Origin of the sequence: Massilia sp. IC2-477 (assembly GCF_020707265.1) — a bacterium.
In the GTDB taxonomy this organism is placed as follows: Bacteria; Pseudomonadota; Gammaproteobacteria; order Burkholderiales; family Burkholderiaceae_D; genus Telluria.
The window spans coordinates 170,584-226,876 of the sequence record NZ_JAJFEQ010000003.1 but is presented as its reverse complement, the minus strand read 5'-3'; the positions used below and the strand labels follow the sequence as shown (position 1 = coordinate 226,876).

Below are 56,293 nucleotides of genomic sequence, written 5' to 3'. Positions count from 1 at the left end.
GATCGTCTACTCCCACCACAGCTGGATGATCCGCACCTTCTGGTGGTACGTGGTCTGGTCCGCCGTCGCCTGGGTGTTCGCCGTGACCTTCATCGGCATCCCGGTGGCGCTGCTGATCTGGGGCATCAGCTGGCTGTGGGCCGCCTATCGCATCATCCGCGGCTTCCTCGACCTGAACAGCAACCGCGCACTGCCGGCCTGACCGCCCCGATACGAAAAAAAGGGACGTCCGCAGCGATGCGGACGTCCCTTTTTTTGCTCAGCCTCAGGCGATCAGATGGTCGAGGCCATTCCAGTCCTGGGCGCCGACCAGCATGGCCAGCTCTTCCACGACCGTGCCGTCGTGGTAGGCCGTTTCCGCCTCGGCTGCCGGCGCCGTCAGCACCATCTTGCCGCCGCCCACCTGCACACCGCTGCCATTGCTGTTGCCGTTGCCGAACGAAAGCTTGAACACGTCCGACACCGACAAGCTGCCTTCCATGCTTCCGGTCGCCGTGACCTTGTCGGTGGCCGTGACCCGCACCTCGATCGCCGGGCCCTTGTTCGGCGCGGTGCCCGAGAAGGTCCCGGTGGCCGCGTCGAACTTCAGCCAGGACGGCAGTGCCGAGCCGTTTGCCAGCTTGGCCGAATAGACCAGCGTATCGCCCTTGTCGATATCGACGAAGCTGTCGGCCGGCAGCTGGAACGAGAAGGCCTTGTTGGCTTCGATACTGCGGTCGCCCAGGGCCTTCACCAGGATCGGTGCGTCGTTCTCGCCCAGCACCGTCACATCCAGCGTGGCGGCGATCTTGCGGCCCGCGTCGATCACGGTGTAATCCAGCCTGTCGACCACCGACGCGCCCCTGCCGAGCGACTGCACCACCGGGTTGACCACGCCGAGGGTATAGACGAAGAAGCCGTTTGGCAGCAGGGCAAGCAGTCCATACTTGCCGATATCGATATCGATGGTGGCCCTGAGTCCCTGGCCGCTGTCGTTGGCCAGCACGTTGCCGCTGATGAGGAACTGGTCTTCCCTGATCGTCGCCGTGTCGGCCTGCGCCGGCGCTTTCTCTCCGTTGATGGTGATGTCCAGGTTCGCGACGGCGCTTTCGCTGCCGTCCGTGGCGGCGTAAGTGAAGCTGTCGACCACCGACTGGCCCTGCTGCAGCGCCCGCAGCGCCGCGTGCTCGGTGTTCACCGTATAGCTGTAGGCGCCGTCCGCCGACAGTACGAGCGTGCCGTACTTGCCTGCGAAGCTGCCGGCTGCGCCCACCTTGAGCTGGGTACCGGCATCCGGGTCGCGGTCGTTGGCGAGCACATTGCCCGTCACCGGGACCTTGCTGCCTGCACCGAGCTTTGCCGCGTCCGCCACCGCCACCGGAGCATCGTTGGCGCCGGTGACCCTGACTTCCAGCGCGCCTTTGCTGCTCAGGAGTCCGTCGCCTGCCGTGTAGCTGAAGCTGTCCACGGCGGACTGGCCCGCAGCCAGGGCGCGCACAGCGCTTGCGTCGCGGTCGACCTGATACGTGTAGCTGCCGTCCGCAGCCAGGACCAGGCTGCCGAAGGCGCCGGCATAGGTTCCCGGAGCGGATACCGTCATGGCGGCGCCGGCGTCCGGGTCGCTGTCGTTGGCCAGGACGTTGCCGCTTACCAGGCCGGTGCCGGCCACGTTCGCCTGCACCACGTCGCCCTTGACGACGGGAGCATCGTTCGCGCCGGTGATGGTCAGCGCGAGGCTTCCTTGCACCGAAGCCGTGCCGTCGGTCGCCGCATAGGTGAAGCTGTCGACCACGGTCTGGCCGGCCGCCAGCGCCTGCACCTTGGCGTCGTCATTGTTCAGGCGATAGGTATAGCTGCCGTCGGCCGCCAGCACCAGGGTGCCGTAGGCGCCGGCGTAGGTGCCGGGGGCAGCCACCGCGAGCTTGGCGCCGGCATCGATATCCTGGTCGTTGGCAAGCACATTGCCGCTGGCCTCGATCACGCCGTCTTCGCCGACCACGCCGGCATCCGCGCTGACCACCGGAGCGTCGTTGCTGCCGGTGATCGTGATCGCCAGGCTGGATCCGGTCGTCGAATTGCCGTCGGTGACGAGGTAGCTGAAGCTGTCGACCACGGTGGCGCCTTGCGCCAGCGACTGTACGGCCTCGGCGTCCTTGTCGAGCTGGTAGGTGTAGCTGCCGTCGGCGCCCAGCACCAGGCTGCCGTACGCGCCGGCATAGGTGCCCGGCGCGGCGACCGCCAGCAGCGCGCCGGCGTCGCGGTCGCTGTCGTTGACCAGCACATTGCCGCTCGCACTCGCGGCGCCGTCCTCAAGCACCGAGGCGGTGTCCGCGCCGACAAGCGGAGCGTCATTGGTGCCGGTGATGGTGATGGCCAGGCTGCCGGTCACCGACGCCGTGCCGTCGGTCGCGGCGTAGCTGAAGCTGTCGACCACGGTGGCGCCCTGCGCCAGCGACTGCACGGCCTTGGCGTCGTTGTCGAGACGGTAGGTGTAGCTGCCGTCGGCGGCCAGCACCAGGGTGCCGTAGGCGCCTTCATAGGTGCCGGGGGCGGTCACCGCCAGCAGGGTGCCGGCATCGATGTCCTGGTCGTTGGCCAGCACGTTGCCGCTTGCGGCCACGGCGCTGTCTTCAAGCGCGACCGCCGTGTCGGCGCTGACGACCGGGGAGTCGTTGGCGCCGGTGATCGTGAACACCAGGCTGCTGCGGGTAGCGGCAATACCGTCGGTGGCGTCGTAGGCGAAGCTGTCGAGCACGGCCTGGCCTGCCGCCAGGGCCTGCACCTTGGCGTCGCCATTGTTCAGGCGGTAGGTATAGCTGCCGTCGGCCGCCAGCACCAGGGTGCCGTAGGCGCCGGCGTAGGTGCCGGGCGCAGCCACCGCGAGCTTGGCGCCGGCGTCGAGGTCCTGGTCGTTGGCCAGCACGTTGCCGCTGGCCTCCACGGCGCCGTCTTCGGCCGCCACGCCTGCGTCGGCGCTGACTACCGGGGCATCATTGCTGCCGGTGATGGTGATCGCCAGCTTCGATGCGGCCGTGGCGACGCCGTCGGTGACGCCATAGGCGAAGGATTCGAGCAGGGTCTGGCCCTGGGAAAGCGCCTGCACGCGGGCATCGCCCTCGTTCAGGGTATAGGTGTAGCCGCCGTCCTGCGCCAGCACCAGGCTGCCGTAAGTACCGGTGTAGCTGCCCGGCGCCGTCACCTTCAGGACCGCGCCGGCGTTCGGAGCACGATCGTTGGCCAGCACGTTGCCAAGGGCCGCCACGCCGTCTTCCGACAGCTGCGCCACGTCGTCGGACGCCAGCGGCGCCTGGTTCAACAGGGTCACGCGGATCTCGAGGGTCGAGCTGGCGCTGGCGATGCCGTCGGTGACAGCGTAGTCGAAGCGCTCAGTCAGCACGCCGTCCACGGCCTTGGAGGCATCGTAGGCGCCGGCGGCGTTCAGGGCGTAGCTGTAGTTGCCGTCCTTGTCGATGTCGAGGGTACCGAAACTGCCTGCGATGCTACCCGGAGCCGCCACCTGCAGCACGGTGCCGCGGTCGATGTCGCTGTCGTTGGCGAGCACGTTGCCGGTCATGGCGGCCGCGTCGCCCTCCTTGAAGGCGGCGCTGTCCTGCATTGCGACCGGGCCGTCGTTGACGCCCGTGATCTCGACATTGACGACGCCGTTGGCGCTACGGCCGACGCCATCCTGGACGGTGTAGCTGAAGCTGTCCTTGAGCACCTCGCCCTGCGCCAGTTCCTGGAAGCGGCTGCCGACGTCGTAGTGGACCGTGTCGCCGGCCAGGTCGACCTGCGCACCGAGGCTGGACGCGCCGACCGCCACCACGACCGTGGCGCCGTTGACGTCGTTGGCCAGCAGTTCGCTGGTCGCGATCTGCACCATGCCGCCATCCTCGCGCGCCGCCAGCTTGTCGGCGGCGGCGATCGGGTTGTCGCCGAGCAGGCCGATCATGCCCGCACGGTCGAGCGTGCTGCCATTATCGAAAAGCACGCGGTTCACGCCCGCGGCCGCGCCGCTGAGCCAGCCGGCCAGCACCACGCTGTCGGCGCTGCCCTTGATCGAGATCACCAGGTCGTCACCCGACAGCCCGGCCGTCAGGTCGGCCTGGGTCAGGCCGCCGGTCAGGCGCAGGGTGTCGCTGCCCTGGGTGTCCTCGATGCGGTCGGCGCCGTCGCCGCGGCTGAAACGGTAGGTGTCGTCGCCCGTGCCACCCAGCAGCAGGTCGCTGCCGGCGCCGCCTTGCAGCGTATCGTTGCCCGCCCCGCCGTCGAGCTGATTGCTGCCCGCATTGCCGATGATGACGTTGTCCAGTTCGTTGCCGCTGCCGGAGATCGCCCCGCTGCCCGTCAGCGTCAGGTTCTCGACGTTGGCGGCCAGGCGGTGGCTGACGCCGGCCTGCACCGTGTCCACGCCCTCGCCTGCGTTTTCCAGCACAGCGTCGGCGGCGTCGTCCACTACGTAGCTGTCATTGCCGCTGCCGCCGCTCATCGTGTCGGCCCCGAGGCCGCCGTCGATGCTGTCGTTGCCGCCGCCGGCGACGATGCTGTCCTTGCCGGCGCCGCCGGCCAGAACGTTGGCGGCATCGTTGCCGGTGATCTCGTTGTCCAGCGCATTGCCGGTGCCGTTGATCGCCGCGCTGCCAGTCAGCACCAGGTGCTCGACGTTGGCCGCCAGGGTGTAGCTGGCGCTGGCGCGTGCGGTATCGATGCCGGCGCCTGCCGCCTCATTGATGAGGTCGCCGGTCACGTCGACGATATAGGTGTCGTCGCCGGCTCCGCCGCTCATCGTGTCGATGCCTGCGCCGCCGTCGATCAGGTTGTTGCCGGCGTTGCCGGTGATGGCGTTGGCGAGCGCGTTGCCGGTGCCGTTCAGGGCTGCGCCGGCCAGGACCAGGTTCTCGACATTGGCGCCCAGCACGTAGTCGATGCTGGACTCGACGGTGTCGGTACCCGCGTTGGCGAGTTCGACCACGACGTCGCCAAGCTGGTCGACCAGGTAGCGGTCGTTGCCGGCACCGCCCTGCATGCTGTCGGCGCCCGTGCCACCGTCCAGGATATCGTTGCCGCCGCCCGCGATCAGGGTGTCGTTGCCGGCGTCGCCGCTGAGGGTGTTGGCGCCCTCGTTGCCGGTGAGGACGTTGTCCAGCTCGTTGCCGGTGCCGCTGATGCCGGCCGACCCGGTCAGCGTCAGGTTCTCCACGTTCGCCGCCAGCGCGTAGGTGACGCTGGCCTGCACGACGTCCGTGCCTTCGCCAGCTTCCTCGAAGGTGAGGTCGGCCGCGTTATCGACGATATAGGTGTCGTTGCCGCTGCCGCCGCGCATGCTGTCAGCGCCCAGGCCGCCGTTCAGGATGTCGTTGCCGGCGTCGCCGCGCAGGATGTCGTCGCCGGCGTCGCCGTTCAGCGTGTCGTCGCCCTCGCCGCCGACCAGGGTGTCGTTGCCTGCGCCGGCGTGGATGGTGTCGTTGCCGGCCAGGCCATCCAGTACGTTGTTGCCGGTGTTGCCGATGATGATGTTGTTCAGCTCGTTGCCCGCGCCGCTGATGTTGGCCGAGCCGGTCAGCGTCAGGTTCTCGACGTTCGCGGTCAGGGTGTAGGTAATGCTCGATTGCACGATGTCGGTGCCCGCTGCGGCATCTTCGACGACGATGTCGCCGTCATTGTCGACGACGAAAGTTTCGTTACCGAGGCCGCCGGCCATGCGGTCGCCGCCCAGGCCACCGTCGATCAGGTCGTTGCCCGCGTCGCCAGACAGCTGGTCGTCGCCACCTTCGCCGTAGAGCAGGTCGTCGCCGTCGCCACCGCGCACGATGTCGTTGCCGTCGCCGGCGCGGACGGTGTCGTTGCCCGCGCCGGCATCGGTGCTGTTGTTGCCTGCGTTGCCAATGATCGTGTTCTGCACCGCGTTGCCATTGCCCACCAGGTCTTCCGAACCGGTGAGGGTGAGGTTTTCCACATTCACGCCCAGGGTATAGTCGACGCTGGATTCGACCGTGTCGACACCGGAGCCGGCCAGCTCGATCACGACGTCGCCCGCGTTATCGACCACATAGACGTCGTTCTGGACGCCGCCGGCCATGGTGTCGGCCCCAAGGCCCCCGTCGAGCCGGTCGGCGCCGCTGCCATCGGTCAGGGTATCGTTGCCGGCGCCGCCGGACAGCGTGTTGTTGCTGCCGTTACCGATGATCGTGTTGTCGAGCTCGTTACCGGTGCCGCTGATGGCGCCGTTGCCGGTCAGGGTCAGGTTCTCGACGTCGGCCGTCAGGATGTAGTTGATGCTTGCGCGCACATGGTCCAGGCCTTCGCCGGCGTTTTCCGCCACCAGGTCGCCGACCTGGTCGACGATGTAAACGTCGTCGCCCGTGCCGCCCTGCATGCTGTCGCCGTCCAGGCCGCCGTCGAGATAGTCGTTGCCTTCGCCGCCCTGCAGGGTATCGCTGCCGGCGTTGCCGTACAGGGTGTCGTTGCCGGCCAGGCCCTGCAGCGTGTTGGCGCCCGCATTGCCGATGATGATGTTGTCGAGTTCGTTGCCGCTGCCGTTGATGGCGGCAATGCCGGTCTGGGTCAGGTTCTCGACCTGCGCCGTCAGGGTGTAGGTGATGCTGGCTTCGACCAGGTCGATGCCGGCGCCCGCTTCTTCGATCACCAGGTCGCCATCGTCCTCGACGACATACACGTCCTTGCCGGCGCCCCCCAGCATGCGGTCGCCGCCGAGGCCGCCGTCGAGACGGTCGTCGCCGGCGTCGCCGTAGAGGGTATCGCGGCCTGCTTCACCCTGCAGCAGGTCGTTGCCGTCGCCGCCGTAGACCAGGTCGTCGCCGGCGCCCGCTTTCAGGGTGTCGTTGCCGGCGCCGCCGTCGAGCGTGTTATTGGCGCCGTTGCCGGTGATCGTGTTGCTCAGTGCGTTGCCGGTGCCCTTCAGGTCATCGGCGCCGGTGAGCTCCAGGTTGTCGGCGTTCTCGGTCAGGGTGTAGTCGATGCTCGAGCGCACCGTGTCGATGCCCGCACCCAGGGCCTCGATGACGAGGTCGCCCGCATCGTCGACCACGTAGAGATCGTTGCCGGCGCCGCCGGCCATGGTGTCGGCGCCGCTTCCGCCGTCGAGGGTGTCATTGCCCACGTTGTCGGTCAGCGTGTCGTTGCCTGCGCCGCCGTTCAGCGTATTGCTGCCGGCGCCGCCGGTGATCGTATTGTCGAGCTCATTACCGGTGCCGACGGTGTTGCCGGAGCCCGTCAGGGTAAGTTCCTCGATCGCCGCGGCGAGCGCATGGTTCACGCTCGAGAACAACCTGTCACGGCCTTCGCCGTCCAGCTCGACGGTGAGGTCGCCGGCGTTGTCGACGTAATAGGTGTCGTCGCCCGTCCCGCCAAGCATCTGGTCGGCGCCCGCGCCGCCGTCGAGGGTGTCGTTGCCCGCCAGGCCGGACAGGGTGTTGGCGGCCGTGGTGCCGAGGATGTTGTTGTCGAGCTCGTTACCCGTGCCGGCGGCGGCGCTGCCGGTCAACACCAGGTTCTCGACATTGTCCGTCAGCGTGTAGCTGATGCCGGACTGGACCACATCGACGCCCTCGCCCGCCACTTCTTCCACCATGTCGCCCGCATTGTCGACGACATAGGTATCGTTGCCGGTGCCGCCCGCCATCCGGTCCGCACCGAGTCCGCCGTTGAGGGTGTCGTTGCCGGCGCCGCCGCTGAGGCTGTTGCTGCCGTTGTTGCCGGTGAGGAGGTTGTTGGCGCTGTTGCCGGTGCCATCGATGGCGGCGTCGCCCAGCAGGGTCAGGTTCTCGGACTCGTCCTTGAGGGTGTAGCTGATGCTGGACCTGACCGTATCCGTGCCGCCGCCCGCCGCTTCGGTGACGACGTCGCCTGCGTCATCGACCACATAGGTGTCGTCGCCCACGCCGCCCACCATGGTGTCGGCGCCGACGCCGCCGTCGAGCAGGTCATTGCCGGCATTGCCGATCAGCAGATCGTTGCCTGCTGCGCCGCTGAGCGTATTGCTGCCGGCATTGCCGGTGATGGTATTGTCGAGCGCGTTACCGGTGCCCGCGATATTGCCGGCGCCCGTGAGAGTGAGGTGTTCGACATTCTCGGACAGCGTATGGCCGGCGCTCGCCTGCACGGTGTCCTCGCCCTCGCCTGCCCGTTCGACCACGACGTCGCCGGCATTATCCACCACATAGGTATCGTTGCCTGCTCCGCCGATCAGGGTATCCGCACCCGCCATGCCATTCAGCACGTTCGCGCCGGCGTTGCCGGTGATGACATTGTTACGGGAGTTGCCGGTGCCGTTGATGTCGGCGGTACCGGTCAGGGTGAGGTCATCGGTGATCGAATCGAGCGTGGTGCTAACGGACGAAGTGGTCGTGGTCATCATTTATCCTTGTGGGGGCCGGAAGTTTTTCCGATTCGCAATAAAACTTACTGTAAAGAAAGTCTATCACGAAAGTTGCCGTGTGGAAATGATGACGCACAAAAGCGACGGTAGGGCCCGTCCTTACAACTTTGTCATTGCCTGATTGAGATCGGCGATCAGGTCATCCGTGTCTTCCAGACCAATATTGAAGCGCACCAGCACGCCCTGTTCCTGCCACTGGCTGCGAATGGCGCGGATCCGGTAAGGCATGACCAGGCTGTTCGGGCCGCCCCAGCTGTAGCCGAGGCCAAACAACTCGAGGGAATCGACGAAGCGGTCGGTCTGTTCTTCCGTATAGCGCGGATCGAACAGCACCGAGAACAGGCCGCCGGCGCCCTTGAAATCACGCTGCCAGTTCGCGTGGCCCGGGCAATCGGCGAAGGCCGGGTGCAGCACTCTGGCGATCTCAGGACGCGCCTTGAGCCAGCTTGCCACCTTGCGCGCGCCCGCATCGTGGGCCTCGAAGCGCAGCTTCATGCTCGGCAGGCCGCGCATCACCAGGTAGGCGTCGTCCGCGCCCACACCCAGGCCGAGGCGCATGTGGGCCTGCGCCAGCTGGTCATTCAACGCGCGATCGCGGGTGATGACGGCGCCCATCAGAAGGTCGGCGCCGCCCGACTGGTACTTGGTCAGCGCGTGCATGACGATGTCGGCGCCGACATCGAAGCCGCGCAAGGCCAGGCCAGCCGACCAGGTGTTGTCGAGCGCGACCGGCACGCCCTGCTCCTTCGCGGCGCGGCAGATAGCCGGCAAGTCCGGCACTTCCATCGACACCGAGCCTGGGGCTTCGGTCCAGACCAGTTTCGTGTTCGGCTGGATCAGCCCGGCGATGCCGCTGCCGATCATCGGTTCGTAGAAGCGCGCGCTCACGCCGAAGTCCTGCGCCAGCCAGCGGCCCAGTTCGCGGTTCGGGTTGTACACGTTCTCGGGCAGCAGCACGTCGTCGCCGCTTTTGAGGAGCGCGAAGTTGATCATCGCGATCGCCGACAGGCCCGAGGGTGCCAGCAGGCAGTGCTGGCCGCCTTCGATCGCGGCCAGGCGCGCTTCCAGCGTGAAGGTGGTCGGCGTGCCGTGCAGGCCGTAGGTGTACGAGGTCTTGTCCTTCCACTGGCCCGAGCGCATGGCCGCCACGTTCTCGAACAGGACGGTCGAGGCGCGGTGCACGCCCGGCGGAAAAGCGTCGAAGCCGCCGGGCGCCTGGTAGTCGCTATGGATCAGCGAAGTCTGGACCGACTTCTCGCTCATGCCACAGTGGCCCACAGGTCGTGCGCGTCGGCCCTGGTGATTACCACGTCGATGAACTCGCCCACGGCCGGCTTGGCCTTGCCCGGCTGGAGAGCGCGCTTGATGTGCACGACGCCGTCGATTTCCGGCGCGTCGGCGGCGGTCCGGCCGATCGCCTCGCGGGCGCCGACTTCGTCGACCAGCACGCGCATGGTCTTGCCGACCTTGGCCTGCATGCGCTTGAGGGAAATCTCTTCCTGCAGCAGCATGACGCGCGCGCGGCGTTCTTCGCGCACCGCTTCCGGCACCGGATTGTCCAGCAGGTTGGCGGTCGCGCCCTCGACCGGCGAATAGGCGAAGCAGCCCAGGCGGTCGATCTGCGCTTCGCGCAGGAAGTCCAGCAGGTATTCGAATTCCGCTTCGGTCTCGCCCGGGAAACCGGCGATGAAGGTGGAGCGGATGGTCAGGTCCGGGTTCATCCTGCGCCATGCCAGGATGCGGTCGAGGTTCTTCTCGCCGCTGGCCGGGCGCTTCATGCGCTTCAGGACGTCAGGGTGCGCGTGCTGCATCGGGATGTCGAGGTAAGGCAGCACGTGGCCGTCGCCCATCAGCGGAATGACCTGGTCGACGTGCGGGTAGGGATAGACGTAGTGCATGCGCACCCAGGCGCCGTACTGGCGCGCGAGCTTGCCCAGTTCTTCGGTGAGCTGGGTCAGATGGGTCTTGACCGGGCGGCCGTTCCAGAAGCCGGTGCGGAACTTGACGTCCACGCCGTAGGCGCTGGTGTCCTGCGAGATCACCAGCAGTTCCTTGACGCCGGCCTTGAACAGGTTGTCCGCTTCCTGCAGCACTTCGTGGATCGGGCGCGAGACCAGGTCGCCGCGCATCGACGGGATGATGCAGAAGCTGCAGCGGTGGTTGCAGCCTTCCGAGATCTTCAGGTAGGCGTAGTGCTTCGGGGTCAGCTTGACGCCGTGGTCCGGCACCAGGTCGACGAAGGGGTCGTGCGGTTTCGGCAGGTGGATGTGCACCGACTCCATCACCTCGGCCACTGCATGCGGGCCGGTCACAGCCAGCACCTTCGGGTGCACCTTGGTGATGATGTCGTCACCGGCGGCGTCCTTCTTCGCGCCCAGGCAGCCGGTGACGATCACCTTGCCGTTCTCGGCCAACGCTTCGCCGATGGCGTCGAGCGACTCCTGCACCGCGGCGTCGATGAAGCCGCAGGTGTTCACGATGACCAGGTCGGCGCCGTCATAGGACTTGGCGGTCTGGTAGCCTTCGGCGCGCAGCTGGGTCAGGATCTGCTCGGAGTCGACCAGCGCCTTCGGGCAGCCGAGCGACACGAAGCCAACCTTGGGTGCGGCGATGCCCGGGGCCGGGCTCGGAATGACGAGCGATGGCGCAGGAGCTTCAGCGACGGCAGCGGCGGATGCGGATGCGGGAATACGACGGAGTTCGGTCATGGGTGGACGACAAAGAATCTGGGCAATCCACGATTGTACCCGAAGCGGGTGTGCCGGTGGAACCGGCGGGGGTGTTTGCCGGCCCAGAACGGGCCGGCGGCTGTCGCTATACAGCGACTTCTTGCTCGCTTGTTACTTCTTGTCCGTCGGCGGGGTCATGCCCGGGAACGGGAAGGCGCCGAACATGGCCTTGCTCTGGTTCTGCATCTGTTCCTGCATCTGCAGGAACAGGTTCTTCGACTGGTCGATGTAGTTGTTCATCATGCCCTGCATCATCGGGCCCTGGACGTTCATGAACTGGGTCCACATTTCCGGGCTGAAGGGCTTGCCTTCCAGGGCGCCGGCGGCGTTGCTGGTGAACTTGTTCTGGATGTCGGTGAAGGCCTGCACGTTCTTCTCGAGGTAGGAGCCCATCATGCCCTGCATGGCATGGCCGTAGTAGCGGATGATCTGGGCCAGCACCGAGCTCGAGAACATGGGGACGCCGTTGGCTTCCTCTTCCAGAATAATCTGGAGCAGGATGCTGCGGGTCAGGTCTTCGTTGGTCTTGGCGTCGACCACGGTGAACTCGTCGGCGTCGAGCACCAGCTGCTTCACGTCGGTCAGGGTGATGTAGGAACTGGTCTGGGTATCGTACAGACGGCGGTTCGGGTACTTCTTGATCAGGCGTTCAGCACTCTTTTTTGCACTACTCATCTCTTGTCTCATCGTTGTGCGCTGCAGCTGCGGGGCCGTTCCGTCTTGCAAAAATATTGCCTGACGGGACGGACAGGCCCACACCATACCACGACCCGCGCGCAGGTGCAGCAATTATTAGACTACAAACTTCCGTGGTGTTTTTGTTATTACGCGATCAATCCGCGCGCGCCTTGACGTAACGCCCCGGCGCCGCCTCAAGCGGGCGATATTGCGCGTTGCCCGGCGTGGCCGGCGCCGCCACGTCGGCCCCGCCGTTCTGCGCCAGGAAGCCGGCCCATTCCGGCCACCAGCTGCCCTTCTGCTCGGTCGCGCCGGCAAACCATGCCTCGGCCGTCTTCGGGCGCGACTTGCCGTTCTTGTCGTTGACCCAGTAGCTGCGCTTGTTCTTGGAAGCGGGATTGATCACGCCCGCGATATGGCCCGAGGCGCCCAGCACGTAGCGATTGGCCTTCGGGTTCTTCGGGTTGAGCAAGTCCATCGAGGCGAAAGCCGCTTCCCAGGGGACGATGTGGTCTTCTTTCGAACCGTACACGAACACCGGGCAATCGATCTTGCCCAGGTCGACCGGCACGCCGCACACGTTCAGGGCGCCCGGCACCTTCAGCTTGTTTTCCAGGTAGGTGTTGCGCAGGTACCAGCAGAACATCGGACCCGGCAAATTGGTGCTGTCGGCATTCCAGTACAGCAGGTCGAAGGCCGGCGGCTCCTTGCCCTTGAGGTAGTTCTGCTGCACATAGTTCCACACCAGGTCGTTCGGGCGCAGGGCCGAGAAGGTGGTGGCCAGGTCGCGGCCCGGCATCAGGCCACCGCTGCCCAGGGTCTGCTCGCGCAGCGCCACCTGGGCCTCGTCGACGAAGACTTCGAGCACGCCGGTGTCCTGGAAGTCGAGCAGCGTGGTCAGCAGCGACAGGCTGGCGGCCGGCTGCTGGCCGCGCGCGGCGAGCACCGCCAGCGCGGTGGCGGCAATGGTGCCGCCCACGCAGAAGCCGAACACATGGGTCTTCTCCTGCCCGGTGATCTCGCGCACCACGTCGATGGCCTTGATCGCACCCGTCTCGACATAGTCGTCCCAGCGCAGGTGCTTGAGCTTGCCGTCCGGGTTGCGCCACGACACCATGAACACCGTATTGCCCTGTTCGACCACGTAGCGCACCAGCGAGTTCTCCGGCTGCAGGTCGAGGATATAGAATTTGTTGATGCAGGGCGGGATCATCAGGAGCGGCACCGCCTTGACGGTCGGCGTCGTGGGCGTGTACTGGATCAGCTGGAACAGTTCGTTCTCGAACACCACCTGGCCCGCCGTGGTGCCGACGTTGCGGCCGACCTCGAAGGCCGATTCGTCGGACTGCGAGATGCGGCCCTTCTGCAGGTCGGCCAGCATGTTGGACAAGCCCTTGGTCAGGCTCTCGCCCTTGGTCTCGATCAGCTTCTTCTGCGCTTCCGGATTGGTGGCGAAGAAATTGGCCGGTGACATGGCGTCGACCATCTGCTGGACCGCGAAGCGGATCTTCTGGCGCTCGCGCGGACCGGCCTCGACGGCGTCGGCCAGGGCCAGCATGAACTCGGAATTCAACAAGTAGGAGGCCGCCGAAAAGGCCGACAGCGGATGCTCGCGCCATTCGGAGGACGAAAAACGCTTGTCATGGATCTCGGGTGTCTTGCCGCTCACAAAATCCTGCCACAGCTGGCCAGCCTTCTTCAGGTAGCCGTCGCGGATGCTTTCCAACTTGGCCGGGGCGATTCCGGCGCCGAAATCCTTCAGGACACCGGCCAGGGGATTGGCGCCGGCGCCTGGGGGCGTCATGGTCGGCATCGTCATCCAGCCCTGCCAGACGCTCGGGTCGGCAAACTGGCTCATCCAGGAGGCGGCAATAGCTTGGGGGTCAGGCATGTTCATGTCAGCGTCCAATGTTTAAAATCCGGTTACTGCTTGGGAGAATGCGCATGTGGATCGTCGCCGTAGCCTGGATTTATGTCGTTGCCCTGATGGCGGCAACCGAACCGACCGTGGTGGACGGCGTGATGACCTTCGTCTTCTATTGCGCCCTGCCATTATCCATTGTTTTTTATCTCACAGGGTCAAAACGCAGGCGTGCGCGGCGCGAAGCGCAGGCGCGCGACAACGCGCCCAAATAACTATTTGAGCCAGATCAGACTGGCCTGGCGGCCGGTGACACGATCGCGCCGGTAGGAATAGAAGCGCTCCGGCGCGCTGAAGGTGCACACGCCGCCCCCGTGCACGCGCGTGATGCCGTCGCGCGCCAGCATCAGGCGTGCCAGCGTGAACATGTCGGCCAGAAATTTTACCGGTTGGTCAGATTTTGGGCGGAACGCCGCCAGCGTCGCGTCTCCCGGCAGTGCGGCCAGGAAGGCGTCGCGCACGTCTTCGCCCACCTCGAAGGCCTCGGGCCCGATCGCAGGCCCCATCCAGGCCGTGATCTCGCCGGCCCCGGCCGCCCGCATAGCGCGCACGGTCTCACCCAGCACTCCCCCCGCAAGCCCGCGCCAGCCGGCATGGGCCGCGCCCACCACCCTGCCCTCGAGGTCGGAGAATAGCACCGGCAGGCAGTCGGCGGTCAGGATCGCGCATACCTGGCCTGGGGTGCTGGCAATGCTGGCGTCGCCGGTGCGTACCGGCTGGTCCGGCCCGACGGTGCAGGCGTCGACCACGTCGGCGCCGTGTACCTGGGCGATCCAGGCCGGACGTCCCGGCAGGTACTCCTGCAGGCGTGCCCGGTTACTGCGCACGGCCTCGGGTTCGTCGCCGCAGTGCAGGCCGAGGTTCAGTCCCCCGCCGCCCTTGCCGTCGTCATACGGTCCCTGGCTCACACCGCCGTCGCGGCTGGTCGCCAGCGCGCCGACATTGGCCGGCAGGTCGGGCCACGCGGGCCAGACCAGCGCTTCTCGCTCCATCATTCCTCGCTGTCGTCGTCGCCAGGCTCTTCGATGCCGGCCTTGGCGATGAGTTCGGCGAAGTCGGCCGCCAGCGGCACCGTCCACTCGCAGGGTTCGCCCGTGCCCGGGTGGACCAGGCCGAGGCGGCGTGCCTGCAGGGCCTGGCGGTGGAATACCGGCACCAGATGCTGCTTGCCGTAGACCGCGTCGCCTACCAGGGCAAAGCCCAGGTGCTGCATGTGCACGCGGATCTGGTGGGTGCGGCCGGTCTCCAGGCTGCAGCGCACCAGGCTCACCGGACGGCGGTCGAGGCTGCCGACGGCGACGCGCTTGTAATGGGTGATCGCCGGCTTGCCGAACATGCCAGTGGACACCGCCATCTTGACGCGGTCGCGCGGGTGGCGGCCCATCGATGCATTGATGGTGCCGGACAGTTGCGGGGTGCCCCACACCAGCGCAAAGTACTCGCGCTTGACGGTGCGCGCCTGCAGCTGGCGCACCAGGTCGGTCTGGGCCGCCAGGGTCTTGCCGACCACCATCAGGCCGCTCGTGTCCTTGTCGAGTCGGTGCACGATGCCGGCGCGCGGCACGCCCACCAGTTGCGGGCAATGGTGCAGCAATCCATTGAGCAGCGTGCCGGTCCAGTTGCCGGCGCCCGGGTGCACGACCAGGCCGGCCGGCTTGTTGATGACGATGATGTCGTCGTCCTCGTGGACGATAGGCAGCAGCATGGGCTCGGGCGCGAAGGCCGTGTCTTCCGGCGCGGCCTGCGGCTCGATGACGATGGTTTCGTCGCCGTAGGCGGTATCCTTGCCGCGCGCCGGCTTGCCGTCGACCTTGACGAAGCCGTCTTCGAACCAGAGCTGCAGGCGGCTGCGCGAGAACTGCGGCACCAGGCCGGCGATCACTTTATCGAGGCGCTGGCCGCAGGCGGAGGAATCGAGCTGCAGGGTGATCGGGGACAGGTCGGGACCGGCAGTCAGGTCGAACCCGCTCTCGAGCTCGTCGTCTAAATCGGAGTCGAGAGGCATTTCCGCCGAATTCGGCGCAGGAGTTAATATCACGTGAGTCCCATCGGCTATAATCAGCCGTTCGTTGAATCTAGGTAAAACTTTCTTGCAAAGAGCTATGCAAAAAAAATTGTCTGTGTTGGTCGTCGCTGTCGTCTTCGGTTTGTCCGCCTGCAGCATCTTGCCCAAGCGGGATGACGACACCAAAAATTGGTCAGCGGAGAAATTATACGCTGAGGCACGCGATGAGATGAACAGCGGCAGCTATGAAGCGGCCATCAAGCTGTTCGAACGGCTCGAGTCGAACTACCCATTCGGCACCTATGCCGCGCAAGCGCAGATGGAAATTGCGTACGCCCACTACAAGGCCCAGGACCAGGCCGAAGCCCTGGCCGCGGTCGAGCGTTTCATCAAGCTGCACCCGAACCATCCGCAGGTCGACTATATGTATTACCTGCGCGGCCTGATCAACTTCAACGACCAGCTCGGCTTCCTGAGCTTCATCTATTCGCAGGATCCGACCGAGCGCGACCCGAAAGCCACGCGCGAAGCCTTCGCCGCTTTCAAGGTCCTGGTCGACAAGTTCCCGAACAGTAAATATGCGCCGGATTCGATCGCGCGCATGAACTACCTGGTCAATGCGATGGCCCAGTACGAAGTGCACGTGGCGAACTACTACTACCGCCGCGGCGCCTTCCTGGCCGCGCTGAACCGTGCCCAGGCCGCCGTGCGCGAATACACCGACGCCCCGGCCCGCGAAGAAGCGCTGTTCATCATGATGCGCTCCTACGACAAGCTCGGCATGCCGGCGCTGCGGGACGACACCCAGCGCGTGCTGGTGCTGAACTATCCGAACAGCACTTTCCTCAACCCGAACGCCAAGGGCGACGCCCCATGGTGGCGCTTCTGGTCGAAGTCGGGTCCGCGTCCGGCGCCGGCAGACGCCATCAAGTAAGTCTGGTGAAGTGATCCGGGGCGGCAGCTGCAAATCGGCCGCCCTGCCCGCTCAGGCTTCCTGGCGGCGGCGGAACACCCAATCCTGCTCGTTCGACGCGGCGGCGTCGAAGGCATAGCCGTCGACGTCGAAGTCCTTCAGTCGTTCCGGGTTCTTGACGCCGTGCTCGGCCGCATAGCGCGCCATCATGCCGCGGGCGCGCTTGGCGAAGAAGGAAATGATCTTGTACTTGCCGTTCTTCCAGTCCTCGAACACCGGCGTGATCACCGGCACGTCCAGCAGCTTCGGCTTGACCGACTTGAAGTACTCTTCCGACGCCAGGTTGACCAGGGCCTTGCTCTTCGTCTGGGCGAGCTGGCGGTTCAGCGCCTCGGTGACGCTGTCGCCCCAGAAGGCATACAGGTTGTTGCCGCGCGGGTTTTTCAGGCGCGTGCCCATCTCCAGGCGATAGGGATGCATGCGGTCCAGCGGGCGCAGCAGGCCGTACAGGCCCGACAGGATGCGCAGGTGGCGCTGCAGGTAGTCGATTCCCTTCGCGTTCAACGTGCGCGCGTCGAGGCCGGCGTACACATCGCCGTTGAAGGACATGATGGCCTGGCGCGCCTCCGCATGGTCTTCGCTCCAGTGCGCATAGCGCGTGACGTTGAGCATGGCCAGGCTGTCGGACAGGTCCATCAGCTCGGCGACCTGGCCCGGAGAATAGGTACGCAGTACGTCGATCAGTTCGGCGGCACGCGGGATGAAATCCGGCGTGGTATGTTCCTTGGTGGTGCTTGGGGATTCGAGGTCGAGGGATTTTGCGGGCGACAGGACAATCAGCATCGGTTCAAACAGCTTTGCATTAAAAAATTTCCCACATGATACTCGTTCCACAAAAACCCATCGTCATCGACACCAATGTCTGCCTCGACCTGTTCGTCTTCCACGACCCGCGCTGGGCGCCGCTGCTGGAAGCGCTGGAATCGGGCGAACGGGTGGCCGTCACCCGCGCCGACTGCCGCGACGAATACCTGGCGGTGCTGAAGTACCCGCACCTGCCGCTCGACGAGGGTTCGCGCGAGCAGGCCATCGCCCGCTTCGACGCCCTGCTGCGCGTCATTGCGCCAAGCGCGAAACACGTGCGCCTGCCGGTGTGCACGGACCGCGACGACCAGAAATTCCTCGAAATCGCACGCGACGCCGAGGCCGAGGTCTTGATTACCAAGGACAAGGCCCTGCTCAAGCTGGCCCGCCGCACTGCGCGCGAAGGCCTGTTTAAAATCATGGTGCCCGAGGCCTGGCTCAAGGCCAGACTCGCCGCCGCGCTAGAATGAACCCATTGCATCCACAGCCTGCCACTATGACCGTTCCCGTTTTGCGCACCCGCCTGCCCGCCGTGGGCACTACCGTCTTCACCCAGATGTCGCAGCTCGCCCTCGAACACGGGGCCGTCAACCTGGGCCAGGGCTTTCCCGACTTCGGCTGCGACCCGAAGCTCATCGACCTCGTCAACGAGGCCATGCGCGCCGGTCACAACCAGTACCCCTTCATGACCGGCGTGCCGGCCCTGCGCGAAGCGATTGCCGCCAAGGTCGAGGCCCTGTATGGCCGCGCCTACCACCCGGGCAGCGAGATCACGGTCACCTCCGGCGCCTCGCAGGCCATCATGACCGCCATCCTGTGCAGCGTGCATCCGGGCGATGAAGTGATCGTCATCGAGCCGGCCTACGACTGCTACCTGCCCGCGATCGCGCTGGCCGGCGCCGTCGCGGTGCCGGTGGCGATGCAGGTCGAGCAGCAGGGCTACAGCGTGCCCTGGGATCGCGTCGCCAGCGCGGTGACGCCGCGCACCCGCATGATCGTCGTGAACACGCCGCACAACCCGACCGGCTCGATCTTGCGCATGCCCGACCTGGAAGCGCTGGCCGGGATCGTCGCCGGCAGCGACATCCTGATCCTGTCCGACGAGGTGTACGAGCACATGGTGTACGACGGCGAACAGCACGCCTCGGTGTCGCGCCACCCAGTGCTGGCCGAGCGCGCATTTGTCGTTTCGAGCTTCGGCAAGACCTACCACGTCACCGGCTGGAAGGTCGGCTACGTGGCCGCACCAGCCCCGCTCATGGTCGAGTTCCGCAAGGTCCACCAGTACAACGTGTTCAGCGTGAACACCCCGATGCAGCACGGGATCGCCGGCTACATGCAGGACCCGACGCCCTACCTGGAGCTGCCGGCTTTCTACCAGAAGAAGCGCGACCTGTTCCGCGACGGCCTGGCGGCTTCGCGCTTCGAACTGCTGGAATCAAGCGGCACCTATTTCCAGTGCGTGCGCTACGGCGCCATTTCGGATTTGCCGGAAGCGGAATTCGCCAGGTGGTTGACGGTGGAAGCGAAGGTGGCGGCGATTCCGGTGTCGGCGTTCTACAGCCAGCCGACCGAATCGGGGATCGTGCGCTTCTGTTTTGCGAAGAAGGATGAGACGCTGAAGAAGGCCCTTGAAACCTTGAGCCGCCTGTGATCCGTAGGGTGGGCGGGTCTCCCGCCCACGCGGTGATAGTTAGACGACGAAGGGACGAACCAACAGATCTTGCTGTGGCTGACCGCGTGGGGTAATTCGGGCCCGTGGCCCGAATTACGAGCCGCCCACCCTACGGTTAGCGGGCGAGCTGCTTGAGCTTACGCTCGACAAACCCCTGCAGCTCCGCCGACAGCGTCCCGCTGGCCTGCGCCTTCTGGTAGGCATCCGCCGCCTCGGCATGGCGCTTCTCCGCCTGCAGCGAAATCCCCAGCCCCATCCACCACACGCCATTCTGCGGCGCGGTGCGCAGCGCGGCCGTGTAATGCTCGACCGCCTCGCGATGGCGCTGCTCGCGCTGCAGTGCGCCGGCCAGGAAAGCGCGGTATTCGCCGCTGCCCGATGCATAGGGCAAGGTGCGCATCAGGGTGTCGATGCCCGGACTGCCGCGCTCGAGCTGCAGGCGTGCCAGCAGCATGGCCATCGCCGGCTGGCGCGGATCGAGCGCCAGGGCGGCGCCCAGCTGGCGGATCGCCTCGTCCGGGCGCCTGGCCTCGATCAGCAGCGACACCAGGGTCTGGCGCGCGGCCTCGTGGCGCGGGTCGGCGCGCAATGCCGACTGAAGGTGTCCCATGGCTTCGGTGACGCGGCCGTCTTCCAGGCTGGCGAGCCCGCGCCGGTAGGCATTCTCGGCGCGCTGCGCCGTCGTCTCCACGCGCCCTGCCGCAGCAGCGGGTGTGGTTTTCGGCGGCGTGGCGGCTTTTGGCTTCGCCGGTTCCGGCCGTGCTGCGACCGGCTTCGGCGCCGCTGCTTCCTTCTTCACAGGAGGCTCGGCCTTCTTCGGTTCGACCGGGATGGGCGGCGCCGGCGCAGGCTCGGCTTGCGCTTGCGCCGGCTCCTGTATCGGCTCCGGTGCCGGTGCGGCTTCGGCCAGTACCGGCTGCACCGCTACGGGGGCCGCCGCAGGCGCAGGCGCACTCACGGGCGCCGCTGCCACCGGCACCTCGACCGCGGTGGTCTGCTGGATGCGCCAGGCCAGGTAGCCGGACCCACCCAGCACCACGGCCAGGCCGCCCAGCAGCGCCACGCGCAACCAGGGGAAGCTGCGCTCGGGCGCCTGTACCGGCCTGATCTCGGGCGACACCGCGGCCGGCCCGGGCTGGCCGCCGCGGGCGTCCAGGTCCTGCAGCATCTTGTTAATCAAACTCATCGTACCAACGCCCATGCAATGCCGGCCACGGCGCCGGCCAGAACACCGCCGACGGCCAGGCCCGGCCAGTAGCGGCGTTTGGCGCCCACGGTGTCGAGCGCCGCGGTGAGCACGTGCGCGCTGCCGACCTGCTGCTTGCCCTGGCCATAGGCCAGCATCAGCGCCTTGTGCGACAGGATGTTCACCAGGCGCGGCACGCCGCCGCTGGCCTTGTACAGGCGCCGGATCGCAGGGCGCGTGAACAGGCGCGCGCCGGTGAAGCCGGCCACGCGCAGGCGGTGCGCCACATAATAATCTAGGTCGTCACGCGAGAGCGGCCCGAGATGGTAGTGGAAGGTGATGCGCTGGGCCAGCTGGCGGATCTGCTCCAGCTCCAGTTTGCGGTTCAGCTCCGGCTGGCCGAACAGGACGATCTGCAGCAGCTTTCTCTTCTCAGTCTCGAGGTTGGTGAGCAGGCGCAGCGCCTCCAGGCTTTCCACGGGAATGGCCTGCGCCTCGTCCAGGCACAGGACCACCTGCAGCCCCTGCCCCGCCAGCTCGAGCAGGCGCAGGTTGATGGCCTTGAGCAGCTGGTGCTGGTCGACGTCGCGTTCGAGCACGATCTCCAGCTCGTCCGCGAGCGCCAGCATCAGGGTGCGCGGCTCCAGGTAGGGGTTCGGGATGTAGGCGGTGACGAAGCCCTCGCCCAGCGTGGCCATGAACTTGCGGCACAGCAGGGTCTTGCCGGTCCCGACCTCGCCCGTGATCTTGATGAAGCCTTCGCCGCTGCGCGCGGCCACCAGCAGCGTGTTGAGCGCTTCCTGCGAGCCCGGGCTGCCGAAGAAGAAGCTGGTGTCCGGGGTGATCCCGAACGGCAGCTCGCGCAGGCCGAAGTGTGGGGCGTACATTACCGGCCGCCCGTCCGCGTGACACCCTGCTGGGCGGGGTCGAGGTTGTCGATGCGGCGCTGGGTGTCGAGCAGGTCCTGGCTCCAGTCGTTGGCGCCTTCGACAATGGTCGGCTTGATCAGCACCACCAGCTCGCGCTTCTGGTTGACCCGGTTCTTGTTGCGGAACAGCGCGCCCAGCACCGGCAGCTTGTCGGCGCCCGGCAGCTGGTCGGTGTCCCCGGTCGAGGCCTGGCGCATCAGGCCGCCGATGGCGACCACCCGGCCATTCTGGCCGCGCACGATGCTGTCCAGTTCACTCGTCGACGAGGCGGCGAGCGGCAGGTTCAGGGTACCGGCGCTGCCCAGGTTCACGCCCTTGTTGACGGTGGTAACCTGGCTGACCGAGGGGTGCACATGCAGAAGGATGTTGCCCTTGTCGTCGATCTGCGGCGTCACGTCCAGCACCACGCCCGAGAAGAAGGGCTGCAGCGTGACGCTCGGCGTGGTCGAACTGCCGGCCGCGGTGCTGTCGGTCGTGGTGGTGACGCCGGTGACGTAGAACTCGTCGGTGCCGATCTTCAGCACGGCCTTCTGGTTGTTCATTGCCGCTACGCGCGGGCTGGACAGGACATGCACGGTGCCCTGCGACTCCAGGAAGGAGATCAGCGCCGCGAAATTATTGGTCTGGAAGGCGAAGCCGAACAGCGATCCCGCCGCGTTGGCCGCCTGCGACAACGAGAAGCCGGTGCTCGCATTCAGGCCGTTGCCGTTGGTGATGACAGGCGGCTGTCCGCCGTTATAGGGCAGCGGCGCCAGGTTGGCGCCCGGCGAGATCAAGCCGCCCGAGACGCGGTTGGCGTGCGAACCGCGGAAGGAGGCGAACGAGGCCCAGTTGATGCCGCTCTGGAAGCTGTCGTTCAGCTCGACCTCGAGGATCTTGGCCTCCAGGATCACCTGGCGGTCCACCGACAGCTGGGTCGCCTTCAGGTACATGTCGACGTTGCGCAGCTCGTCCGGCATGGCGCGGATCACGACCACACCCGACTGCGGACTGATCACCACGCTGCGGCCGCCCTCTTTCGAGCCGACCATCGCCTCGACCGCGGCCTTGAGGTCGGCCCAGAAGTCGTTCACCGACGTCGTCGACACGTCGGTACGCTGGATCTGGGCGCCGCCCCCGCCGAACTGGTTGCTGTCGCTGCCGCCGTTGCCTTGCGGGCTCTGCCCGTTCTGGCCGCCGTTCTGGTTGTTGCCGTTGTTGCTGCCGACATCGCCCACCGAGGTCGAGTTCACCCGCAGGTTCGAGCTGCCGCGGCGCAGCGCCGTCAGGTAGTTCACATGGAACATCCGGGTCTGCATCGTCAGCGGCCGGATCGTGATGCGGGCGCCGTCGATGCGGTAGTCGTAGCCGTACATCTCCTTCACTGCTTCCAGGGTTTCCTGCAGCGTGACGTCCTTCAGGTTGGCGCTGATGCTGCCGCTGACGTCCGGATGCACCAGCATGTTGTAGCGGGTGCCGGCCACGATCGAGCGGAAGAACTGCTGCGCCGGAACGTTGTTGAAGTTGACATTAAAGCGTTCCTCGAGCGCGGGACGCGCCTTCGGCAGCTGGGTCGCCAGTGCGCTGGCGGGCGGCAGCAGTGCGTTGGCCACGGCGTCGTCGAGCGGCGCCGCCGCGGCGGGCTGGCTGTTGGCGCGGGCCATTTCGCGCTTGACCGCGTCGTAGGCGTCGTGGCGCGCGCCGGTCTGGCAGCCGGCCAGCAGGCACGCGATCGCGGCGGGAATCAGGAAGGATGTGCGCATCATGTCTCCGTCGGTTGGCCGCTCAGTTGGCAGGCGTGATGCCGCGGTCCGGCGACTCGGCGGCCGCTGGCTCGAGGCGCAGTACCTGGCGCTCGCTGCCGCGCACCAGCTCGACCGCGGTCTGGGTCATGCGCGCCACGCGCGCGCCCTTGTAGCTGTCGCCCACGCGCACCATCTCGCCGTCGATCACGGCGACCTGACGTCCGCCGCGGCCGATCAGCACCGACTGCAGGCGCGGCTGGCCATCGCCGGCGGCGACGCCATCCAGACGCGCGCCCAGCGAAGCCGGGGGGCGGGTCGGATCGAGCAGCGCCTGGGCGCCGGCGCCATGGGAAGCGAGGGAGGCCAGCATCAGGGCTGCCAGGGTGGTTGCAGTCAGGGTCTTCACAGCTTCATCCAGTTCCGGTCCAGGCTCAGGGTATAGAGCGTGAGCGTCAGGCGGGAGGCCGGATATTCCTCCACGTCGAGCTGCGCCTTGCCCCAGAACAGGCGGGTCGGCATCGCTTCGAGCGCGCTCATGTAATCGACCATGTCGAGATAGTTGCCGCGCACGGTCACTTCGACGCCGTGGCGGTACAGCACCTCGGCGGGCTTGCCGGCGTCCGGCGCAGGTTCGGACGCAGGCGCCGGCGCGGCCGCGGGCGCTAGGCCGGCTGCCGCGGTGATCGCGGCCACGGCCGGCGCGGCAGCCGGTGCTGGGGTCGCCGCGGTGGTCGCGGCGCGGCCGGAAATCGTCTCCACCGGCAGCGTCCGCATCGACACCAGCTGCAGGCGGCCGTTGGCGCGCAGGATGGCGTCGACCAGCGGCGCCATGCGCTCCGGCGCCACCAGGCCGTTCTGCATCGCCAGCAGGGCGTCGCCGATGCGGGCCGATTCCTGCTTGACCGCTTCCAGCCGCGCCTGTGCCGGCGCGTCCGGGTCGACCTGGTAGGCCGTCACCCGGGCCGCGATCTCGGCATCGATGCCCATCATGTCGTTGCGCGCCTGGAGGATCTGTTCGAGCAGCGCTTCCTGTTGCTTGTAGATTGGCGCCAGCACCAGCTGGTAGCCGATGAACGAGACCACCGCCACCGCGGCGGCGAAGGCCAGCACCCGCTCGCGCAGGGTGAGCGCGTCGATGCGCGCCGCCAGCTGGATCAGCCTTTGCTTCATGGACGCGGCGCCTCCACGACGGACTGCAGGCTGAACTCGACGTAGGGTGCGGGCGATGCTACCTGCTTGCCGTCCGGCCCCGGCGCTTCGATCTTCGCGGCCTGGCCGATCTGCAGGCTGGCGAAGGATTTGCCCTGCAGGAGCGGCTCCTGGGTGAGGCGGTTGATATAGCCCGGCACCAGGGTCGGGTCGAGGGTGCGGCCCTTGATGCCGATGTTGGCGCCGGCCACGCTGACGCCGGTCAGCCACAGGCCGGGGACGCTCTGGCGCGCGAAGGCCTGGAAGTAGCCGGCAAAGCCCCTGGTGTCGCCCAGTTCGCCCCGCTCGAGCACGCTGGAGACGTGGCGCAGCGCGGCCAGCTGCGCTTCGGCCTGCGCGATCTGGGTTTCCAGCCCGGCGCTCCTGGTGCGCGGCGCGAACTGCGCGTTCACCGTCGCCAGGCGCGCCTGCTTGCGCACGAGGCGCTCGGCTTCGGCGTCGCGCTCGCGCTCCATGCGTCCGGTGGCCGCATGCAGGGCGGCGCCGATCACGGCGATGCCGGCGACGAGCACGAGGAGCGACACGCCCATCATGGGCGCGCTCACGACCTTCTTCTGCGGCAGGAAGGCCGGGTTGAACAGGTTGATCTGCTGCACACTGGCGCGCTGGGTCATGCCGCCTCCACCGCGCGCAGGGCTGCGCCCAGGGCCAGGAAAAAGCGCTGCTGCACGGCCTTGTCGGCCAGCTCGGGAACACGCTGCAGGTCGAACACGGTATCCAGGTCGAGGGTCTCGACCGGCATGTACAGGTTGCTCGACAGGTATTCGTCGAGTCCCGTCACGCTCGAGGGCGCCAGCACCAGCTTGGACACGCTGATGAAGGAGAACTGGCGCTCGAAGTGGTCGAGCGAGCGCTGCAGCTCCAGCGTGATGCGGTCGAAACTGGCATGCTTGCGCTCATGGTCCGGCTCCAGCAGCTGCTCGAGCGTTACGTCGAAGCGCCGCGACAGGTAGAGTTCGCCGCGGTAGGACACGGTCAACAGGCCGCCATCCTCGCCGAAGGACAGCATGGCCACGCCGCGCCCCTCGGGCTCGAGCAGGGCCGAGATGTTACGCTGGGCCATCTCCGGGATATCGATGACGCGCAGGTCGACCTTGGCGTCCAGGAACAGCTTCTGGCGTGGCCGGATCACGCTATTGCGCGCCGCGATGGCGAATACCGATTGGGGCCGCCCCTGGGCTGCCCCGTCGAGCGGAATTTCCAGCACGTCGACCGTGGCGTCGCTTGCCGGGAAGTCGAGCATATCCTTCAGGCGCCACTGGATCGCGGTGCGCATTTCTTCCTTCGGCACGTTGGGCGCTTCGACGCTGATCACCTGGTATTCGCCGCCGCCCAGCAGGGTCGCGCAGCGGTAGGCATTGGCCTGGCCTTCGCGGCCGGCCTGTTCCAGCACGGTGTCCGGCTGGCCCGGCAGGAAGCGGGCGAAGCGCACGAAGGGCTTGCCGCCCTCGCTGACCGGCTTGATGCTGGCAGCCGCCACGCCGTCACGCTGCACGGCAATGGTCAACCACCCATCCTTTTTCCTGGCTTTCTTGAAAAAACGCATCGAGCGGCAAAGTTCCTGTCAGCAGAGAAATAATTACGCGGCAAAGTCTTGATTATATTCAAGACTCAGACGATGGGCCCAGAAAAATGCTTGAAAACCACGGAATTTGAGGGCCTTGTGGCGTTGCGACAGTTTCTGTTGTCGAACCATCTCGCAATGAGCAGGGATCCAAAAACGACACCGCCCTGCTTTCAGGCAGACTCCGGAATCGGGAGTGTGCCGTGAAATACAGGGCGGTCGATCGATCCCGCCCCATGGGGCGGGACGGACAGCTTAGTCGCAGACGAAGTTGCCGTTGGCTGGCTGCGTCACGTAGGTCGGTGCACGGTCTTGCGCTGCCGACGGCACGTAGACCACCGAGCAGGTGGTGGCGTCGCGCACGCCAGCCGGCGAGATGGTCAGGCCGCCGTTGGCGAAGGTGATGGTGTAGTCGTTCGCGTTCAGGCCGGCCGCGGTAGCGAAGGTGCGTGCCTGGGCCAGCGAGGTGACCGACGGGTAGCCGAAGTTCAGGGGGACGTTGGTGCCTTCGAGCGAGACGTTACCGGTATTGATATTGTTGACCAGCGCTTCCGCGTGCACCATCGCAGCGGTCGAGGTCAGGGAGCCGCGGGCGGCGCGCAGGCTCGCTTCACGGGCGTCGCCGCCGAGGTTCGCGAATTTCGGCAGCGCGGTGGCGGCCAGGATACCCAGGATGACGATCACGACGATCAGTTCGATCAGGGTAAAGCCGCCCTGGTTGCTCGCCTTGAAATTCTTGTTCATGAAGCTCTCTCCGTTTTGAAATGGTGCGGACGTCCCGCAATTCGGTTATTAGTGGTTATCGGACGCGGGGCGATTAACTTGATCGAAAACCAGCCCTGTGCAGCTTCTCTCCGCCCAAAAGCGGTCGGATCGCGCTCCTGCAACAATTCTACCTTGAACTTTGGCAATTTTGAGTCATAGAAATAAAAAGTGTCGCTACGCAACAAAAAATTGATTCTTTTATCATGTTGACCATCGCCGATGTCCAGGCCAGCAGCCCGGCGGCGCGGCTTCATTTCGCCGAGTGCAGCGCCGCCTTGCCGAGGTCCCAGATCGGCAGGAAGATACCCAGTGCCAGGATCAGCACCATCACGCCGAGGAAGGTGATCAGGATCGGCTCGATCTGGCTCGACAGGGTCTTGAGCTCGTAATCGACTTCGCGTTCGTACATCTGCGCGATCTCGTCCATCAGTTCGTCGAGCGAGCCGGTTTCCTCGCCGACGGCGATCATCTGCAGCACGATCGGGGTGAAGACGTTGGCCGCGGTCGAGGTGCGCAGGATGCTTTCGCCGCGCTCGACCCCGTCGCGCATCTGTTCGATGCGCATGCTGAGGTAGGCGTTGTCCGCCGTCTGCGACACCACCGTCAGGGCCTGCACGATCGGCACCCCGCTGCGCAGCGACAGCGCGAAGCTGCGCGCGAAGCGCGCCATGGTCGCCTTGTGGATGATCTTGCCCGCGATCGGCAGGCGCAGCTTGTACTGGTCCCAGGCCAGCCTGCCCCTGGCCGTGTTGCTCCACTTGATGAAACCCGCCACCGCGCCGGCCGCCGTGCCTGCCATCAGCGGCCAGTACTGGACGGTGAAGTTCGAGGTACCCAGCAGGATGCGCGTCATCAAGGGAAGCTCGGCGCCGAACTGCTTGAACACGCTGGAAAAGCTCGGGATCACGAACACGTTCACAATCACCATGGCGATGATCATCGCGATCACCACGAAACTCGGGTAGCGCAGCGCCGTCTTGACCCGTTCGCGCATGTCGCGGTCGAACTCGAGGTGGTCGAACAGGCGCAGGAAGACTTCTTCCAGGCGGCCGGTCATCTCCCCCACCCGCACCATCGACAGATAGAAGGGATTGAAGATCTTCGGGTGGCGCCCCATCGCGCTCGACAGCTCGCGGCCGGAGTCGAGCGACTCGCGCAGGTCCTTGATCACCTTGCCGAAGGATTTGTTGATGGCCGACTCCTGCAGCCCAGCCAGCCCGCGCATGATCGGCACGCCCGACTTGAGCAGCGTGTAGATCTGGCGGCTGAACAGCTGCACGTCCATCGAGGTGACCTTTTTTTCGGTCAAACGAGCCATCAGGCCATCGCTGCCCTCCTTCGAGGCCGGCCCCTTGCGGCTGGGGTTGATCTCGATCGGCGTGGCGCCGCTGCCGAACAGCTGGTCGGCCACGGCGCCGGGATCGGCCGCTTCCAGGATCCCCTGCAGCAGTTCGCCGCTGGCGTTCCTCGCCTTGTACGCGAAATACGGCATCAGTCGACCTGGTTACTGATGCGCATCGCCTCGGCGATGGTGGTCCTGCCCTGCACTGCCAGGCTCACGCCATGGCGGCGCAGCGTCTCGCCCGCCATCTCGGCCTGCGCCACTTTCAGGAAGTGGGCCGGATCGGGATGGTTGGCGGCGTCGGTGACGGCGCGCGTCATCTCGAGCAGTTCATACACGCCGGTACGGCCGCGGAACCCGGTGCCGTTGCAGTGCGAGCAGCCGCGCCCGTGGAAGAACTGGGTCTGCACCGCGTGCTCGCCCAGTTCCTGCAGCACCCAGGTGAATTCCGCCGGGGTCGGGCGATAGGGCTCGGTGCAGCTCTCGCAGATCACGCGCACCAGGCGCTGGGCGAGCACGGCCTGGAGCGAACCGCCCACCATGTAGCGCGGCACGCCCATGTCCATCAGGCGCAGCGGAGTCGAGGCGGCGTCGTTGGTGTGCAAGGTCGAGAGCACCAGGTGGCCGGTCATGGCGGCGCGCAGGCCGATCTGGGCGGTTTCCTGGTCGCGCATCTCGCCGACCAGCACGATGTCCGGGTCCTGGCGCAGCGCGGAGCGCAGCACGCGCGCAAAAGTGAGCTCGATCTTGTCGTTGACCTGCACCTGGTTGATGCCCTTCAGGCGGTATTCGACCGGGTCCTCGACCGTGATCAGCTTCTTTTCGACCGAGTTCAGTTCGGACAGGGCGCTGTACAGCGTGGTGGTCTTGCCGCTGCCGGTAGGGCCGGTCACCAGCACCAGGCCGTTGGGACGCTGCACCAGCGCGCGGAAGCGCTCCATGATCCGGGTCGGCATGCCGATCGCGTCCAGGCGCAGCGTGGTGCCGCCCTGGTTCAAGAGACGCATGACCACCGATTCGCCATACTGCGTCGGCATGGTCGAGATACGCACGTCGATGCGCTGGTTGCGCACCTTGACCGCGAAGCGCCCGTCTTGCGGCAGGCGCTTCTCCGAGATGTCGAGGTCGGCCATCAGCTTGAGGCGCAGTGCCAGCGGGGTGGCGACCTTGATGTCGGCTTCGGTCTGCAGGTGCAGCACGCCGTCGATGCGGAAGCGGATCTGCAGGCGGCCGTCCTGCGGCTCGATGTGGATGTCCGAGGCGCGCACCTGGGCCGCGTCGTCGAACACCGACTGCAGCAGCTTGACGATCGGCGCCTCTTCCAGGCCCGGATTGGCGGCCAGCGCGCCGAAGTCGATCGAAGCGTCGCCCAGGTCCTGCTCGACCTCGCGCGCCAGGCCGGTGATCTCGCCGGTGCGGCGGTAGATGCGGTCGATCGCGCCCAGCACCTCGGTCTCGTTGACCACCGCCAGCTCGACCGGCTTTTTCAGCAGGCGCGCGATCTCGTCGTAGGCGAACAGGTCAGTCGGGTCGGACACGCCCACCAGCAGGGTCTCGCGGCGGTCTTCCAGCACCAGCGCGCGGAAGCGGCGCGCGGCCGTTTCCGGCAGCAGGCGCACCAGCTCGGCGTTGATGTTGTAGAACTTGAGGTTGATGTAGGGGATGTTGAGCTGGCGCGCCAGCGCGCCCGAGATCTGCTCTTCGGTCACATAGCCGTTCTCGACGAACACCCGCCCCAGCTTGCGCCCGGTGCTCTTCTGTGCCGCCAGCGCCTGGTTCAGCTGCTCTTCGGTGAGCAGCTTTTGCTGGATCAGCACCTCGCCGAGGCGAATTTTTTCCGGCCTTGCCATGAACATCCCTTTTTTATATGTTGCAACGAATATTTTATGCCAGAACCACCAAATATTGACTACTGGAATGAGCCGCTGTCGCGCATTCGCCTCGATAACACGGCATCGCGTGTAAGATGGCCAAGACAAAACGACAAGGAAGCCCATGAACGAGCAGCGCCTCCAGCCTGGCCTTCGCCGCCGCGTCTACCTGATGCGGCACGGCAGCGTCACCTACTTCGACGACAGCGGCAAACCATTCCTGCCCGAGACCGTGCCCCTGAACCCTGCCGGCCAGGCCCAGGCCGATGCTGCCGGCCTCGCCTTCCGCGAAGCGGGCGTGCGTTTCGACCGCGTGATCGTGTCCGGACTGCCGCGCACCGTGGAAACGGCGAACCGGGTGCTGGCTGCCAGCGGCCAGGAGATCGCCCTGGATACCTGGCCGGACCTGCACGAGATTCGCGGCGGGCGCCTGTCCACCATTCCGACCCAGGAACTGCGGCGCGCCTTCACCGGGGCGTTCGAGGGCGTGGTGGAGGAAGACCAGCGCTTCCTGGGCGGGGAATCGGTGGGCGAGATGATGGACCGGGTGCACCCGGCCATCGCGCGCCTGCGCGCCCTGCCCGATTGGGATACGGTGCTGCTGGTGCTGCACGGCGGCGTCAACTGCGCGATCCTGTCGCTTGCCCTCACCGGCCAGCGCCTGTTCCTGGGCGGCTTGTCGCAAGCGGCCGGCTGCATCAATGCGCTCGACGTCGGGAATGATCCGACCGACTGGGTGGTCCGCTTCGTCAACTATGTGCCGCCCGGTCCGCTGCAGCCTGAGGCCCGCAGCACCACCATGGAACAGCTGTTCGAGCAGTACCGCAAAGGGCGCTGATCCTTTCGCACGAAAAGAAATAGCACGCCCGTACATTTTTCTGGCGGATCGGGCTAGAATAAAGAACAAACACAAGAATGGAGACGCGATGTACGAAGAAATGATGGGCACCAAACCCGTGTCCGAACGACAGCGCTTCGACGTCGAGGCTCTGGGCGCCTGGCTGGCGGCAAACGTCGACGGCTACCCTGGTGGAGCGCTGGACGTAGAGCAGTTCAAGGGCGGCCAGTCGAATCCCACCTTCCGCCTCACCAGCGGTGGCCAGCGCTATGTGCTGCGCACCAAACCTGGCCCGGCGGCCAAGCTGCTGCCTTCGGCCCATGCGATCGACCGGGAATTCCGCGTGATGAGCGCGCTGCATGGCGCCGGTTTCCCGGTGCCGCGCCAGTATGCGCTGTGCGTGGACGAGTCCATCATCGGGCGCGCCTTCTACGTGATGGAATGCGTCGAAGGCCGGGTGCTGTGGGACCAGTCGCTGCCCGGCATGTCGCAAGCCGAGCGCGCGGCCATCTACGATGAACAGAACCGCGTGATCGCGCAGCTGCACACGGTCGATTACGGGGCCATCGGGCTGGGCGACTACGGCAAGCCGGGTAACTACTTCGCGCGCCAGATCGAGCGCTGGACCAGGCAGTACCAGGCCTCCGTGACGGAACCGATCGAGGCCATGGACCGCCTGATCGAATGGCTGCCCCAGCACATCCCGCCAGGTGACGACACCAGCATCGTGCACGGCGACTACCGCCTCGACAACATGATCTTCCATCCCACCGAGCCGCGCATCCTGGCGGTGCTGGACTGGGAACTGTCGACCCTGGGTCATCCCGCGGCCGACTTTTCGTACCACTGCATGAGCTGGCACATCCCGCCCGGGCGCTTCCGCGGCATCGGGGGACTCGACCTGAAGGCGCTTGGCATTCCATCTCTCGAGGAGTATGTCGCGCGTTACTGCGAACGGACGGGCAAGGCGATCTCGCTCGACGACTTCAACTTCTACCTGGCCTACAACATGTTCCGCCTGGCCGGCATCATGCAGGGCATCATGAAGCGCTACGTGGACGGCACCGCCGCCAGCGCCCAGGCCCTGGAAAACGGCAAGGCGGCCCGGCCGATGGCCGAGATGGCCTGGCAGTTCGCCTCCCGTAGCCTTTGACCTGACGAGGACTCACCATGGATTTCGCCTATTCGGAACGCTGCAAGGATTTGCAAGCGCGCCTGCTCGCCTTCATGATTGATCACATTTATCCCAACGAGCGCGCCTTCAGTGAAGAAATCGCGGCCAACGCGCGTGACAAGGGCACGCGCTGGCTGCCGCTGGAACTGATCGAGCGCCTCAAGCCGCTGGCGCGCGACGCCGGCCTGTGGAACCTGTTCCTGCCGCGCTCGACCCGCGCGCCGGAAGGCCTGTCGAACCTCGACTATGCGCCGCTGTGCGAGATCATGGGCCGCGTGCCCTGGGCGCCGGAAGTCTTCAACTGCTCGGCGCCCGACACCGGCAACATGGAAACCCTGGAGCGCTATGCGTCGGAAGAGATCAAGCGCGGCTGGCTGGAGCCGCTGTTGCGCGGCGAGATCCGCTCGGCCTTCGCGATGACCGAGCCGGACGTCGCCTCGTCGGATGCGACCAACATCGCCACCCGCATCGAGCGCGACGGCGACGATTACGTCATCAACGGCCACAAGTGGTGGATCTCCGGCGCCGGCGACCCGCGCTGCAAGGTCTTCATCGTGATGGGCAAGACCGACCCGAACGCGGCGCGCCACCAGCAGCAGTCGATGATCGTGGTGCCGGCCGACACCCCGGGCATCACCATCGTCCGTCCGCTGCCGGTGTTCGGCTACGACGACGCGCCGCACGGCCATTGCGAGATCCTGTTCGAGAACGTGCGCGTGCCCGCCTCCAATATGCTGCTGGGCGAAGGCCGCGGTTTCGAGATCGCCCAGGGGCGCCTGGGCCCGGGCCGGATCCACCACTGCATGCGCGCCATCGGCGTGGCCGAGCGCGCGCTGGAACTGATGTGCCGGCGCCTGGACGGCCGCGTCGCCTTTGGACGCAAGATCTCGGAACAGGGCGTGTGGCGCGAACGGATCGCGGAAAGCCGTATCCGCATCGACACCGCGCGCCTCTTGACACTCAAGACGGCCTACATGATGGACACGGTCGGCAACAAGGGGGCGCAGGCAGAGATCGCGATGATCAAGGTGCTGGCGCCGAACGTGGCGCAGGATGTGCTGGACTGGGCGATCCAGGCGCACGGCGCAGCGGGAGTGTCGGAAGAGTTCCCGCTGGCTTACCAGTGGGCGGGAAACCGGACCCTGCGCCTGGCGGACGGACCGGACGAGGTGCATCGGAATGCGATTGCGAAGCTGGAGCTGGCGAAGTACGCATCCAGATAAACGGAGGGTGGGCGGCGTAGCCGCCCACCCTACCAGCCTTGCGGCATCAGGCGTATGCCCGAATCAGGAACTCGGCCACGCACACCGGCTTCGCCCCCTCCCCCTCCGGCTCGATCGCCACGTTCCAGGTCAGCTGCACCCCGCCCTCGATCGCCTCGCAGGCGGCCAGCAGCCAGCGCCCGCGCACCCGGGAACCGGCCGGCAGCGGCGCCGGAAAGCGTACCCGGTTCAAGCCGTAGTTGAGGCCCATGCGCATCCCGCCAATCGTGATCGCATCCTCCAGCATCGCCGGCAGCAGCGACAGCGTCAGAAAGCCGTGCGCCACCGGCGCGCCGAAGGGCGACTCGCGCTTGCAACGCTCGGCGTCCACATGAATCCACTGCCGGTCCTCGGTCGCCTCGGCAAAGTGGTTGATGCGCTCCTGCCCCACGTCGAACCAACGGGAGACCGCGACTTCAGTCCCGACCAGGGTGGGCAGCTCGCCGAAGGCGATCGTCCTGCTCATGGCCGCCTCCCGAACATGCCCATGCCTTCGATCGTGCAGATCTCCTCGCCATGCTGGTTGGTCGCGACCCATTTCGACCACACCACGCCGCGGTCGGGCCTGGAGTTCGACGCCTTGACCTGGGTGGTCAGGTAGCGCACCCTGAGCGTGTCGCCGGCGCGCAGCGGGCGCAGCCAGCGCACCCCGTCCAGACCCGGCGAGCCCATGCTGGACGCGCTGCACATCAGGCCATCCACGACCATCCGCATCATCATGCTGCAGGTATGCCAGCCGCTGGCGATCACCCCGCCGTAGATCGACGCTGCCGCCGCTTCGCGGTCGACATGAAAAGGCTGGGGATCGAACTCGCGCGCAAACGCAATGATCTCTTCCTCGGTGACACGGCGTTCGCCGAGGTCGATCTCCTGACCCGGGTGAAAATCTTCGAAATACCATTGACGCGTCATGGCGCCTCCTTATGCGGCCTGCTGGAAGCCCGGCTGCGCCACGAAGCGCGCCAGGTGGTGGTCGCGGTCGCCCAGGGTCAGCTCGATCATCGACAAGCGCTTGAAGTAATGCGCCGCTGCGAGTTCGTCGGTCACGCCCATGCCGCCATGCAGCTGCACCGCCTGCTGGCCGATGAAGCGGGCGGCCTGGCCGACCCGGTATTTGGCCGCCGACACCACCCGGCGCCGCTCGGCGATGTCGCCGCCGTCGAGCGTCACCGCCGCCAGCAGCGCCATCGAACGCGCCTGCTCCAGGTGGATATACATGTCGGCCATGCGGTGCTGCAACGCCTGGAACTTGCCGATCGGGACGCCGAACTGCTGGCGCGTCTTGAGGTACTCGAGCGTGGCGTCGAACAGCGCTTCCATCGCGCCCAGCGCTTCCGCGCACAGCAGGCCGGCGCCATAATCGGCGCAGGCATCGAGGATGTCCCAGCCAGCGCCGGGCTGGCCGATGACCGCATCCGGCGGCAGCTCGACGCCATCGAAGCGCACTTCGGCCGCGCGCTGGCCGTCAAGGGTGCGGTAGCCCGTCACCTGCACGCCCGGCGCGTCCAGCGGCACCGCGAACAGGGTGATGCCCGCCTCGTCGCGCTGGCCACCACAGCTGCGCGCCGATACCACCAGCACGCCCGCCTCGGCGCCATGCACCACGGCGCTCTTGGCGCCCGACAGGCGCCAGCCGGAACCCAACTGCTCGGCGCGCGTGGCGATGTCGCGCAGCTCGTGGCGTGACTGGCGCTCGCCCAGGGCACAGGCAAGTTTCAATTCGCCCGTGGCGACCCGTTCCAACAGCGCCGCATGTGCGCCGCCCAGCTTGAGGAACTGCGCCCCCAGCACGGTGGCGAAATACGGTTCCACCACCAGGCCGCGGCCCAGCTCCTGCATCACCACGAACAGGTCCACCGCGGTGCCGTCGAAGCCGCCCTGCGCTTCCGGCACCGGCAAGGCCGTCATGCCCAGCTCGGCCAGCGTGGACCAGGCCTCGCTTGAGGTGCCCGCTTCGGAACCGATGATGGCGCGGCGCTGTTCGAAGCTGTAGTCGCGGGCGATCCAGCGCTTGAGTGCGTCGGCGAACTGGAGCTGCTCTTCCTTGAAATCGACATGCATTCGGGTTCTCCTCACAGGCCCAGGATCATCTGGGTGATGATGTTGCGCTGGATTTCGTTCGAGCCCCCATAGATGGAGGTCTTGCGGTAGTTGAAGTAGTAGGACGCGAGCGGCGCGGCGTCGTCGTCGCCGGCGATGCTGTGTTCACGCTCGCCTTCCAGGAAGGCCGCGTCAAAAGGCAGCGCCATCGGCCCGGCCGCTTCCAGCATCAGCTCGGTCAGGGTCTGTTGGATGTCGGTGCCGCGCACCTTCAGCACCGAGGCTTCCGGTCCCGGGGCCTTGTTCGCCTTGGCCAGCACCCGCAGCACCGTCATCTCGAGCGCCATCAGTTCGATCTCGAGGTCGGCTACCTTGGCGGCGAACAGCGGGTCTTCCAGCAGCGGGCGGCCGTTCTTCTGCTCGCGCCGCGCCAGGCGCTTGAGGAAAGCCAGTTCGCGCTTGCTGCGGCCGACGGCGGCGATCCCCGTGCGCTCGTGGCCGAGCAGGTACTTGGCATAGGTCCAGCCGCGGTTTTCCTGGCCCACCAGGTTCGCCACCGGCACCCGCACGTTGTCGAAGAAGACTTCGTTCACTTCGTGGTCTTCGTCGAGCATGATGATCGGACGCACCGTCACGCCCGGCGAGTGCATGTCGATCAGGAGGAAGGAAATGCCCTCCTGCTTGCGCACGGAAGGGTCGGTGCGCACCAGGCAGAAGATCATGTCGGCATGCTGGGCCAGCGTGGTCCAGGTTTTCTGGCCGTTGACGATGTAATGGTCGCCATCCCTGACCGCCGTGGTTTTCAGGGACGCCAGATCGGAGCCCGCACCCGGCTCGGAATAGCCCTGGCACCACCAGTCCTCGCAGGACAGGATGCGCGGCAGGAAGTGGTCCTTCTGCTGCTGGCTGCCGAAGGCCATGATGACGGGGGCGACCATGTCGATCCCGAAAGGCATGACGCGCGGGGTGCCGGCGCGGGCGCACTCTTCCTCGAAGATGTGGCGCTGCACCGGGGTCCAGCCCGGGCCGCCGAATTCGACCGGCCAGCCGGGTGCGACCCAGCCTTGGGCGGCGAGGATCTTGTGCCAGCGGACGAAGTCATCCTTGCTCAGCCGCTTGTGCGTAAGCACCCTGGCTTGCAAGTCTTTTGGAAGATGGGAATCGAGGAAGGCGCGGACCTGGTCGCGAAAGGCCAGGTCCTCGTCCGAGTAGTGCAGGTCCATGTCGTCTCCTTGTTATCGCCGCCTGAAAAAGCACGGTCGTTCACAAGGATTGTAACCGACAGATTTGCTGCCTAGTTGAGTTTTTTGCACAGGGTGGGCGGTGCCACCCTGCTGTCGACGATCAGCGTGCGCGGCGGCGGGTCATGGCGCCCGCGCCAACCATACCGACCAGCATCAGGGCGATGCTCGACGGTTCAGGAATCGCGGTCGCTGCCGGGCTGACCTGCTGCGGATTCGCGCCGATGCTGCCTGGGTTGCTGACCACCGGGGCGACCGACTCGCCAGTCTGGGCGCCGCCAGTCGAGCCGCCCGACTGCGAGCCGCTGCCGGTGCTGCCGCTGCCGCCCGACGAGCCGCTCGAACCGCTGCCGCTCGAACCGCTGCCCGAAGAGCCGCTGCCCGAGCCACCCGTGGAGCCGGTGGTGTTGTTGCCGCCGCCCGACATGCCCGGCGCCTTGGTCAGGCCGTCGGAAATGATCTTGCCGTCGGCAGTCGAGACCACCGACTTGCCTGGACCGATGGTCGCGGCCAGGATGCTGTTGCTGTCAGCAAGCACGTAGTTCGCCTCGATGCCGCTCTGCAGGTACAGCTTGGTCTGGCCGTCGACCTGGGTCACGGTGCCGGCGACCTTGCCGAGCAGTGCGTCCACGGCGGCATTCGAATCGGCGCCGTGCGCGATCCCGCCGACCAGGTTCACATTGTCCTTCATGACACCGGAGCCGAGGACGTCGGTACCGTTACCGGCGGTCCAGCCGGAACCGGCGTTCGACGATTGAGCCGGGATGGTGTCTGCGTGGGCGGCACCTGCACCGGCGAACAGTGCTGCGATCACGAGGCGGCGAATTAGCATGGCGATAACTCCTTGGGTATTGTTCAATTGTTGTTTTTGCAACCGTAGAGTTATGCTACCACAGCTTTAAAACGGATGAGTTCTGGCCAAGCTCAACCGTGCGCGGGGTATGAAAGCAAGAAAAAGCCTTAAATTTCAGTAGGACCAATCCTACCCAGAATGTGATCTGCATAATGAATCGGGGCAGATTCGTTGCGACTTAAGAAACATCTTGTTCCGCAAAGAAAAAGGCCGGGCCCGCTGTCGCAGGCCCGGCCTTCCGCCGTTCTGTTCGGGCGCCGCTCGCGCCCAGTGCTCAGTTACCGGTACGTGACGCCGCCATATAAGGCATGGCACGCGAGGCCATCCGGGTGTCGGTGCGCAGCATGCCGACCTCGTCGGCCAGGATGTTGGCTGCTTCCTGCAGCAGGATGTCCTTGGCGTCCTTGGCCGCCTTCTCGGCAGCCAGGTCCGCCGCCAGGTCGCGCTCGTCGTAGGTCAGGCCGTCGTCCTGGCGCGGGGAGCCGCGCACGGCAGTCACGGCCTTGGCTGGCTTGGTCGGGGCCGGCACCTTGCCGCGCGCTTCCTTGCCTGCCGGGCCGGCGGCCGGCTCGTCGCTGTTGGTGCCGCTGGCGCCGGCCAGGCGGGCTTCGCGCACCTTGGCCTTGGCTTCCTGCTCGTCGCGTTCCTTGCGGCGCACCGCCTCGTTCAGCGAGATCGCGTTTTCCTTGCGGACCTTCAGGACTTCGGCGATGTCTTCCTGCAGGAACTGGAACTCCTTGTCCTTGGCGATACGGGCTTCATGGCGCTTCTGCAGCGGGCCGATCAGCTCCTTGAGGTCGCCTGCCGCCGTATAGCTGGCCGGCTTGATGGCCACCCAGGGCAGTGCATTGTCGTAGGACGATTCACCGAAGCTTTCCAGGTCGGACAGCACCGGCAGCTTGATGTCCGGGGTCACGCCGCGCAGCTGGGTGGTGCCGCCGTTGATGCGGAAGAACTGGGCCACGGTCATCTTCAGCTCGCCGTAGCGCACCTTCTCTGCCGGCGCGAAGCGATCGAGGCTGTACAGGGTCTGCACGGTGCCCTTGCCGAAGCTCGGCTCGCCAATGACCAGGCCACGGCCGTAATCCTGGATCGCGGCGGCGAAGATCTCCGAGGCCGAAGCGGAGCCGCGGTTGATCAGCACGCCCATCGGACCGTCCCAGGCCAGGCCGGGCTGCACGTCCTCACCCACCTCGACGCGGCCCTGGGCGTCGCGCTGCTGCACCACCGGGCCCTTGTCGATGAACAGGCCGGTCAGCTCGATCGCCTCGTCCAGCGAGCCGCCGCCGTTGTTGCGCAGGTCGATCAGGACGTTGTCCACCTTCTCTTTCTTGAGTTCGGTCAGGATGCGGGCCACGTCGCGGGTGGCGCTGCGGTAATCCTTCTCGCCGCGGCGGCGCGCTTCGAAGTCGAGGTAGAAGGTCGGCAGCGAGATCACGCCCACGCGGCGCTTGACGGCGCCGTCCTTGACTTCCATGATCGACTTCTTGGCGGCCTGCTCTTCCATGCTGATCTTCTTGCGCACCATCGACACGGTCACGTGCTTGGCGTCGAGACCGGCGTCGCCCGGCAGCACGTCGAGGCGCACGGTCGAGCCCTTGGCGCCGCGCACCAGCTGGACCACGTCGTCGATGCGCCAGCCCAGCACGTCCGTGAACGGACCGTTGCCCTGCGCCACGCCGACGATGCGGTCGCCCACCTTCAGCTTGCCCGACAGCGCGGCCGGGCTGCCCGGCACGATTTCGCGGATGACGGTGTATTCGTCACGCGACTGCAGGACGGCGCCGATGCCTTCCAGCGACAGTCGCATCGCGATCTCGAAGTTGTCCGCCGAGCGCGGGCCCAGGTAGTTGGTGTGCGGCTCGATCGCAGTCGCGTACGCGTTCATGAAGGTCTGGAACACGTCCTCGTTGTTCAGCTTGCGGATGCGGGCGATGTAATTCTCGTAGCGCTTGTCGAGGGTGCTGCGGATGGCCTTCTCGTCCTTGCCGGCCAGCTTCAGGCGCAGCCAGTCATGCTTGACGCGCTTGCGCCACAGTTCGCGGATCTCGGCTTCATTTTTGGCCCAGGCCGATTTTTCACGGTCGAGCTCGATCGACTCGTCGATCGTAAAGTCGGGGCGGGTCTTGAGCAGCTCGCGCGCGTAGTTCATGCGCTCCGTGAAACGCTGCTGGAACAGGTTGAAGATCGAGAACGGACCGCGCAGGTCTTCGTTGTTGATGGCGTCGTCCATGCGGCTGCGCAGAGGCGCGAAGCTGTCGATGTCCGACTGGACGAAGTAGAGCTTCTCGCTGTCCCAAGCCTCGAAGAAATTGTCGAAGATCTTGACCGACATGGCGTCGTCCAGCGGGACCGCCTTGTAGTGCAAGCGCCCCAGCACCCGGGTCGCCCACAGCGCCGCCTCGGTCTGCTGGGCGAGTGGCTTGATTTGCAGGCTGGCGGCGGTCACGGGGGCGCCGGCGGCAGGGGATTTGACGGGCGCGACAGCCGCGACTTTTTCCGGCTGGGCGGTCACCACGTGGGCGGACATCGCAAAGGCCATGGCGGCCATGAACAGGTGGTGCTTCTTCATTCGTCGTCTCTCCGAAACGAAAATACTGTGCCTCGGCGCGACCGGAGATGGATGGAAACAAGCAAGCCGGTCAATACGCCCTTCGTGGCCATTCTACAGGAAGCCGGAGGAAGGCAGAGCCGGCATTTGTTCATTTGCGCCCGACAATTAAGGCTGTCATAAGCCAGGCCTTCATCCTTTGACAAGCTGGAAGAGTTCCGTGCGAAAGAATGTGGCCAGAGCGACAAGGAGCAGCACCGGAATCCAGGGCCAGGAGCGCGCCGCCAGGCGCCAGTCCACCGGCGACGGCCAGAAGGACAGGAACTGCGGCGCCAGCAGGAAAGTGAGCGCCAGGTCGAGCGGCTCGAACACCCAGCCCTGCCGGGTGCGCCACCAGGCGACCGCAAACGGCAGCACCAGCACCAAGAGCGGCGCCAGCGCGGCGGGGGCCGCGTTGTACCAGCGCAGGTTGGCAAAGGTGACCGAGCCCAGTTCCCAGTTATGTCCCTTACCTGGCTTCTTGATGCGGCGCGGGAACACGCTCAGGCCGACCGGCTCGGCATTGGTCAGCAGCCCGACCGAGAAATGGGCCAGCTCGTGGCACAGGGTGCCGGCAGCGGTGAACAGGAAAAAGAAGGGATGGGCGCCAGAACCGATCCACAGCAGCAGCGCCAGCGCCGCCGAGGGGACCAGGTAGAGCAGCATGTCGAGCAGGCCGCCGCCCTGCAGGCTCATCTCAATGGGTGCCCGAATAGAAGCAGCGGCCGCAGGCCTGGCGGTAGCTCTCGTTGCCGCCGATGCTGACCTGCTCGCCTTCGCGGATGCGGCGGCCTTCGGCATCGACCCGGATATTCATGGTCGCCTTCTTGCCGCAGGTGCAGATGTTCTTGATTTCCTCGATGTCGTCGGCCAGCGCCAGCAGGTAGGCCGAACCGGGGAAAGGCTCGCCGCGGAAGTCGCTGCGCAGGCCGTAGCAGATCACGGGAATGCCGCGCACCTGGGCCACCTGGTGCAGCTGCTGCACTTGCAGGGTGGTGAGGAACTGGGCTTCGTCGACCAGGATGCAAGCCACCGCCGGCGCGCTGGCGAGGAAATCGGTGTCGCCGTCGAACAGGTCGACCTGGCGCTGCGGGCCGAGGCGCGAGGTGATCAAGCCGACGCCGTAGCGGTTGTCGATCGCCGCCGTGTACAGCTTGACCTTCTGGCCCTGCTCTTCGTAGTTGTGCGCGACCTGCAGCAGGGAGGTCGATTTGCCGGCGTTCATCGCCGAATACCTGAAATAGAGTTTTGCCACGGCCGAGCTGATCGAAAGAATTGCCGGATTATAACAAGCGGAAACGGGTTCGGACCAGCTCAACCGCCCTGCGGATGCGCCGGATTGCCTGCGACACGGGCGCCCGCTGGCACGTCATGGGTGACCACGCTGCCGGCGCCGACCACGGCATCGTCGCCGATGCTCACGCCCGGCAGGATGATGGCGCCGCCGCCGATCCAAACGTTGCTGCCGATGGTGACCGGCCGCCCCGATTCCTGGCCGCTGCGGCGCAAGACCGGGTCGAGCGGATGCTCAGCGGTGTAGATCTGCACGTTCGGCCCAATGCGGGTGTCGTCGCCGATGCCTACCTGCGCGACGTCGAGGAACACGCAGCTGAAGTTCACAAAGACGCGGCTGCCGAGGCGGATGTTCCAGCCGTAGTCGCAGTGGAAAGGTGGACGGACGATGCTGCCCTCCCCCAGCGCGCCCAGGCGTTCGGCGAGGAGCGTGCGCCAGACCGAGACCGGCTGGCCCAGCGCGGCGTTGTAACGCGCCAGCCAGGCGGCCGTCAGCCCCTGCTCGGCCACCAGCTCCGGATCGTTCGCATGGTAGGGCTCGCCCGCCAGCATCTTGTGCCGCTCGCTCATCCGCATATCAAGCCCTCACTGTCCAGGGTGGTACTTGCGCTCCAGGTGCTTCTCGATGTCTTCCTTGTAGAACAGCACGTCCTTGAACTCGCCGCGGCTGTACATCTCGGCCTGGTCGGCGAAGTGCTTCGAGGCCGGATTATTGCTGTTGCCACCTGCAAGGATACTCTTGGCGCGCAGGCGCCTGCCGAATTCCACCACGGCGACGAAGCTGTTGCCGCGGTCGCCGTAGATGCGCTTGGTCTTTTGCTTGGCCACCATGCCGAACGAAGCCAGCGAACCCCAGTTGGCCGACGCAAACCCCACCGGCCAGCTGGGCTTGCTGTCGTCGTACTGCTGGTCGATGTCGCCGCTGAGTCGCTGGAAGCGGTTGATCTCGCCCCACGGGGTCTGCCAGGTGCCGAAATCGGCAGTGAGCTTGTCGCTGGCCCGCTGCAGCGACGCCAGGCGCTCCTCGGCATTCAGGCTGCTCGTGATGAAGTCGACCACCGGCGTACCCTGGGCACGCGCGCGCGCGGCGTGCTGGGCCACCATGTCCTGGCCCCAGTAGATCGCCAGCGAGGTCGGCACGGACGCGACACCGAAGCGCAGGTCCCAGCCGCGCAGGCTTGCCACCTGCGCAGCCAGCGCCGCCTTGCGCGGATCGCTCGCTGGCAGCGCGTCGTAGTCCTTCAGCAGTTGCGGCAGCAGGGGCTCGAAGGCGGTCAGGTGGCTGTCGTAGGCGGCGGCAATCAGGCTGTCGAGGGTGAAGCCCTTGGCGTCCTTGAGCACGCGCTCGGCATGGCGGCCGCGCGCGTTTTCCGGCAGCGACCACATGTAGTCGGGCCAGTTCTCGCGTTTCGGGCTGCTCGCACCCGAGGAGCTGAACGGCCAGTTGTTGGTGTTCGAGATGTAGCCGCTGGCCGGGTTGAACAGCGTGATCGTGTCCTTGATGGCATGCAGGCCCTGCCATTCGGTGGCGGGGGTGCTGCCGTCGACCGGCTTGCTCCAGTCGAAGCGCGGGTCGCGTTTCGGGATGAAGTTGCCGTGGAAGTAGGCGATATTGCCCTTGGCATCCGCGTACACAGTGTTGTTGGAGGAATTGGTGCGCAGCTCCATCGCCTTGTAGAAGGCGTCGTAGTCGCGCGCCTTGGTGCGGCTGTACGACTGGGTGAGCGCCTTGAGCGGCTCGTCCATCATCTTGACGGCCACCCATTTGCCGTCCTGGGCGCGCACCACCGGGCCGTGGTGGGTGAAGTATGCCGTGACAGTCTTGCTCGCCATCGCGCCGGAGGGGGTCTTGTACGGCAGCGTGATGGTCCGCGCCTGCATCGGGCGCTCTTCATTTCCATACTTATAGAAGTATTTGCCGCCCTTCTCGACCACGGTCTCGAGGTATTCGTCGATGACGTCGCCGCCGCCCGAGGTATGCATCCAGCCGGCCTTGTCATTGAAGCCCTGGTAGATGAAGAACTGGCCCCAGGTTACGGCGCCGTAGGCATTCAGGCCCTGCTCGCTCACCATGTGCACTTCCGGACGGAAGTAGAACGAGGTATGCGGGTTGATCAGGAGCAGCGCATTGCCCGAGCTGGACAGCTTGGGCGCGATCGCGAAGCCGTTCGAGCCGCGCGGCTCGGCGTCGAAGCCCTTGTCCAGCATGGCCACCCTGGCCTGCTGCGGCTGCTTGCCGTAGAAGCGCTCCAGTTCCTTCAGATCGATCGACTCGATGTCGCCGCCGATGCTGCCCTCGCTGAAGCTGAGCGCCATCCAGGGTTCGAAGCGGGTAATCAGCTTCGGCTTTACTTCCGGATGGGTATGCAGGTAGTAGTTCACGCCGTCGGCAAATCCGATCATCAGCTCCTTGAGCCATGCCGGGCTGGCGGCGTACTTGGCCTGCATGTCGGCTGGGGTGATGTACATCTTCATGCGCAGGTCGCGCCAGACTTCCTTCTCGCCCTCGACCTCGGCCAGGCGGCCCATCGCGTTGATGTAGTTGAGCTCGACGCGGTTGAAATCGTCCTCGGCCTGGGCATACAGCAGGCCGAACACCGCGTCTGCATCGGTTTTGCCGAACACGTGGGGAATGCCCCACTTGTCGCGCATGATGGTCACCCGCGCCGCCGTCTTCTTCCAGCGCGCCAGCTCGAGCGCGCTGGCGCCCTGCTTCGCGCTCGGGGCTGCCGTCGTCGGCGCGGCGAGCACGGGCGCGGCGCCCAAGGCGCAGGCCAGGATGGTGGGCAGGATCAGGCGGGTGGTCGTCATGCGTGTCTCCGGATAATTATTGTGTGATGCCGGCGTGGATCAGGCGCTGTTTCAGCACTTCGTTCTCGGTGAGCAGGGTCGCGACGCGGTCCTTCAGCGAAGCGACCTCGGCGCGCGCAGCGGCCAGCTCGTCCGCCGGGTCGGCCGGCGCCGTCTCTTTCTTCGGCCGGGTCGCCATCTTTTGCTCGCGCACCTGGCGCGCGGCCTGCTGCAATTCCTTGCGTCCACCGGCCACGGCCGCCTTCTGCTCTTCTTCCGACAGCTGGGCCACGTTGGCGGCGGCATTGATCGAGATGGTGCCGGTCCGCACCGCTTCGCGCAGCTCCGGCGTCGCCGCCTTCTGGATGCGTTCGATCTGGCTGATGGTATTGGCCGACACGCGCGCGGCCTTGGCCACTTCCTCGCGGGTGTTCCAGGGCGGCGGCGGGCGCGAATCCATGTCGTCGGCTTCCGGCTCGGGCGGCGCCTCGGCCATCTTCTCGGCCATGCGGGCGGTGACAATTTCTTTCTTCTTGAGCGCCAGCACGCCGCGCTGGAAGTCCGACACGCTACGGCGCGCCAGGTGGTTGTCGATCATCCACAGCATCACGTCCTCGATCGACGCGAAGTTGTTGTTGTGGACGGTACGGAAGGGAATGCCGTGCTTCTGGCAGATCTCGTAGCGATTGTGGCCGTCGATCAGGGTGTCGCGCCACAGCACCAGCGCGTCGCGGCAGCCCTCGGCGAGGAGGCTGCGCTCGAGCGCGGCGTATTCGATATCGGTCAGCGGGTCGACGAAGGCACGCAGCTCGTCATTGATAGTGATGTTCAATTGGTGTCCTCTTGCTACGGCGGCAACAAGGTCAGGCCGCCGTCCGGCATGCTACACCATCCTTGCCGGAGGACCAATGGATGAGTAGGAAACCAGCCCGGCGAACGCCGGATGAGGAAAGGTTTGGTGCGGGCAGCCGGACTCGAACCGGCAAGACTTGCGTCGGCAGATTTTAAGTCTGCTGCGGCTACCAATTTCGCCATGCCCGCGCCGGCGGGGATTGTACTACGTGCAGGGGACAGGGTGTTAGTAGTCGAGCATCATCCACATCCCGAAGGGTCATAATTGTCGGAAACTTTTACGGTTCAGGGACTGGGCGGCAGGGGGCGCACAAAAAAAATGCCGCTGCCTGCAGAGGCAGCGGCCGAATACTCAGTCAACACTGAGCTGGAGACACGCGGAGAGGTGGGAACTATCCACCAGAGAACGTAACCTACATAGGCCCGCTATCGGGACCTACAAGCGCCGCTTTCTCCCGCGAGTTTGTCAGCGTGATCGCACAATCATGTGGCAATGTATTTAGTGCAGTGACTCCCAAGCCACTGCCAGGCAAACCATCCCGACGAAAAACAGCAAGCCGTAGACGAAGATCCGCATCGAGGTCGCCAGCTCGGCAACGGCGCGGTTTGCCTTGTTGTCGAGCTTGCCGCGACGCCGGGCCGAGTTCAGCAGCATCGACACGAACACGAACAGCGTCGCCAGGATCAGGACGATCTTCATGGGTTAGGTGCGCGCCAGGATCAGGGCCAGCGATACCAGCGCCAGGATCGACGACACCCCCGTCGCCACGCCCAGCCACAGCATGCGGGTGCGCGCCAGGTCCATCTTGGCGATCAGCTGGGCATTCTGGTCGGCCAGGTTGGCGATGATCTCGGAGGCCTGCAGCATCTGGGTGCGCAGGTCGAGCAGGGTCGCTTCATTCCTTTCCACACGCATGACCAGGGTGCCGAAGTGGTCTTCTTCCGGCTCCGCCTCCATCGCCTGCCCCATCGGCATGCCGGCCGCGCCGCCGGACTTGCGCGCCACCGTGTCCCACAGACGGCGTGCACCGCTCGCTACCTGCGGCGCCGCATTGATCACTTCGCTCCAGGGCACGGTCTTGAGGACGCTCCACCAGCCAGTTGCCATCTCGGGTTCTCCTATCGATTCGGTTTAGCCGCGAGCATACCACCCTGCGCCATGGCAATGCGAACTCATCCGCACGCTAGCGTGCCGCGCCTTCTACATGCCTGCGTTACCATGGAATCATGTGTGGACGATTTGACCAGAGCCAGACGGCTCGCTACTACGCCAGCGTATTCGGCTGGACCGATGCGGTCTACGACAGCGAGTCGACGCCCGCGTGGAATGTCTCGCCCGGCAGCTACCGCCCGGTCATGCACCTGCAGGACGGCGAGCGCCGCATCGACGATGTGTTCTGGAGCTATCGCGCGCGCTGGGCCGAGGGCAAGGTGCCGATCATGGTCAATGCGCGCATGGACAAGCTCACCAACCGCTACTGGAAGCCGCTGCTCAAGAACGGCCGCGCCATTGTGCCGGCCGAGGGCTGGTACGAATGGACCGGCGAAAAGGGCAAGAAGCAGCCCTGGCACATCCACCGCAAGGACCGCGGGCCGCTGTTCTTCCTGGCCCTGGCGAACTTCGGCAGCTTTACCGAGAACCGGGCCGAGGCCGGCTTCGTGCTGGTCACCGACGCCGCCGACGAGGGCATGCTCGACATCCACGACCGCCGCCCGGTGGTGCTGGAAGCGGCCGATGCCGAGCTGTGGCTCAATCCCGCGCTCTCGGCCGAGGAAGCGCTCGACCTGGCGCGCCGCGCCGCCCTGCCCTGTGATGCCTTCGAATGGTACAAGGTGACCAACGCGGTGAACCGCCCGGGCGTCCAGGATCCGCAGATGGCGCTGCCGCTGGCCGACTAACTCTTCGCCAGGCGAAAAAAACCCGCAGGCTTGCGCCTGCGAGTTCTAATCGATCAACTGCTCAGCAGATTAGTGCTGGTAAGCGCCCAGGTCAGCACTCGCGCCGCGCGCCACGCCGTCGATATCGGTCGACGGTGCGTAGGTCGAGATGGCGCGGCCGATGGCCGGCGAGCTGGCGCTTAGTTCGTAGTTCGGCGTCGCTGCGGTACGCGAGTAGCCCACGAACATCGGGTTCGAGCTGATCGTGTTGGTGTGGGTCAGGCCATTACGGAGCTGGAAGTTATAGGTCGGGTTCTGGAACACCAGGTTGTTCTTGTAGGTGTTGCCGGTACCGGTCTTGCCCTGCTCCGAGATGCCATACTTGTTGTCGTACACGATGTTGTTGTGCACGTGGACGTTGTTCGCGCCAGCCGAGGTGAAGTAGTAATCACCGCCGCCGACGATGATGCCGAACACCGACGAAGTCACCGTGTTGTTGATGATCTTCAGGTCGGTCGCATCGTGCCACAGGTGGATCGCCGCCGAGCCGACGCGGTACACCAGGTTGTTCATGATGGTGCCCGAGGTCGAATGGTAGATGCCCTGGACGTAGGTGCAGCCGGCCGGGCCGATGTCGTGCACGACGTTGCCGATCACGTCGCCCTTGACGCCCTTGTAGTAGCTGTCCACGCCAATCGCCGAACCGCCCGCGCTGTTGCACGGGATGGTGGTGGCGGTGTGGTGCACGTGATTACCCTGGATCACATTGTAGGAACCGCCGGTGTAGATACCCAGGGTCCACTTGGTGCCCGAACCGATCTTGCTGCCGTCGACTTCGAAGCCGATGATGCTGACGTAGTTGCCGCGGTTGTCCCAGGCGGTCTTGTTGGTCGAGTTGGCCGGCGGTACGATCTTGGCGCCCCACTTGGTGGTCGAGACCCAGTAGATGCGACCCGCTGCGGTGCCGCTGCCGGTGGTCTTGAAGCCGCCGGCATAGGTGCCCGGGGCGACCCAGACGGTCGTGCTCGGCTTGTTGGCGACCTGGGCGGCGCGCGCCAGGGTCTTGAACGGGGTGGCCTTGCTGCCGTTGGCAGAGTCCGAACCGGTTGGCGACACGTAGTAGTTATAGGTGGTAGCCGGGATGGTCGGCAGGCCGCCGCCGGCGGTCGGGCCGGAGTTCGTATTGCGCTTCGCGTACTCTTCGCTGGCCTTCAGTTGGGCAGCGATGTAGTCCAGGCTCACACCACGGTCCAGGAGACCCGACCAGAATGCCAGGCCACCGGCATCCGCAGGACGGCCCAGCAGCTGGACGTACAGCTGGTTGATCTGGTTCTGTTGCGCGGTGGTGGCGGCTGCGAAAGTCGGGGCGGTGGCCGCGGTGGCGGCGGTGCTGACACCGAAGGCGCCCAGCAGGGCGGCGGCGGTGCCGCAGAGGACGGCGTGGTGGCGGATGTGCGAAGCGAAAGCGAAAGTCTTGTTCATCTGTGTTTTTCCTGTGGGCCCGGCAGGGCTGGAATGACGGGCAAAACCTGCCCCGCGCTCCGGGAAATCCGGTGCGACGGCCGCCTGTAAAAAAGCGGCGGCGCCTTCCTGGTTGCTTGACGGGCGCATGCATGCGTGCGCCCTCGGGTGCACAGGCGGCGGAGCCGCCTGCACGGGATGCAAAGCTTGTTGCTGCTTGGTACTGCCTGGTGCTGCTGAGTGCTGCTTAGTGCTGGTAGGCGCCCACGTCATAACCCGTGGTGGCGTTTCGTGCGCGGCCGTCGATATCGGTCGTCGGCGCATAGGTCGCCAGGCCGCGGCCGATGGCCGGCGAGCTGGTGGTCAGCTTGAAGTTCGGCATGGCGGCGGTGCGCGAGTAGCCGACGAACAGCGGGTTCGAGCTGATGGTGTTAGTGGCCTTCAGACCATTGCGCAGCGAAATGTTGTAGGTCGGGTTCTGGAACACCAGGTTGTTCTTGTAGGTGTTGCCGGTACCGGTGCGGCCCTGCTCCGAGATGCCGTACTTGTTATCGAACACGATGTTGTTGTGCACGTGGACGTTATTCGCGCCGGCCGACGTAAAGTAGAAGTCGCCGCCGCCGACGATGATGCCGAACACCGACGAGCTCACGGTGTTGTTGACGATTTTGAGGTCGGTCGCGTCGTGCCACAGGTGGATCGCGGCCGAACCGACGCGGTAGACCACGTTGTTCTTGATGGTCCCCGAGGTCGAGTGATAGATCCCCTGGACATACGAGCAGCCGGCCGGGCCGATGTCGTGCACGACGTTGCCGATCACGTCACCCTTGACGCCCTTGTAGTAGCTGTCCACGCCGATGGCGGAACCGCCCGCGCTCGAGCACGGGATGGTGGTCGCGGTATGGTGCACGTGATTGCCTTCGATCACGTTGTAGGAACCGCCGGTGTAGATACCCAGGGTCCACTTGGTGCCCGAACCGATCTTGCTCCCATCGACTTCGAAGCCGATGATGCTGACGTAGTTGCCGCGGTTGTCCCAGGCAGTCTTGTTGGTCGAGTTGCTAGGAGGGACGATCTTCGCGCCCCATTTGGTGGTCGAGACCCAGTAGATGCGGCTGGATGCGGTGCCGCTACCGGTGGTCTTGAAGCCGCCGGCGTAGGTGCCCGGCGCAACCCACACGGTGGTGCTCGGCTTGTTGGCGACCTGGGCGGCGCGCGCCAGGGTCTTGAACGGCGTGGCCTTGCTGCCGTTCGCAGAATCCGAACCGGTCGGCGACACGTAGTAGTTATAGGTGGTGGCCGGGGTTGCGGCGGCGGCGCTGCCGAATGCGCCCAGCAGGGCGGCGGCGGTTGCGCAGAGAGCGGCCTTGTGGCGGAAGTTCGAAGCGAAAGCGAAAGTCTTGGTCATTTGTAGTTTTCCTGAGTGCCCGACCGAGCGGGCGAGGAACAGCGGGCAAAAAAGGCCCCGGTGCGCCGGGAATCCGGTGCAGCCGGCCACCTGTAAAAAAGCGGTGGCATCGTCCTGGTTGCTGAATCAGGCACGCACGTCTGTGGGCCTATGGATGCACCTGTCGCAGGGGCGACGGTGCGGAATGGAACTGCTCCTTACTGCGGGGTGGAGGCCAGGGCGCTTGCGCTGGCGTCCTGCAGCCCGGCCTGCGTTTGCGGGGCCGTGCTATCGTAGCCGCTCAGTTCGAATGCGTGTGCGTTCGGGTCTGCCGCCTGTGCGGTGGCGTCGGCGTTGCCTGGGGTGGGTGCGGGTTCGGTGCTTGCCGGGGCCGCTGCTTCGTTGTTCACTGCGGGTGCTGCTTCAGCGATGGTGTCGACTGCAGGAGCCGGTGCGGCAGTGCTCGCAGTGCTTGCGGCGCCGGCATCGGTGACTACGCTGGCGGCGCTGGCCGACAGCTGCCCGCTGCCACCGTCGACGTTGCCGCCACAGGCGGTCAGCAGGATGGCGGCGCCGCAGCACAGCAGGGTTTTGATGCGGAGGGTCGAAGCGAAAGCGTTGAATCGTTTCATCAAGGTTACAAGCCTCATCAAGTGAATGTAACCCTTTGAGCGAAGGAAACTTCCTAAGTTCAACTTTTTTGAAAAAAATTTTCCCGGAGTATTAATTCTTCAAGATCGATTTCCTCATGGAAATCAAATAATTGCATGAGCTAGATCGAACGTCCGAACGCAACCAAAGCCCTTTTTGGAGAGTCTTAATGGACTGCTACCAACCAAAGGAAATGTTAAATGGGCGAGTACATGCAAGTGCGTGCCATGCTGCAAGAAGGCGAGGCTTACGCAGGACTGATCCTGGGCAAGGGAGAAGAATCCGACTATCACCTGGTGCTGTTGCCAAGCGAGGCCGTCGATGTCAGCTGGCCCACCGCAGCCGAGTGGGCGATGGGACGGGGTGGAGTATTGCCGACACGGCGCGAACTGGCGCTGCTGTTCGCCAACCAGCGCGAAGCCTTCGAGCGCAACTGGTACTGGTCGAGCGAACCGCACGAAACGCGCACCCAGCTTGTCTGGGGGCAGAACTTCGCGAGCGGCATCCAGACCATCTACGGGCGGCCCTACCGGGGGCATGCGCGGGCGGTGCGAAGGATTGCGGTGCCCTGAGCGCTACAGCCAGCAAGCGATACGTTCGTCGCCTCGTGTCACGTCGTTCCGGCGAAGGCCGGAACCCAGGTTTGCATGCCTTGTGACAGCACATGCGAATTGGGCCCCGGCCTGCGCCGGGGCGACGAATCTACGGCTGACAAGAGAGGACGGTCTTTGAGCGAGTATCAGGCTCAACGGTCGGGAACGTTCGCGCGGCCGATCGGCTGCTCGATGTTCGCCAGGAACCAGCTGGTGGCGGCCATCAGCGCCACGTGGCGGCGCAGGTGGTCGGGGTCGACCTTGTCCAGCGTATCGGCCGGGGTGTGGTGGTAATCGAAATAGCTGGAGGTGTCGATCAGCGGCGCGAAGCTCGGCACGCCGGCGCGTTCCAGGCCGGACAGGTCCCCGGTCGAGAGCGCATCCTCGCGGCGGAAGATGCCGGCCCCGATCGGGTGCAGCGCCGCCTGCAGCGGTGCGAACAGCTTGCTCGAGGTGGCCGGCACACTGGCGCGCAGTCCGAACGGACGGCCGGCGCCGTTGTCGCTTTCGATGGCGCCGACGTGTTTCTCGGCATTGGCCTGCTCGGCGGCCAGGTAGCCGCGCGCGCCGCGGGTACCGTTCTCTTCGTTCATCCAGGCGATCATGCGGATGGTGCGGCGCGGACGGTAGTCGAGCTTCTTGAGCGTTTCCAGCACCGCCATCGCGCTGGCGACGCCGGCTGCATCGTCGTGGGCGCCGGTGGCCAGGTCCCAGGAATCCAGGTGGCCGGAGACGATCACGATCTCGTCCGCCTTGTCGGTGCCCGGCAGGTCGGCGATCACGTTGTAGCTGTCGGCGTCCGGCAGGGTCTGCGGGGTCAGCACCAGCTTCATGCTGAGCGGTCCGCGTTTGGCCAGGCGGCTCATCAGCATGGCGTCTTCAGCCGTCACCGCCGCGGCCGGGAAGCGCGGGTGGTCCTGCAGCGCCGTGTTGCCGGTATGGGCGATGCGGTAATTGGCGCCACCCACCGAGCGCACCAGCGCGGCCACCGCACCCAGCTCGGCCGAGCGGCGCGGGCCGTCGCGGCGGAAGGCCGATGCCTGGCCATAGGCCTGGCCGGCCAGGCCGCGATCCGCCATATGCTGGTCGAATGCGACGTCGAACAGGACGATCTTGCCCTTGACCTCGCTGCTGCGCGCCTGCAGTTCCTCGAAACTCTTCACCACAATCACTTGCGCAGTCAGGCCAGCGGCCGGGGTCGCGCCAGAACCGCCGAGCGCGGTCAGGATCACACGCTGGGTGATGCCGGCCGGGCGGCCGGCGTAGTCGACCAGCTCGCCGGTCTCGACGCCACGCACCCAGTGCGGCACCTTGACCGGCTGCAGGGTGACTTTCGCGCCGAGCTTGCGCATCGCTTCCGCCACCTGGGTCACGGCCGCGGCCGCGCCCGCCGAGCCGGACAGGCGCGGACCGATCAGGTCGGTCATGTCCGCCATGCGCTCCCAGGCGTAATCGCTCCCCATCGCGGTGTCACGGATCTTGGCGAGCGCCGCGGGATCGTTGCCGGGGCTCGCAGCCAGCGCAGGCAATGCGGCGGCACTGCTGAGCAATGCGGTGGCGAGGACGGTCAGGGCGGAGAGACTGCGGCGGCTGCGCTTCATGCGTCGGATCCTTCTTCAGTTCAAGGGATTCCAACGATAGCGCATCCGGAAAGTTTTTGCTGTGGAATGTTGGCGTCTTTACAGCACTATGCCGGGACCAGCCGCACCAAGGTGATTTCGGACGGCGCGCCGAAGCGCTTCGGCGGTCCCCAGTAACCGGTGCCGCGGCTGATGTACACCCACATGTCGCGTACCCGGTGCAGGCCGGCGACGAAAGGTTGCTGCAGGGGCACGAACAGGTTCCATGGGAAGAACTGGCCGCCGTGCGTGTGGCCCGACAGTTGCAAATGGAAACCGGCCTCGGCCGCCTCAGGCGCGCTGCGGGGTTGATGCGCCAGCAGGATGCGCACGTCGGCCGCGTTGCGCGCGCTGCCGGCGGCGGCGCGCGGGTCGCTCTTGTGTCCGGGGTTGAAATGGTGGGCGCTATAGTCGGCCACGCCGGCGATCATGACGGTGGCGTCGTCGCGGCGGCGTAGCACGTGCTGGTTCAGCAGCACGGTGACGCCCAGCCGACGCACTTCGGCGATCCACTCTTCCGCGCCCGAATAGTATTCATGGTTGCCGGTCACAAAGAAGACGCCGTCCGGTGCCGCCAGGCGCGCCAGCGGCTGGGTGTGCAGGCTGAGCCGGTGAACGCTGCCGTCCACCAGGTCGCCGGTAATGGCGATCGCGTCCGCGCCCAGCTTGTTGACCCGGTTCACGATGGCATTCAGATAAGGCCGCTTGATGGTGGGGCCGACATGGATGTCCGACACCTGGGCAATGGCGTAGCCGTTCAGGGACGGCGGCAGGCCGGCAATCGGCACGTCGACCTGTTTCACCCGCGCCAGCCGGCGCGCATTGACGAAACCGAGCAGAGTCACGCCCAGCGCCACCAGCGGCACCGCCATCGCCGAGCCATGGATGATCGCTGGGCTGATCAGGCCGGTGATGCGCAGGACGATGAGCACCAGGTCGCGCAGCAGGGTCGTCACCAGCAGCGAAGAAAACAGGCCCATCGAAAGCAGGCCCAGCCATGACACCAGCTCCGACCAGCGCCGGCGCCGCAGCGAGGCCGACATCAGGCCCACCGGCACCAGCACGGTGAGCAGCACCAGCACCAGCACGCCCGCCATATTGACGAGCAGCCCGGCATCGAGGTCGGGCAAGAGGCGCATGCCGATGTAGATTTGCAGCAGGACCAGCAGGGACAGGGTGGTAGCGAAAGAGCGGTTCACGGATGGGTTTGGTGCGGAAAACAGTAACAATTGTTAGATGGGGCGGCCTCGCCCCCCTGCAAGGGCCGCGTTCCATGTTACCGCTGGATCGGCGTTTGTAAGTTTCTGTATTAACGGATGGCAGCAACCATGGAGAGGTCTATAGTTCATTCCATGCCTGGCGTCGACCTGATCATCCTGATCTCCGCTGAGGCAAAAAGGAAAAACCATGTGGAAATCTAAAATTGTTGGTGCGGTGGTCCTGGCCGCGGTTGCCGTCTCCCCAGCGGCAATGGCAGACGACCGTGGTGTCAATACTGCACTTGGCGCCGTTGTCGGTGCTGCGATCGGCCATAGCGCCGGCGGCTCGGGTGGCGCCCTGGTGGGCGGCGTGCTGGGTGCGGCCGTGGGCAATTCGATCTCGACCCGCGACGACCGCCGCTACTACGACAACCGTCATTACGACAACCGCGGTTACGGATACGGCTACGTCCAGCCGCGCCCAGTGTACGTCCAGCCGCGTCCGGTCTATGTGCAGCCGCGTCCGGTGTACGTGCAACCGCGCCCGGTCTATGTCGAGCGCCGCGGCGACTGGGACCGCCACGACCGCCGCGACTGGGATCGCAACGATCGCCATGATCGCCGCGACTGGGACCGCGGTGACCGCTGGGATCGCCACGGTCGCTAATCAGGAAGCCGCGCACTGCGCGGCTTTTTTTTTCGCCCTTTCTCCCACCCCCTGCTAGACCTCCGCGAGGGCGCTCGGCGCCAGTCGCGGAGGCAGCATGGTCCAGCAAGGCACAATCATCACTCTCGCGCGCGGCCAGTACCGGCTGCGCGAAGCGCTCGGCGGATCCGCCTACGGGCTCGTGTGGCGCGCCGAGAGCGCGGGCGGCAGCGTCGCCATCAAGCTGGTCAACACGGACCAGATGGCGCTCGCCCCCAGCCTGCTCCAGCGCCACTGGATCGACAGCGCCCACGCCGAGGAAGCCTTCCTGTCCGGCCTCGCGCCCTGGGACGCGCGCCACATCGTGCGCTTGCTCGACAGCGGAAGCCATCAGGGTCTCCCGGCCATGGCGCTCGAACTCCTGGACCGCGACCTGGCTGCGCACGTCAAGACGACAGGCACGCCAGGCCCGCTACAGGCGCTCGACTGGACCGCCCAGGTCAACCAGGCCCTGGCCAAGGTGCACGCGGCCGGTTTTCGCTATCTCGACCTCAAGCCTGCCAACCTGCTGCTCGACCGCCGCACGGGCAGCCTGAAGCTGGCCGACTTCGGCACCAGCCGCCCGCTGCTCGATGCGCCGACCCATTCGTATGCCGGCACGGCGCGCTGGCAGGCGCCCGAACAGTTCTTTCCACAGGCACGCGGCCTGTATGTCACCGACCCGCGCAGCGATTATTTCGCGCTCGGCGCCCTGCTCTACTGGCTCGCGTGCGGCCGCGCGCTGCGCTACGGCGCGGCCTGCGCGCATGCCTACGCGGCGCACGGCCGCGAAGGCGCCGCCATCCTGCGCCGCGAGCAAGGCGGCGTTCCGCCGACGCTGCAGCCGGACGAAGCGGCTGCCTTCGCATCCGCCTTCGGCACCGCCGGCCAGGAAGCCAGCGCGCTGCTGCGCGCCCTGCTCGCGCCGGAACCCGCCGCGCGTCCCGCCCACGCACTCGCGATCAGCCGCCTGCTCGATGCGGTGCGTGCCGCCATGGCCGCACCGCTGCGGAGGGCGGCATGAATCCGCGCTTCGTCGGCGCAGCCGCAGCCCTGTGCCTGCTGTGCGGCCTGCAACTGCTGGCCATGCTGCTGGCGTCCCCGCGCTACCTGCCGCGTGAAATCGCCCTGCAACTGGCGCCGGGTGCGACGCAGACCCTGGGCCGCGCCGAACTGGCCGCGCCGGGCGCGGCGCCGCAGCAGTTCACGGTAAGGCGTGATGGCGCCGGGCGCTGGTGGCTGCGCAATGCCAGCCCGGCCCAGGCGGTGGTGCTGGTGCGCGGCGGCGAACGCCTGCATAGCGGCAGCGCGGTCTTGGCCACCGGGCAGCGCCTGCAGGCGGGAGCGACCGTGTTCGAGGTCGGCGCCGCTGGCGACGGCCGCGTGCTGCTGCGCGATGCGAACCACGCTTGGGAATACGACGGCGCGCTGCTGCTGCGCGATGGCCAGGCGCAGGTGTCCTGTCCGGATGCCGGCATGGCGGCGCGCCTGAGCAGCATCTGGAACCGCGTCGCACCAGGCGCCCTCGCCTTTCGCCGCCCACTCGCCTTCGGCGGCCACCTGTATTGCGGCAACCGACTGGCCGTACCCGGACTCGATCCAGGCAGGCTGTCGATCGCGCGCGCGCCGCTGGGCGACCTGGTGCTGCAGGTGCGGGGGAGTCAACCGGTCCTGCTGCAGGACGCAGGACGCTGGCAAGATACCGCCCAGCGCGAGCACTCCCTTGCAGGCATGGATGCAATCGCAGTCGGGCGCACCCGCTTTGCCCTCGCCGTCGATGGCGGCACCCTGCGCCTACAGCCGGCCGCCCAGGTGGCGCTGTTCGCGCAGCCCAAGACCGAGCTCCCGGGCGCAGTGCACTGGACTTGGTCGGAGCGCTCGCTGTGGCGCTTTACGCCGCCCTCCACCACCGCCTGGTGCGGCGCGCTCGCGGCGATGCTGCTGGCAAGCCTGGCCGGGCTGCGGCTGGCAGGATCGGCACGTACGGCCATCGCCTCCGCGCTCCTGCCGGCAGCCGCCGTGCTGCTGCTCGTGATGCAGCGAAGCGGTGCTGGCCCGGGCGCCGGCTGGACCCTGCTGCTGGCCTGGGGCGCGCTGTGGCACGCGCTGCTGTGGCCTCGGCGCCTGTCGCTGCT

The 56,293-nt window shown here is 66.1% G+C and carries 50 protein-coding genes and 1 tRNA gene (2 of these 51 running past the window's edge); 13 read left to right on the top strand and 38 right to left on the bottom strand.

Annotated features, from left to right (window positions below; translation table 11 throughout):
* Window positions 1–202, top strand: the 3' portion of a protein-coding gene (locus LK542_RS07200; RefSeq protein ID WP_227803179.1) for a hypothetical protein. Its footprint begins 161 nt before the window's first position; only the last 202 of its 363 coding nucleotides appear in the window; its start codon lies beyond the left edge, outside the window; it ends in the stop codon at window positions 200–202.
* A gap of 63 nt (window positions 203–265) precedes the next feature.
* Here LK542_RS07200 and LK542_RS07195 read toward each other — a convergent pair whose 3' ends face one another.
* From LK542_RS07195 to phaC, 5 genes are all read right to left on the bottom strand, one after another.
* The gene (locus tag LK542_RS07195) at window positions 266–8,356 is read right to left on the bottom strand and encodes a VCBS domain-containing protein (protein ID WP_227811364.1); all 8,091 of its coding nucleotides are present in this window, start codon (window positions 8,354–8,356) and stop codon (window positions 266–268) included.
* 120 nt (window positions 8,357–8,476) lie between these two features.
* Complete coding sequence (locus LK542_RS07190; RefSeq protein ID WP_227811363.1) at window positions 8,477–9,640, bottom strand: cystathionine beta-lyase; 1,164 nt, start codon at window positions 9,638–9,640, stop codon at window positions 8,477–8,479.
* On the bottom strand, window positions 9,637–11,085 hold the full coding sequence (gene rimO, locus LK542_RS07185; RefSeq protein ID WP_227801123.1) for a 30S ribosomal protein S12 methylthiotransferase RimO: 1,449 nt from the start codon (window positions 11,083–11,085) through the stop codon (window positions 9,637–9,639). Before rimO ends, LK542_RS07190 begins: the two co-directional genes overlap by 4 nt.
* 132 nt (window positions 11,086–11,217) lie before the next feature.
* On the bottom strand, window positions 11,218–11,781 hold the full coding sequence (gene phaR / locus LK542_RS07180) for a polyhydroxyalkanoate synthesis repressor PhaR (protein ID WP_227801122.1): 564 nt from the start codon (window positions 11,779–11,781) through the stop codon (window positions 11,218–11,220).
* A gap of 157 nt (window positions 11,782–11,938) precedes the next feature.
* Complete coding sequence (gene phaC / locus LK542_RS07175; protein ID WP_227811362.1) at window positions 11,939–13,681, bottom strand: class I poly(R)-hydroxyalkanoic acid synthase; 1,743 nt, start codon at window positions 13,679–13,681, stop codon at window positions 11,939–11,941.
* A 47-nt stretch (window positions 13,682–13,728) separates the two neighbouring features.
* Here phaC and LK542_RS07170 point away from each other — a divergent pair, with 47 nt between their 5' ends.
* Window positions 13,729–13,920, top strand: coding sequence for a hypothetical protein (locus LK542_RS07170; protein WP_227811361.1), 192 nt, complete (start codon window positions 13,729–13,731; stop codon window positions 13,918–13,920).
* On the opposite strand, the gene pgeF is transcribed toward LK542_RS07170, so the two are convergent.
* Both pgeF and LK542_RS07160 read right to left on the bottom strand, forming a co-directional pair.
* Window positions 13,921–14,697: a peptidoglycan editing factor PgeF gene (pgeF, locus tag LK542_RS07165; protein WP_227811606.1), complete on the bottom strand. Its 777-nt coding sequence runs from the start codon at window positions 14,695–14,697 to the stop codon at window positions 13,921–13,923.
* Window positions 14,697–15,710 carry an RluA family pseudouridine synthase gene (locus LK542_RS07160; RefSeq protein ID WP_227811360.1) on the bottom strand — a complete coding sequence of 338 codons (1,014 nt, stop codon included), beginning with the start codon at window positions 15,708–15,710 and terminating at the stop codon, window positions 14,697–14,699. The genes pgeF and LK542_RS07160 overlap by 1 nt, the downstream gene beginning before the upstream one ends.
* A gap of 97 nt (window positions 15,711–15,807) precedes the next feature.
* Between LK542_RS07160 and LK542_RS07155 the strand changes: the two genes are divergently transcribed.
* Window positions 15,808–16,644 carry an outer membrane protein assembly factor BamD gene (locus LK542_RS07155; protein WP_227811359.1) on the top strand — a complete coding sequence of 279 codons (837 nt, stop codon included), beginning with the start codon at window positions 15,808–15,810 and terminating at the stop codon, window positions 16,642–16,644.
* A 51-nt stretch (window positions 16,645–16,695) separates the two neighbouring features.
* Here LK542_RS07155 and yaaA read toward each other — a convergent pair whose 3' ends face one another.
* Window positions 16,696–17,466 carry a peroxide stress protein YaaA gene (yaaA, locus tag LK542_RS07150; RefSeq protein WP_227801117.1) on the bottom strand — a complete coding sequence of 257 codons (771 nt, stop codon included), beginning with the start codon at window positions 17,464–17,466 and terminating at the stop codon, window positions 16,696–16,698.
* A gap of 35 nt (window positions 17,467–17,501) precedes the next feature.
* On the opposite strand from yaaA, the gene LK542_RS07145 reads away from it, so the two are divergent.
* On the top strand, window positions 17,502–17,957 hold the full coding sequence (locus tag LK542_RS07145; protein WP_227811358.1) for a putative toxin-antitoxin system toxin component, PIN family: 456 nt from the start codon (window positions 17,502–17,504) through the stop codon (window positions 17,955–17,957).
* Between the two features lie 26 nt (window positions 17,958–17,983).
* The gene (locus LK542_RS07140) at window positions 17,984–19,141 is read left to right on the top strand and encodes a pyridoxal phosphate-dependent aminotransferase (RefSeq protein WP_227811357.1); all 1,158 of its coding nucleotides are present in this window, start codon (window positions 17,984–17,986) and stop codon (window positions 19,139–19,141) included.
* Between the two features lie 136 nt (window positions 19,142–19,277).
* Here the strand turns inward: LK542_RS07140 and LK542_RS07135 are convergent, their stop codons facing one another.
* The 11 genes from LK542_RS07135 to LK542_RS07085 form a co-directional block, all read right to left on the bottom strand.
* Window positions 19,278–20,348, bottom strand: coding sequence for a lipopolysaccharide assembly protein LapB (locus tag LK542_RS07135; protein WP_227811356.1), 1,071 nt, complete (start codon window positions 20,346–20,348; stop codon window positions 19,278–19,280).
* Window positions 20,345–21,235 (bottom strand): ExeA family protein, encoded by an 891-nt coding sequence (locus tag LK542_RS07130; RefSeq protein WP_227811355.1) that lies wholly within the window; start codon window positions 21,233–21,235, stop codon window positions 20,345–20,347. Before LK542_RS07130 ends, LK542_RS07135 begins: the two co-directional genes overlap by 4 nt.
* A complete protein-coding gene (mshL, locus tag LK542_RS07125) occupies window positions 21,235–23,019 on the bottom strand; it encodes a pilus (MSHA type) biogenesis protein MshL (protein WP_227811605.1) in 1,785 nt (594 codons plus the stop codon). The genes LK542_RS07130 and mshL overlap by 1 nt, the downstream gene beginning before the upstream one ends.
* Window positions 23,020–23,041: 22 nt before the next feature.
* Entirely contained in the window at window positions 23,042–23,407 is a 366-nt protein-coding gene (locus LK542_RS07120; RefSeq protein WP_227811354.1) for a hypothetical protein, read from the bottom strand.
* A complete protein-coding gene (gspM, locus tag LK542_RS07115) occupies window positions 23,404–24,171 on the bottom strand; it encodes a type II secretion system protein GspM (RefSeq protein WP_227811353.1) in 768 nt (255 codons plus the stop codon). The genes LK542_RS07120 and gspM overlap by 4 nt, the downstream gene beginning before the upstream one ends.
* Entirely contained in the window at window positions 24,168–24,824 is a 657-nt protein-coding gene (locus LK542_RS07110) for a PilN domain-containing protein (RefSeq protein WP_227811352.1), read from the bottom strand. The genes gspM and LK542_RS07110 overlap by 4 nt, the downstream gene beginning before the upstream one ends.
* Complete coding sequence (locus LK542_RS07105; RefSeq protein ID WP_227811351.1) at window positions 24,821–25,756, bottom strand: agglutinin biogenesis protein MshI; 936 nt, start codon at window positions 25,754–25,756, stop codon at window positions 24,821–24,823. The genes LK542_RS07110 and LK542_RS07105 overlap by 4 nt, the downstream gene beginning before the upstream one ends.
* Window positions 25,757–26,029: 273 nt before the next feature.
* Complete coding sequence (locus LK542_RS24875; RefSeq protein ID WP_307728942.1) at window positions 26,030–26,518, bottom strand: type II secretion system protein; 489 nt, start codon at window positions 26,516–26,518, stop codon at window positions 26,030–26,032.
* Window positions 26,515–26,793 carry a hypothetical protein gene (locus LK542_RS07095; RefSeq protein ID WP_227811350.1) on the bottom strand — a complete coding sequence of 93 codons (279 nt, stop codon included), beginning with the start codon at window positions 26,791–26,793 and terminating at the stop codon, window positions 26,515–26,517. Before LK542_RS07095 ends, LK542_RS24875 begins: the two co-directional genes overlap by 4 nt.
* The gene (locus tag LK542_RS07090) at window positions 26,790–28,031 is read right to left on the bottom strand and encodes a type II secretion system F family protein (RefSeq protein ID WP_227811349.1); all 1,242 of its coding nucleotides are present in this window, start codon (window positions 28,029–28,031) and stop codon (window positions 26,790–26,792) included. Before LK542_RS07090 ends, LK542_RS07095 begins: the two co-directional genes overlap by 4 nt.
* Window positions 28,031–29,731: a GspE/PulE family protein gene (locus LK542_RS07085; protein ID WP_227811348.1), complete on the bottom strand. Its 1,701-nt coding sequence runs from the start codon at window positions 29,729–29,731 to the stop codon at window positions 28,031–28,033. Before LK542_RS07085 ends, LK542_RS07090 begins: the two co-directional genes overlap by 1 nt.
* Window positions 29,732–29,876: 145 nt before the next feature.
* Here LK542_RS07085 and LK542_RS07080 point away from each other — a divergent pair, with 145 nt between their 5' ends.
* The 3 genes from LK542_RS07080 to LK542_RS07070 all read left to right on the top strand — a co-directional run bounded on the left by LK542_RS07080 (window position 29,877) and on the right by LK542_RS07070 (window position 32,987).
* Window positions 29,877–30,590, top strand: a complete 714-nt coding sequence (locus tag LK542_RS07080; RefSeq protein ID WP_227811347.1) for a histidine phosphatase family protein — start codon at window positions 29,877–29,879, stop codon at window positions 30,588–30,590.
* An 88-nt stretch (window positions 30,591–30,678) separates the two neighbouring features.
* Entirely contained in the window at window positions 30,679–31,743 is a 1,065-nt protein-coding gene (locus LK542_RS07075) for a phosphotransferase (RefSeq protein ID WP_227811346.1), read from the top strand.
* 17 nt (window positions 31,744–31,760) lie between these two features.
* On the top strand, window positions 31,761–32,987 hold the full coding sequence (locus LK542_RS07070) for an acyl-CoA dehydrogenase family protein (RefSeq protein WP_227811345.1): 1,227 nt from the start codon (window positions 31,761–31,763) through the stop codon (window positions 32,985–32,987).
* A 46-nt stretch (window positions 32,988–33,033) separates the two neighbouring features.
* On the opposite strand, the gene LK542_RS07065 is transcribed toward LK542_RS07070, so the two are convergent.
* The 14 genes from LK542_RS07065 to LK542_RS07000 all read right to left on the bottom strand — a co-directional run bounded on the left by LK542_RS07065 (window position 33,034) and on the right by LK542_RS07000 (window position 45,793).
* Window positions 33,034–33,492, bottom strand: a complete 459-nt coding sequence (locus LK542_RS07065; protein ID WP_227811344.1) for a MaoC family dehydratase — start codon at window positions 33,490–33,492, stop codon at window positions 33,034–33,036.
* Window positions 33,489–33,938 (bottom strand): MaoC family dehydratase, encoded by a 450-nt coding sequence (locus tag LK542_RS07060; RefSeq protein ID WP_227801101.1) that lies wholly within the window; start codon window positions 33,936–33,938, stop codon window positions 33,489–33,491. The genes LK542_RS07065 and LK542_RS07060 overlap by 4 nt, the downstream gene beginning before the upstream one ends.
* Window positions 33,939–33,947: 9 nt before the next feature.
* Window positions 33,948–35,087 (bottom strand): acyl-CoA dehydrogenase family protein, encoded by a 1,140-nt coding sequence (locus tag LK542_RS07055; protein ID WP_227811343.1) that lies wholly within the window; start codon window positions 35,085–35,087, stop codon window positions 33,948–33,950.
* An 11-nt stretch (window positions 35,088–35,098) separates the two neighbouring features.
* The gene (locus LK542_RS07050) at window positions 35,099–36,289 is read right to left on the bottom strand and encodes an acyl-CoA dehydrogenase family protein (RefSeq protein ID WP_227811342.1); all 1,191 of its coding nucleotides are present in this window, start codon (window positions 36,287–36,289) and stop codon (window positions 35,099–35,101) included.
* A gap of 121 nt (window positions 36,290–36,410) precedes the next feature.
* Window positions 36,411–37,139 (bottom strand): PEP-CTERM sorting domain-containing protein, encoded by a 729-nt coding sequence (locus LK542_RS07045; RefSeq protein ID WP_227811341.1) that lies wholly within the window; start codon window positions 37,137–37,139, stop codon window positions 36,411–36,413.
* Window positions 37,140–37,434: 295 nt separating this feature from the next.
* On the bottom strand, window positions 37,435–39,732 hold the full coding sequence (locus LK542_RS07040) for a carboxy terminal-processing peptidase (RefSeq protein WP_227801097.1): 2,298 nt from the start codon (window positions 39,730–39,732) through the stop codon (window positions 37,435–37,437).
* 171 nt (window positions 39,733–39,903) lie between these two features.
* Window positions 39,904–40,446, bottom strand: coding sequence for a hypothetical protein (locus tag LK542_RS07035; protein WP_227811340.1), 543 nt, complete (start codon window positions 40,444–40,446; stop codon window positions 39,904–39,906).
* Window position 40,447: 1 nt separating this feature from the next.
* Complete coding sequence (locus tag LK542_RS07030; RefSeq protein WP_229520693.1) at window positions 40,448–40,975, bottom strand: thymidine kinase; 528 nt, start codon at window positions 40,973–40,975, stop codon at window positions 40,448–40,450.
* 89 nt (window positions 40,976–41,064) lie between these two features.
* Window positions 41,065–41,619 (bottom strand): sugar O-acetyltransferase, encoded by a 555-nt coding sequence (locus LK542_RS07025; RefSeq protein ID WP_227811339.1) that lies wholly within the window; start codon window positions 41,617–41,619, stop codon window positions 41,065–41,067.
* Window positions 41,620–41,628: 9 nt separating this feature from the next.
* The gene (locus LK542_RS07020) at window positions 41,629–43,854 is read right to left on the bottom strand and encodes a penicillin acylase family protein (protein WP_227811338.1); all 2,226 of its coding nucleotides are present in this window, start codon (window positions 43,852–43,854) and stop codon (window positions 41,629–41,631) included.
* Between the two features lie 16 nt (window positions 43,855–43,870).
* Window positions 43,871–44,665: a hypothetical protein gene (locus LK542_RS07015; protein ID WP_227811337.1), complete on the bottom strand. Its 795-nt coding sequence runs from the start codon at window positions 44,663–44,665 to the stop codon at window positions 43,871–43,873.
* Window positions 44,666–44,789: 124 nt separating this feature from the next.
* Window positions 44,790–44,874: transfer RNA gene (locus LK542_RS07010), tRNA-Leu, on the bottom strand.
* A gap of 310 nt (window positions 44,875–45,184) precedes the next feature.
* Window positions 45,185–45,385, bottom strand: coding sequence for a hypothetical protein (locus LK542_RS07005; protein ID WP_227801091.1), 201 nt, complete (start codon window positions 45,383–45,385; stop codon window positions 45,185–45,187).
* 3 nt (window positions 45,386–45,388) lie between these two features.
* Window positions 45,389–45,793: a hypothetical protein gene (locus LK542_RS07000; RefSeq protein ID WP_227811336.1), complete on the bottom strand. Its 405-nt coding sequence runs from the start codon at window positions 45,791–45,793 to the stop codon at window positions 45,389–45,391.
* Between the two features lie 119 nt (window positions 45,794–45,912).
* Here LK542_RS07000 and LK542_RS06995 point away from each other — a divergent pair, with 119 nt between their 5' ends.
* The gene (locus LK542_RS06995; protein WP_227801089.1) at window positions 45,913–46,584 is read left to right on the top strand and encodes an SOS response-associated peptidase; all 672 of its coding nucleotides are present in this window, start codon (window positions 45,913–45,915) and stop codon (window positions 46,582–46,584) included.
* Window positions 46,585–46,653: 69 nt separating this feature from the next.
* Here LK542_RS06995 and LK542_RS06990 read toward each other — a convergent pair whose 3' ends face one another.
* The 3 genes from LK542_RS06990 to LK542_RS06980 all read right to left on the bottom strand — a co-directional run bounded on the left by LK542_RS06990 (window position 46,654) and on the right by LK542_RS06980 (window position 50,043).
* On the bottom strand, window positions 46,654–48,045 hold the full coding sequence (locus tag LK542_RS06990; RefSeq protein WP_227811335.1) for a choice-of-anchor Q domain-containing protein: 1,392 nt from the start codon (window positions 48,043–48,045) through the stop codon (window positions 46,654–46,656).
* Window positions 48,046–48,271: 226 nt separating this feature from the next.
* Window positions 48,272–49,432, bottom strand: coding sequence for a right-handed parallel beta-helix repeat-containing protein (locus LK542_RS06985; protein ID WP_227811334.1), 1,161 nt, complete (start codon window positions 49,430–49,432; stop codon window positions 48,272–48,274).
* A 197-nt stretch (window positions 49,433–49,629) separates the two neighbouring features.
* Window positions 49,630–50,043, bottom strand: a complete 414-nt coding sequence (locus LK542_RS06980; RefSeq protein ID WP_227811333.1) for a hypothetical protein — start codon at window positions 50,041–50,043, stop codon at window positions 49,630–49,632.
* A 231-nt stretch (window positions 50,044–50,274) separates the two neighbouring features.
* Between LK542_RS06980 and LK542_RS06975 the strand changes: the two genes are divergently transcribed.
* The gene (locus tag LK542_RS06975; RefSeq protein WP_227811332.1) at window positions 50,275–50,634 is read left to right on the top strand and encodes a DUF1566 domain-containing protein; all 360 of its coding nucleotides are present in this window, start codon (window positions 50,275–50,277) and stop codon (window positions 50,632–50,634) included.
* 173 nt (window positions 50,635–50,807) lie between these two features.
* On the opposite strand, the gene LK542_RS06970 is transcribed toward LK542_RS06975, so the two are convergent.
* Together LK542_RS06970 and LK542_RS06965 are read right to left on the bottom strand one after the other, a co-directional pair.
* Window positions 50,808–52,256: a M20/M25/M40 family metallo-hydrolase gene (locus tag LK542_RS06970; RefSeq protein WP_227801084.1), complete on the bottom strand. Its 1,449-nt coding sequence runs from the start codon at window positions 52,254–52,256 to the stop codon at window positions 50,808–50,810.
* An 86-nt stretch (window positions 52,257–52,342) separates the two neighbouring features.
* Window positions 52,343–53,413 (bottom strand): metallophosphoesterase, encoded by a 1,071-nt coding sequence (locus LK542_RS06965; protein ID WP_227811603.1) that lies wholly within the window; start codon window positions 53,411–53,413, stop codon window positions 52,343–52,345.
* A 268-nt stretch (window positions 53,414–53,681) separates the two neighbouring features.
* Here LK542_RS06965 and LK542_RS06960 point away from each other — a divergent pair, with 268 nt between their 5' ends.
* From LK542_RS06960 to LK542_RS06950, 3 genes are all read left to right on the top strand, one after another.
* Entirely contained in the window at window positions 53,682–54,140 is a 459-nt protein-coding gene (locus tag LK542_RS06960; protein ID WP_227801083.1) for a glycine zipper domain-containing protein, read from the top strand.
* Between the two features lie 97 nt (window positions 54,141–54,237).
* Window positions 54,238–55,182, top strand: a complete 945-nt coding sequence (locus LK542_RS06955) for a serine/threonine protein kinase (protein ID WP_227811331.1) — start codon at window positions 54,238–54,240, stop codon at window positions 55,180–55,182.
* On the top strand, window positions 55,179–56,293 hold the 5' end (the start) of the coding sequence (locus tag LK542_RS06950) for an FtsW/RodA/SpoVE family cell cycle protein (protein ID WP_227811330.1). Its footprint extends 1,210 nt past the window's final position; only the first 1,115 of its 2,325 coding nucleotides appear in the window; the start codon lies at window positions 55,179–55,181; the stop codon falls past the right edge of the window. Before LK542_RS06955 ends, LK542_RS06950 begins: the two co-directional genes overlap by 4 nt.

Coding starts and splice junctions, on each gene's coding strand:
- LK542_RS07195 (WP_227811364.1), bottom strand. CDS start 8,356: ATGATGACCACGACCACTTCGTCCGTTAGCACCACGCTCGATTCGATC.
- LK542_RS07190 (WP_227811363.1), bottom strand. CDS start 9,640: ATGAGCGAGAAGTCGGTCCAGACTTCGCTGATCCATAGCGACTACCAG.
- rimO (WP_227801123.1), bottom strand. CDS start 11,085: ATGACCGAACTCCGTCGTATTCCCGCATCCGCATCCGCCGCTGCCGTC.
- phaR (WP_227801122.1), bottom strand. CDS start 11,781: ATGAGTAGTGCAAAAAAGAGTGCTGAACGCCTGATCAAGAAGTACCCG.
- phaC (WP_227811362.1), bottom strand. CDS start 13,681: ATGAACATGCCTGACCCCCAAGCTATTGCCGCCTCCTGGATGAGCCAG.
- LK542_RS07170 (WP_227811361.1), top strand. CDS start 13,729: ATGTGGATCGTCGCCGTAGCCTGGATTTATGTCGTTGCCCTGATGGCG.
- pgeF (WP_227811606.1), bottom strand. CDS start 14,697: ATGGAGCGAGAAGCGCTGGTCTGGCCCGCGTGGCCCGACCTGCCGGCC.
- LK542_RS07160 (WP_227811360.1), bottom strand. CDS start 15,710: ATGCCTCTCGACTCCGATTTAGACGACGAGCTCGAGAGCGGGTTCGAC.
- LK542_RS07155 (WP_227811359.1), top strand. CDS start 15,808: ATGCAAAAAAAATTGTCTGTGTTGGTCGTCGCTGTCGTCTTCGGTTTG.
- yaaA (WP_227801117.1), bottom strand. CDS start 17,466: ATGCTGATTGTCCTGTCGCCCGCAAAATCCCTCGACCTCGAATCCCCA.
- LK542_RS07145 (WP_227811358.1), top strand. CDS start 17,502: ATGATACTCGTTCCACAAAAACCCATCGTCATCGACACCAATGTCTGC.
- LK542_RS07140 (WP_227811357.1), top strand. CDS start 17,984: ATGACCGTTCCCGTTTTGCGCACCCGCCTGCCCGCCGTGGGCACTACC.
- LK542_RS07135 (WP_227811356.1), bottom strand. CDS start 20,348: ATGAGTTTGATTAACAAGATGCTGCAGGACCTGGACGCCCGCGGCGGC.
- LK542_RS07130 (WP_227811355.1), bottom strand. CDS start 21,235: ATGTACGCCCCACACTTCGGCCTGCGCGAGCTGCCGTTCGGGATCACC.
- mshL (WP_227811605.1), bottom strand. CDS start 23,019: ATGCGCACATCCTTCCTGATTCCCGCCGCGATCGCGTGCCTGCTGGCC.
- gspM (WP_227811353.1), bottom strand. CDS start 24,171: ATGAAGCAAAGGCTGATCCAGCTGGCGGCGCGCATCGACGCGCTCACC.
- LK542_RS07110 (WP_227811352.1), bottom strand. CDS start 24,824: ATGACCCAGCGCGCCAGTGTGCAGCAGATCAACCTGTTCAACCCGGCC.
- LK542_RS07105 (WP_227811351.1), bottom strand. CDS start 25,756: ATGCGTTTTTTCAAGAAAGCCAGGAAAAAGGATGGGTGGTTGACCATT.
- LK542_RS24875 (WP_307728942.1), bottom strand. CDS start 26,518: ATGAACAAGAATTTCAAGGCGAGCAACCAGGGCGGCTTTACCCTGATC.
- LK542_RS07095 (WP_227811350.1), bottom strand. CDS start 26,793: ATGAAGCCGCGCCGCCGGGCTGCTGGCCTGGACATCGGCGATGGTCAA.
- LK542_RS07090 (WP_227811349.1), bottom strand. CDS start 28,031: ATGCCGTATTTCGCGTACAAGGCGAGGAACGCCAGCGGCGAACTGCTG.
- LK542_RS07085 (WP_227811348.1), bottom strand. CDS start 29,731: ATGGCAAGGCCGGAAAAAATTCGCCTCGGCGAGGTGCTGATCCAGCAA.
- LK542_RS07080 (WP_227811347.1), top strand. CDS start 29,877: ATGAACGAGCAGCGCCTCCAGCCTGGCCTTCGCCGCCGCGTCTACCTG.
- LK542_RS07075 (WP_227811346.1), top strand. CDS start 30,679: ATGTACGAAGAAATGATGGGCACCAAACCCGTGTCCGAACGACAGCGC.
- LK542_RS07070 (WP_227811345.1), top strand. CDS start 31,761: ATGGATTTCGCCTATTCGGAACGCTGCAAGGATTTGCAAGCGCGCCTG.
- LK542_RS07065 (WP_227811344.1), bottom strand. CDS start 33,492: ATGAGCAGGACGATCGCCTTCGGCGAGCTGCCCACCCTGGTCGGGACT.
- LK542_RS07060 (WP_227801101.1), bottom strand. CDS start 33,938: ATGACGCGTCAATGGTATTTCGAAGATTTTCACCCGGGTCAGGAGATC.
- LK542_RS07055 (WP_227811343.1), bottom strand. CDS start 35,087: ATGCATGTCGATTTCAAGGAAGAGCAGCTCCAGTTCGCCGACGCACTC.
- LK542_RS07050 (WP_227811342.1), bottom strand. CDS start 36,289: ATGGACCTGCACTACTCGGACGAGGACCTGGCCTTTCGCGACCAGGTC.
- LK542_RS07045 (WP_227811341.1), bottom strand. CDS start 37,139: ATGCTAATTCGCCGCCTCGTGATCGCAGCACTGTTCGCCGGTGCAGGT.
- LK542_RS07040 (WP_227801097.1), bottom strand. CDS start 39,732: ATGAAGAAGCACCACCTGTTCATGGCCGCCATGGCCTTTGCGATGTCC.
- LK542_RS07035 (WP_227811340.1), bottom strand. CDS start 40,446: ATGAGCCTGCAGGGCGGCGGCCTGCTCGACATGCTGCTCTACCTGGTC.
- LK542_RS07030 (WP_229520693.1), bottom strand. CDS start 40,975: ATGAACGCCGGCAAATCGACCTCCCTGCTGCAGGTCGCGCACAACTAC.
- LK542_RS07025 (WP_227811339.1), bottom strand. CDS start 41,619: ATGCGGATGAGCGAGCGGCACAAGATGCTGGCGGGCGAGCCCTACCAT.
- LK542_RS07020 (WP_227811338.1), bottom strand. CDS start 43,854: ATGACGACCACCCGCCTGATCCTGCCCACCATCCTGGCCTGCGCCTTG.
- LK542_RS07005 (WP_227801091.1), bottom strand. CDS start 45,385: ATGAAGATCGTCCTGATCCTGGCGACGCTGTTCGTGTTCGTGTCGATG.
- LK542_RS07000 (WP_227811336.1), bottom strand. CDS start 45,793: ATGGCAACTGGCTGGTGGAGCGTCCTCAAGACCGTGCCCTGGAGCGAA.
- LK542_RS06995 (WP_227801089.1), top strand. CDS start 45,913: ATGTGTGGACGATTTGACCAGAGCCAGACGGCTCGCTACTACGCCAGC.
- LK542_RS06990 (WP_227811335.1), bottom strand. CDS start 48,045: ATGAACAAGACTTTCGCTTTCGCTTCGCACATCCGCCACCACGCCGTC.
- LK542_RS06985 (WP_227811334.1), bottom strand. CDS start 49,432: ATGACCAAGACTTTCGCTTTCGCTTCGAACTTCCGCCACAAGGCCGCT.
- LK542_RS06980 (WP_227811333.1), bottom strand. CDS start 50,043: ATGAAACGATTCAACGCTTTCGCTTCGACCCTCCGCATCAAAACCCTG.
- LK542_RS06975 (WP_227811332.1), top strand. CDS start 50,275: ATGCAAGTGCGTGCCATGCTGCAAGAAGGCGAGGCTTACGCAGGACTG.
- LK542_RS06970 (WP_227801084.1), bottom strand. CDS start 52,256: ATGAAGCGCAGCCGCCGCAGTCTCTCCGCCCTGACCGTCCTCGCCACC.
- LK542_RS06965 (WP_227811603.1), bottom strand. CDS start 53,413: ATGCGCCTCTTGCCCGACCTCGATGCCGGGCTGCTCGTCAATATGGCG.
- LK542_RS06960 (WP_227801083.1), top strand. CDS start 53,682: ATGTGGAAATCTAAAATTGTTGGTGCGGTGGTCCTGGCCGCGGTTGCC.
- LK542_RS06955 (WP_227811331.1), top strand. CDS start 54,238: ATGGTCCAGCAAGGCACAATCATCACTCTCGCGCGCGGCCAGTACCGG.